The organism is Kribbella sp. CWNU-51, assembly GCF_054073265.1.
In genome coordinates this window covers 113803-169892 of the sequence record NZ_JBSXMZ010000022.1, presented here as the reverse complement: position 1 = coordinate 169892, position 56090 = coordinate 113803, and the positions used below count along the sequence as shown (strand labels likewise).

Below are 56090 nucleotides of genomic sequence, written 5' to 3'. Positions count from 1 at the left end.
GCGACCCGTCCGGGCCGATGACGAGCGCCTTGCCGTCTCCAGATTGCATCGCGTCGTCCAGGACCTCGGTGCTGTGCACATCGACGCTGTGGTTCTTCAGCAGGGTCGCCAGCGCACGTGCGCCGTCCGACTCTGTGGAGTCCGGGCTGAAGGGTCCCGACGTCCGTGCGGTGGTGGCGATCATGACGACGATGGCGATCAGCACGATGGCGCCGGTGACGAGCAGCGGTGTCCGCAGTACTCGCCAGCTCTCCCCAGTGCTCCGCCCGACCGGCAGGCTCATCCACGTCCTCGCTTCGCTCCGGGCGCGGATGAGGCGCGACACACGCTGTGCTTGATGATGAGCTCGCTCCGCTCGCTCATACTGCCACCCGAGCAGTCCGCGCCGCGTCGTCGGCGGCCACGACAGCGGCGTACCGCTCGGGAGTCCCGGGACGGTTGCCGTAGACAACCTCAGTGAATGCCAGCGCCGCCGGCTGCAACGGCCCCCGCAGTGCCGGAGCGCTGCGGCCCGCGTCCGCGACCACCTCGTACGCCGTCCGGCCGGCGCGCTCGTCCAGGATGGTGCGTTCGGTCAACTCGGAGACGCAGGCGCGGAAGCGACTCAGGATCGCGAGCGCGTAGTCGCCGGATGCCGCCTCGCGCTCCGACTGGGCGCGGTACTCGGCCGCCGTCCGGGATTTGGCCGTGTCGAACACCGCCTGCGGCGTCCGGTGACTGGTGGGCAGTACGCCGGCCCGCCACAGCACCACGATGACGACGAGCACGAGCAGACCGATCAGCATGGCCAGACCGGCGTGCCCGTTGGGAGACGAGCCGGTGAGGCTGTCCAGCAGATCGCCGATCCACTGCAGGACCTTGGCGATCGCCTTCCCGACGATCGAGCCCCCGGACTCCCGGTACGCCGACTTGGACAGCTCCTTGGCCGCCTCCTGGGCAGCCTGGTCCCGGCCGATGTCGACCGGCGGCTCCTGGAGGAAGATCACGACCCACCTCCGGGCCGCAGCACCGGGCGCATCCACAGGTCGAGGCCTTCCCGGCGTACGCGGAGATCCAGGTAGATCAACGCCTGGACGGCGGACAGGAACGCCAGGCTGGCGACCAGCGTCAGCACGGTTGCGATCCCGGCGGCCGCGCCGAGCGCGATCGCGACGGCCGTGGCGCCACTGCCCTCGCTGCTGTCCGCCCACGAACCGACCGTGAGCACCAGCGCCGAGATCCCGAACTGCAGGGCGTAGCTGACGATGTTCACCACGAGCCCCCCGAACAGCAGGATGCCGAACACTCGCCAGAACTTGCCCCTCACCAGCTGCCAGGACCGTCTCAGCGCACCCCAGATGCCCACTCTGGCACGGATGTGGAGCCCGATGTCCGGTGCGTGCCGGCCCTCCATCAGTACGACGGTCCCGGCCAGCACCAGGCGGATGCCGAAGATCACCACGAGCACTCCGCCGACGAGCATCATCGCCACGGCCACCGCACCGGCCGCATCGGAGGAGATCGCCGCATCCGCGCCGGCTCCGATCCCGAGCACCGCCAGACCCCAGCCGCCGATCAGGAGCGCGAACGACAGCGACTGCACCAGTCCGACCGCGGCCAGTGCGGGCAGCGCCGGCCGGACCAGCCGCAGCAGCTCCCGTGGGCCGACCCGACGGGCCAGCTGACTCCGCACGGCGGCCAGCGCGATGATCCCGGCCAGCATGCTCGACACCGCGCTGAACAGCACGAGCTGCACGCCGTACGTGAGCAGGAGCGCCGCACCGGCCTGCTGGAACGGCTCATCGGCACCGAAGAACCCACCGAGCCCACCCGGTACGGCGACCTGCGTCAGCGCGGCCAGCACCGCGACCAGCGCGATGGCGGCCAGCACCGGGAGCCCCAGCATGATCGCCTTGTTGTCGGAAATCGTCCGGGCGGCGTTGTCCAGCAGGTCCGCGGGCAGCCAGGGCCGCAACGGCTCCTCCGCCGCCTCCTCGTGCAAACGGATGTCGTCGGCCACTAGCTGCCCTCCCCTCGGCTGAACCGCCGGCCCGAGTCCCGCGTGAGTTGTGGTGAGCCCCGGCGATGCACCATGATCACAGCCCAACCGGGGGTCACTCGGCGATCCGGCGTGTGCACTACCAGGGGAATGGGACACTATCCGTAGTGCGTACGGTCAGCATCCGCTGGGCGCACAACGATCGGACGGCAAGGAGCAGGGCGTGGCAGATGGTAACCGGACGATGAGGGGTCGGGTCCTCATCGTCGACGACGACACAGCGTTGTCGGAGATGCTCAGCATCGTCCTGCGCAACGAGGGCTATGACACCTACCTGTGCGCGACCGGTGACAAAGCGGTACCGGCGTTCCGGGAGTTCAAGCCGGACCTGCTGCTGCTCGACCTGATGCTGCCCGGGATGGACGGGATCGACGTCTGCCGGGCGATCCGGGCCGAGTCCGGCGTACCGATCGTGATGCTGACCGCCAAGAGCGACACCGTGGACGTGGTGCTGGGCCTGGAGTCCGGCGCCGACGACTATGTGGTCAAGCCGTTCAAGCCGAAGGAGCTGGTGGCCCGGATCCGGGCCCGGCTGCGCCGGATGGACGAGCCCGGGCCGGAGTCGCTGACCATCGGCGACCTCACCATCGATGTGGCCGGCCACTCGGTGAAGCGGGCCGGCGAGACGATCCAGCTGACGCCGCTGGAGTTCGACCTGCTCGTCTGCCTGGCGTCCAAGCCCTGGCAGGTGTTCACCCGTGAGGTGCTGCTGGAGCAGGTCTGGGGCTACCGGCACGCGGCCGACACCCGGCTGGTGAACGTGCACGTCCAGCGGCTGCGCTCCAAGATCGAGAAGGACCCGGAACACCCGGAGATCGTGGTGACGGTCCGCGGCGTCGGCTACAAGGCGGGTGCGGACTGATCGAGTACGGACGCGACACAGAGTCGCAGGCTGCCACCGAGCCTGCTGCCACCGCGGCAGCAGGCCCGGAGCAGCCACCGGCCCCACCCGAGCAGGGGGTGGCCGAGTCCCGTGGGACGGAGCTGGAGCTGACCGCCGCCGCGGCGGACTGGCCTGCCTACCCGCAGCCGCTCTGGCGGACGCACCCCAAGCACTGGCCGGACATCTGGCGCCGGTCCATCCAGGCCCGGATCGTCACCGGCACCCTGCTGATGTCGACTCTCGTCCTGATCCTGGTCGGCTGGGTGATGATGAGCCAGGTCACCGATGGCGTGCTGGAGTCCCGGCGTACCAGCGCGCAGGCGGAGGCGCTCGCGCAGCTCACCCAGCTGTCCAACACGATCAACGCCGCCGACCGCAACACCATCAACCAGCAGCTGTCCGAGCTGGTGCTCGGCTCCAACCGCCCCGGCCTGTACGACGTCCTGCTGGTGCCGACCGACAGCTCGAAGTCCAACGCGATCCGCTACACCGGCCTGGTCGACAGCGACTCGATCCCGCAGACACTGGCGTCCTCGGTGATGAGCGACGAGTCCAAGCTGTACGACACCTATACCCAGATCAACTACCGCGACGGGCCCAGCGTGCCCGGCCTGGTGATCGGCTCGCAGCTGCGGATCACCTCCACCAACGAGCGGTACGCCGTCTACTTCCTCTTCCCGCTCACCGCGCAGCAGGAGACGCTCGACGTCGTCCAGCGCGCGCTGCTGACCGCGGGACTCCTGCTGATCGTGCTGCTCGGCGCCGTGGCCTGGCTGGTCACCCGGCAGGTCGTCACCCCGGTCCGGATGGCGCGGCGGATCGCGGAGCGGCTGGCGGCCGGCAAGCTCGAGGAGCGGATGCAGGTCCGCGGCACCGACGACCTGGCCCGGCTGGCGGTCTCGTTCAACAAGATGGCGAGCAACCTGCAGCGGCAGATCCGCCGGCTGGAGGAGCTGTCCCGGCTGCAGCGCCGGTTCGTCTCCGACGTCTCGCACGAGCTGCGCACGCCACTGACCACGGTCCGGATGGCCGCCGACCTGCTGCACGAGAGCCGCGACCAGTTCGACCCGATCAGCCGCCGCTCGGTGGAGCTCTTGCAGAACGAGCTCAACCGGTTCGAGGAGCTGCTCGCGGACCTGCTGGAGATCAGCCGGTTCGACGCCGGCGCGGCCGCGCTCGACCTGGAGGACGTCGACCTCCGCGACATCGTCAACCGCGTCCTGGAGAACCACGAGACCCTGCTGCAGCGCAAGGGCTGCGAGGTCCAGCTGGACATGCCGCAGCCGTGCCGCGCCCAGGTGGACTCGCGCCGGATCGAGCGCATCCTGCGCAACCTGATCGGCAACGCCATCGAGCACAGCGAGGGCCAGCCGATCCGGATCAGTACGGCGCACGACGAGGACGCGGCGGCGGTTGCGGTCCGGGACCACGGGATCGGTTTCCGGCCCGAGGAGGCGGAGATGGTGTTCAGCCGGTTCTGGCGCGCCGACCCGGCCCGGGCCAGGACCACCGGCGGCACCGGCCTCGGCCTGTCCATCGCCCTCGAGGACGCCCGGCTGCACGGCGGCCGGCTGGACGCCTGGGGCTCGCCGGGTGACGGCGCCTACTTCCGGCTCACCCTGCCGCGCCGGGCCGACGTCACCCTGACCGGCTCACCCTGCCGCGCCGGGCCGACGTCACCCTGACCGGCTCACCACTGCCGGCCCGCCCGGTCGACGCCAGCCGGGTCATCACCGAGAAATCGCTGGTCGACGTGGGAGCGCCGTACCAGAAGCTCACCGGAGGTGAGCAGCGATGAGAAGGCGCCTGCTCGTCGCTCTGCTCGCGGTCCTGCTGCTGGTCACCGGCTGCGCGACCGTACCGACCAAGGGCACCGTCCGCAGCGGGAGCCGCCAAGGACTGGCGCCGGACCTCGGCGGTGTCGGTGTGGAGGCGAAGCCACCGCGGGACACCTTCAACGACATGGACATCGTCAACGGTTTCCTGGAGGCCATGTCGGACTCGCAGGGCGCGTTGGACATCGCCCGGCAGTACATGACCCCGGAGGCCGCGGCGGCATGGAAGCCGGAATCGGGGACCGTGGTGTACGACCAGCGCCCGGACGCGCTGGCGCGACGGGCCGGCGGTATTCAGCTCAGCGCCCGCAAGATCGCGACGATCAACCAGCGCGGCGAGTGGATCCCCGCGCCGGCGAACGAGCCGGCCGACTTCTTCTTCAAGCTGACCAAGGTGAACGGGCAGTACCGGGTCGCCTCGGCGCCGCCCGGGGTGTACCTGGGCAGCAACCAGGTGGATCTGAAGCTCGCCCCGCGGGATCTGTACTACTTCACGCCCGGCCGGGAGATGCTGGTCCCCGACCCGGTTTATCTGCCGGTGAACCTGTCCTCCGGGCAGGCCGCGACCCAGCTGGTCCAGGAGCTCCTGAAGGGCCCGACCGCCCGGCTCGGCAGCGGCGTGATCACGCTGGCGCCACCGGGCACCGAGGTCCAGGTGTCGGTCCCGGTCGAGTTCGGCGTAGCGACCGTCGCGCTCAACGACGCGGCCGCGTCGATGCGGGACCAGGACCGCCGGCTGCTCGCGGCCCAGATCGTGTGGACGCTCAACCAGATCAGCCTGCGGGTCAAGATCACCGTGGGCGGCGCACCCCTGCTGCCGGACGACCCGGACATCCTGCCGTTCGCGAACTTCAGCCAGTACGACCCGTCGGTGCCCGGCGGCGCCCTGAACGACCTGTACGGCGTGAGGCAGGGGAAGGTGCAACGGATCGTCGGGCTGGACGGGGCGTCGGACATCGCCGCCCAGGCACTGAAGTCCAGCCAGCTCTACCAGTACAACGCCCAGTCCTTCGCGGTGAACCTGCACGGCGACGCCGGCGCGATCGTGACCACGGCCGACGGCGACGACGTGGTCGCGTACGCCAAGCTGGACGCGACCGACAAGAGCGACGCGGTCAAGCCGATCCCCGTGAGCGGCCCGGTGCTCCGGCCGAGCTACGACAACCAGGACAACCTCTGGATCATGGACAAGGCCGACAGCGGGGCGCCACGGCTGCGGGTCCGCAACCGCGGCGGCGACGTCAGCCTGGTGAAGACCAGCTTCCGCGGCGACACCCCGGTGGTCCTCAGGATGGCGCCGGACGGCGTCCGGGCACTGCTGGTGATGAAGTCCAAGACCACCGGGAAGAACTACGTGCAGACCGGGACCATCCTGCCCGGGAACAGCGGCAAGCAGTTGATGCTCGGGCAGTTCCGGCAGCTCCAGCTCCCGCTCGGCGGCATCACCGACGCGGCGTGGACCAAGCAGGGCATCCTGGTCGTCGGCGTGAGCACTTCGAGCAGCAACTCGACCCCGGGGCCCTGGCTGGTCAACTCCGACGGATCCCAGCTGCAGTTGCTGCCCGGGTCGCCGGCCGGTTTCTCCGCCCGGTCCGTCGCGTCCAACCCCAACCTGGACACCCTTCCGGTCATCGAGGATGTCGAAGGCAAGGTGCACTGGCTCAGCCGCGACCTGCTCTGGACCCCGCTGGACTCCGACCCCAACAGCCCGCCCATGTTCCCGGTGTACCCGGGCTGACCTGTTGTCCACAGGCCGGCGCTAGGGCGGTTGCGGACGACGGGCCGGTTCGTCGATCGTGGGTGCGGTGCCGGCCCGGGACGCGTTCGTGGATCTCGTCCTGGGTGGGCGCTGCGCGGGCTGCGAGCGGCCCGGCGTCACTCTCTGTGCTGGTTGCCGGGAGCTGCTGGCCGCCGTGACTCCGTTCCGTGCCTGGCCCGACCCGCGGCCGACCGGACTGCCTCCGCCGACCGCGAGTGCGCCGTACGCCGATCAGCTCCGGCAGTTGATCATCGCGCACAAGGAGAACGCCAGGTACGCCCTTGCCCGGCCGCTCGGTGGCGTGCTCGCGACCGCGGTGCTGAGCGCGCTGGGGGAGCACCGGGCGGCCTGGTTGTGCCCGGTCCCGTCGGCGCGGGCGACCGTCCGGCAGCGCGGGCACGACCCGCTGCGGCGCATTGCGAAGGCCGCGATCAAAGCCCTGCGGAGACAAGGCGTCGACGCCCGGCTGGCCGACGCGCTGCGCGTCGTACGACGTCCGGACGACCAGGCCGGCCTGTCCGCGGAACGCCGTACCGTCAACCTGGACGGGGCTTTCGCGGCTCGTTCGCGCTGGGCTGAAAGGCTGACTGATCAGCCGGTCCTGCTGGTCGACGACGTGATCACCACCGGTTCCACGCTCGCGGAGGCGTGCCGCGCCTTGGAATCCCGGGGGATCGCGGTGCTCGGCTGCGCCGTACTGGCCGCGACCCGCCGGCACCGGCCGTCTGGTTCATGAGAACTTCCCTACCGGTTTTCGCCGAAGCCGACTAGCGTTGGCCCATGACACCCGCACGGGCTTGTCGGGCAGGGATGTGGTGCAGGACCGGATCAGCCGGAATCCTCACTGCGGAGTCCGACGGGCGTGGTCGCGGGTGTTGTCGTTTCGGGCACCCCGACCGCTACCGGCACAGTGAAATGGAGTCGAATTCGCACACTTGCGGGGGTCTGGAGACGTAACAAGAAGTCGCCGATCGATGGAGGTTTCCGTGGACGTCGTTGTCAAGGGTCATCACTGCGAGGTCAGTGACCGCTTCCGGCAGTACGTCGAGGAAAAACTCGAGCGAATCGAGAAGGTCGATCACCGAGTACTGCGGTGCGAGGTGGAAGTCAGCCAGGAGAAGAACCCGCGACAGCACGATCGAGCGATGCGTGTCGAACTCACCATGTACACCAAGGGTCCGGTGGTCCGCGCCGAAGCGTGCGGTGAGACCAAACAGGCGGCGTTCGACGTCTGCCTGGACCGGCTCCGGGCCCAGGTCCGCAAGGCGGCCGACCGCCGCCGGGTGCACCGCGGTGAGCGTTCGCCGGAAGGCCTGCGGCACGTGAACGCGAAGCAGCCAGTCAGCAGCACCGCTGTGGAGGAGACAGTCGCCGAAGACAAGGTGGCGACGTACAAAGTCGGATCGCTCACGGTCACCGGCGACGGTCCGCTGGTGATGCGCGAAAAGACCCACACCGCCAAGCCGATGTCCCTGGACCAGGCGCTCTACGAGCTCGAACTGGTCGGACACGACTTCTACCTGTTCGTCGATGCCGACGAGAACCAGCCCAGCGTCGTCTACCGCCGTCGCGGTTACGACTACGGCGTGATCCGTCTGGCGGTTTGACCGTCTTGGTCGTGTGAGGCCGACCTGCTGATCCAGGGAGGAGCTACACAACACGAGGGCCGGGCGGCAAGCCCGGCCCTCGGTCTGTCCGAGGCTCGATGACAGTCTTGTCATCCCCGAGCACGCGTGTTCCCCACAGGTGAGCGGCGGCGTAGTTTTCCAGCGTCATGTCCCGCCACCGAGTCTCAGAACGTGTACATGGCCCGCTGTCCCGGCTCGCCTGGTTCCTCTGGTACGCCGCTGTCCTGCTGGTTCCGCTGTTCCTCACGTGGGGTGTGATCGGGCCACCGGACGCGAATCCAGGGGCGGCCCTGGTCCTCAGCGCCGGACTGGTCGGCTTCTCCGCCCTGGTCGTCGCGGTCGTGCTTCCCGCCCGGCTGCCCTGGCTGATCGCGACGTTCGGGATCGAGACCGTGCTGGCGGTGCACCGATTGATCGCGCTGATCGCGGTCCTGCTGGTCATCGTCCACCTGGTCGCGGTGCTGTTCGTCGATCCTCGTGGGCTGTCCATCCTCGATCTCGCGCACACCACCTGGGCGGCCCGGGCGGCGGTCACCTCGACGGTCGCGCTGGTCCTGGTCGTCGTCCTCGCGTTGCGCCGTCCCGGCCGCCAGCCGCGGTACGAGGGCTGGCGGCTGGTCCACAACGGGCTGGTGGCGATCGTCCTGGTCGCCGCGTGGCTGCATGTCTGGTGGCTGCGGCACCTCGTCTCGCACGTGCTGGTGGCTGCCTGGTTCGTCGCCAGCGGGCTGCTGCTGGCCGGTCTGGCCGCGCGCCGCTGGATCTGGCTGCCGATCCGGTCCCGCAAGCACGCCTACGTCGTGGTGTCGGTGCGGGCTGTGCCGGGCGACGGCGTGACGCTGGTGATCCGGGCGGACGGTCATGCGGGCCTGCCGTTCGACGCCGGTCAGTTCGTCTGGCTCAAGATCGGCTCGACGCCGTTCGTGTTCGAGGAGCATCCGTTCAGCATCGCGTCGACCGCGGAGCACCCCGAGCGGATGGAGTTCACCATCAAGGCGCTCGGTGATTTCACCGAGCTGCTCAGCGCGCTCCGGCCGGGTCGCCGGGTCTTCCTGGACGGCCCGTACGGCGGATTCACGATCGAGGGCCATGAGGACGCACCAGGGTTCGTACTGATCGCGGCAGGCGTCGGCATCACGCCGCTGCTGAGCATGCTCCGGACCCTGGCCGATCGCGAGGACCGCCGGCGGCACCGGTTGATCGTCGCGGCGCGCACCGAGGACGAGCTGATGCTCCGGCCGGAGATCACCGCGTTGCGCGCCCGGCTCAACCTCAGGGTGGTCGAGGTGCTCAGTCGCCCGCGTCCCGGCTGGCCGGGGGAGACCGGCCGGATCACCAGGAGCTTCCTGTCCCGTCAGTTGCCGCGCCGCCCGCAGCGTCTGGAGTACTTCATCTGCGGCCCGCAGCCGATGGTCAGCGCCGTCAGCCGGGACCTGTCCGGCCTCGGCGTACCACTCCGGCGAATCCACACCGAACGTTTCGGCGCTGTCTGACCGGACAGCATGCGTGGGGCCCGGGCGAACAGGCCGGGCCCCACGTGACTGCTTTACCCGCCGATCTGGGACTGCAGTTCGGCGGCGTAGGTCGCTACCTCGGCGTAGACGCCTGGGTTGCCCGCGTCCGCGCAGCCGACGCCCCAGGAGACGACGCCGAACAGGCGGCCGTTCAGGACGAGCGGACCGCCTGAGTCGCCCTGGCACGAGTCCTTGCCGCCGTCCTCGTAGCCGGCGCAGATCTCGCCGTCGGCGGTGTAGCCCTCACTCGCGTACGCCTGCTCGCAGTACGCGTCACCCAGCACGGGGACGTCCACCTTCTGGAAGGTGTCCTCCGGGCCGGTGCCCTCGGTCGTGCCCCAGCCGTAGACGACCGACGCCGCGCCGGCTGCGTCCGCCGCCTCGTCGGTCTCCAGGGCCAGCGTCGGTACGCCGGTGAACGGTGTGGCCAGTGTCATCACGGCGACGTCATGACCCGGCTGCTGTCCGTACTGCGGATCCACCCAGATGCTGCTGATCTTGGACGATGTGCCACCGGAGCCGGTCAGCACGTCCCGGCCCTGGATCGCCGTGTAGGTGCTGACCGCTTCCTGCGCGCAGTGTGCGGCGGTGACGATCTTGTTCGCCGCGACCAGGGTCGAGCCGCACCACTGGCCGCTCGATGACGGGGAGCCGCTGTTGTTGAGGGCGATTGCCCACGGGGTGTCCGCGGTATGGGCGATCGTGCCGCCGACGATCCGGGTCTTCGGTCCGTCAGGTGACTGGGCGGCCGACGCGGAGCCTGCTACGGCCACCGCACCGAGGGACGTCGCGGTCAGCACACCGGCCGCCAAGACGGCACGGATCAACTGCACTCTTCCTGTCATGCCTCACTCCAGGTTGATAGGGGCCGCGCGGGCGGGCGGCCTGCTGGCAGCGTCCCCTCAACACCCTCCGTAGCACACCTCCCACTTGCGGTAACTCCCGAGTTATGGCTCCACCTTTCTGTCGGAGCCACCCGGCACAATTCCTCCTGTGACTACGCAGGTGTTGTCGACCGCCCAGGCCCGGCGAGTGGCGCTGGCTGCGCAAGGGTTCATGGATCCTCGTCCGAAGGGGATGCCGGATGCGCGGGCGCTGGCGCGGGTGCTCGGCCGGATCGGACTGATCCAGATCGACTCGGTCAACGTCCTGAGCCGGGCGCAGTACCTGCCGCTGTACTCGCGGCTGGGCCCGTACCCGCGGGACCTGCTGGACCGTGCGTCCGGGAAGGCGCCGCGGCGACTCGTGGAGTACTGGGCGCACGAGGCGTCGCTGATCCCGGTCGAGACGCACCCGCTGATGCGCTGGCGGATGGCCCGCGCGACGGCCGAGGCGTGGGGCGGCCCGCGGTCGATCGCCGCCGAGCGGCCGGAGCTGCTCAAGCAGGTGCTCGCCGACGTCCGCGACCACGGTCCGCTGACCGCCCGCCAGATCGATGACGACGTCGAGCGCGACCGCACCAACTGGGGCTGGAACTGGTCCGACGTGAAACGTGCCCTCGAGTTCCTCTTCTTCGCGGGCGAGATCACGGTCGCCCGGCGCAACCAGCAGTTCGAGCGGATGTACGACGTACCCGAGCGGGTGCTGCCTCGCGCCGTACTGGAGACCCCGACGCCGTCCGTGGCCGCGGCGCATCGCGGGCTGGTGTCGATCGCGGCCAGGGCGCACGGAGTGGCGACCGCGCAGTGTCTGAAGGACTACTTCCGGACCGCGCCCGAGGCGACCGCGCAGGCGATCGCGGAGCTGGTCGAGGAGGGCGAGCTGCTCCCGGTCCGGATCGACGGGTGGAAGCGGCCGGCGTACCTGCATCGGGACGCGCGGCTGCCGCGGCGGGTGAACACCCGAGCCCTGGTCAGCCCGTTCGACTCGCTGGTGTTCGAGCGGACCCGGACCGAGGTCCTGTTCGACTTCCGCTACCGGATCGAGATCTACGTCCCGGCCGAGAAGCGCATCCACGGGTACTACGTGCTCCCGTTCCTGCTCGGGGACCGGCTGGTCGCCCGGGTGGACCTCAAGGCCGACCGGACGGCCGGCGTACTGCTGGTCCAATCGGCGCACGCGGAGCCGAAGGCGCCGGTGGAGACGGCCGCCGAGCTGGCCGCGGAGCTCGTCCAGCTGGCCGGCTGGCTCGGGCTGGACCAGGTCCGGGTGGCCGGTGGTGGTGACCTCTCGCCAGCGCTCAGTGACGCTCTGCGCGGTTTCTGACCGAGCAATGGGAACTTTCCTCGCCGCCTGAGCGTGGGTCGGATAGGCCCGGCGGCACGCATCCGGCGTGGCTTGGCACATCGTGCCCCGTAACATGGGTGCTGCGCGCCTGCCCGAGGGGTGGATCGTGCCCTGTCGGCGTTCGGCCGCAGCCAGGCTTCAGCAGCAAGGAGAGAACTCCCCACCATGAAGGTGATCGACAAGGTCCTGCGGATCGGCGAGGGCAAGATCCTGCGTCAGCTCCAGGGCATCGCGAAGATGGTCAACTCGATCGAGGACGACTTCGTCGGGATGACCGACGAGGAACTTCGTGGTCAGACCGCGGAGTTCAAGCAGCGGCACGAGAACGGGGAGTCTCTCGACGCGCTGCTGCCGGAGGCGTTCGCGGTGGTCCGGGAGGCGGCCAAGCGGACCCTGCACCAGCGCCACTACGACGTCCAGATCATGGGCGGCGCCGCGCTGCACCTGGGCAACATCGCCGAGATGAAGACCGGTGAGGGCAAGACGCTGGTCGGCACGCTGCCGACGTACCTGAACGCCCTGTCCGGCCGCGGCGTGCACGTGGTCACGGTGAACGACTACCTGGCCAGGTTCCAGGCCGAGTGGATGGGCCGGGTGTATCACTTCCTCGGCCTCGACTACGGCGTGATCCTGCCGGAGATGTCGCCGGCCGAGCGCCGGGTGGCCTACGCCAAGGACATCACCTACGGCACCAACAACGAGTTCGGCTTCGACTACCTGCGCGACAACATGGCCAACTCGATCGAGGACCTCGTCCAGCGCGAGCACAACTACGCGATCGTGGACGAGGTGGACTCGATCCTGATCGACGAGGCCCGGACCCCGCTGATCATCTCCGGCCCGGCCGAGGACTCCCAGCGCTGGTACGTCGAGATGGCCCGGATCGCGAACACGCTGAAGCCGCGGATCGCCGACGACAAGGTGCCCGAGGAGCAGCGCCCGGTCGCCGACTACGAGGTGGACGAGAAGAAGCGCACGGTCGCGATCCTCGAGCGCGGGATCGAGAAGGTCGAGGACCGGCTTGGCATCGACAACCTGTACGAGTCGGCCAACACCCCGCTGATCAGCTACCTGAACAACGCGCTGAAGGCCAAGGACCTGTTCCGCCGGGACAAGGACTACGTGGTCGTCGACAACGAGGTGCTGATCGTCGACGAGCACACCGGCCGCACACTGCACGGCCGCCGCTACAACGAGGGGCTCCACCAGGCGATCGAGGCCAAGGAAGAGGTCGAGATCAAGGAGGAGTACCAGACGCTGGCGACGATCACGCTGCAGAACTACTTCCGCCTCTACGACAAGCTGGCCGGCATGACCGGTACGGCGATGACCGAGGCGGCCGAGTTCTCCAAGGTCTACAAGCTCGGCGTCGTGCCGATCCCGACCAACAAGCCGATGATCCGGGTCGAGGAGCGGGACCTGATCTACCGCACCGAGGACGCCAAGTTCGACGCGGTGGTCAAGGACATCGTCGAGGTGCACGGGACGGGTCAGCCGATCCTGGTCGGCACCACCAGCGTGGAGAAGTCCGAGCGGCTGTCAGCGCAGTTGCGCAAGGAGAACATCGCGCACGAGGTGCTGAACGCGAAGCAGCACGCGCGCGAGGCGGCGATCGTCGCCGAGGCCGGCCGCAAGGGTGCCGTCACGGTGGCCACCAACATGGCCGGCCGTGGTACCGACATCATCCTCGGCGGCAACCCGGAGCACCTGGCGGACAAGGACCTGCGCGCCCGCGGGATCGACCCGGTCGAGTCCGCGGAGCAGTACGAGGCGGAGTACCCGAAGGTCCTCGAGCAGTTCGAGAAGCAGGTCAAGGACGAGCAGGAAGAGGTCACCGAGGTCGGCGGCCTGTACGTGCTCGGCACCGAGCGGCACGAGTCCCGCCGGATCGACAACCAGCTCCGCGGCCGCGCCGGCCGTCAGGGCGACCCGGGCAAGTCCCGGTTCTACCTGTCGCTGGAGGACGACCTGATGCGGCTGTTCAAGCGCGAGATGGTCGACTGGGCGATGTCGCGCAACAACGACGACACCCAGCCGCTGGAGAACAAGGTCGTCACCAAGGCGATCGCGTCGGCGCAAGCCCAGGTCGAGGCGCAGAACTTCGAGACCCGGAAGAACATCCTCAAGTACGACGACGTGATGAACCGGCAGCGGCACGTCGTGTACGACGAGCGCCGCCGGGTGCTCGAGGGCGCGGACCTGCGCTCGCAGGTGTCGGACATGCTCGACGAGACCGTCACCGGGTACGTGCAGGGCGCGACCGCGGACGGGTTCGCCGAGGACTGGGACCTGGACGCGCTGTTCACCGCGATGAAGACGCTGTACTCGACCGAGCTGACCGAGGACGACCTGATCGAGGAGGCCGGCGGCGAGAAGGCCGGCCTGACCCAGGACTTCCTGATCGAGCGGTTCATCGAGGACGCCCAGGCGGCGTACGAGCGGCGTGAGGAGCTGCTGGGTGAGGACGCGATGCGCGAGCTGGAGCGTCGCGTCGTACTGAGCGTGCTGGACCGCAAGTGGCGCGAGCACCTGTACGAGATGGACTACCTGCGCGAGGGCATCGGCCTGCGCGCGATGGCGCAGCGCGACCCCCTGGTCGAGTACCAGCGCGAGGGCTACGACATGTTCGCCGCGATGATGGAGTCGATCAAGGAGGAGTCGGTCGCCTTCATCTTCAACGTCGAGGTGGACGTCGAGGCGATGCGCGCCGAGATGGAGCTCGCCGCCGAGGCGGACGCGGCGGTCGACATCGACCTGGACGGCGACGGTCTCGAAGGCCGCCGGATCGAGGACATCCTCACCCCCGGTGCGCCGGTGGCGGAGTTCCCGGGCCGGGTCCAGGACGAGGTGCGGCCGCGGGACACCCCGCGCCTGCGCGCCAAGGGCCTGACCGGTGACAGCCGTCCGCAGCGCCTGTCCTACTCGGCTCCGACCATGGACGGCGACGACGAGGTGGCCGTCCGCGAGGCGGCCGTCGAAGAGGGTGGCCTGCAGTACGCCGGCACCCCGCGCAACGCGGCCTGCCCCTGCGGCTCCGGCAAGAAGTACAAACGCTGCCACGGCGACCCAGCCTCAGACGTCTACAAGTTCTGAGGTATCAAGCCACGCCCGGGCCCGGGAGCTAACTCCGGGCCCGGCGGTCGCGCGTCCGACCAACGCCAGCTGTCCGGAGGCGTCCGATCGCGGCACCGAACCGCGTTCGGGGACCTGGGACAGGTTGTCGGGGCGGCGACAGGTAATGCCATGTCCCCATCCGTGAGTGCCCAAATTCGGGCCACAGCAGGGGGCGACCTTGTGCACCAGATACGTACGCCGGGGCCGTGGGCGTACGGATCTCGTGCACAAAGTGACCGATCGCGCCCCGGGACGGCGGCCGCCTGGACACAGAACTCGACCGAGCCACAGGACGACACAAGAGCCGAAGTAGCCGTGCCTGCCCGCCATATCCTCTGTCAGCCCTCGGGCACATGGCGGGGCACGTGGCGTGGACCGGGTGGGTGTGATGCTGTGGACTCATGTGGCTGACGGAGAAGTTCGGGTTGAGCGTTCCGGTGGTGGGCGCGCCGATGGCGAACGTGAGTGGTGGCAGCCTGGTTGCCGCGATCTCGGTGGCGGGTGGTCTCGGGATGCTCGGCGCCGGATCCGCGGTCACGGCTGACTGGATCCGGACCGAGGGCTCGATCGCCGCGGCGAGTGGGAAGCCGTATGGGATCGGGCTGATGGCGTGGTCGGTGCGGGAGCGGCCGGAACACCTGGAGGCCGTGCTTGAACTGAAGCCGGCGCTGGTGTCGCTCAGCTTCGGTGACTACACGCCGTACGTCGAACCGCTGCAGAAGGCCGGGATCGTCGTCGCCACGCAGGCGGGCACGGTTGCCGACGCGCGGGAGGCGATCGATGCCGGTGTCGACGTGATCGTTGCCCGGGGCGCGGAAGCCGGTGGGCATGGCCGCAACGCCGTGGCCACACTGCCGTTGCTCCAGGCGATTCTCGAGCTGACCGAGCTGCCGGTGCTCGCGGGTGGTGGGATCTCGGGTCCGCGCGGGCTGGCCGCCGTACTGGCCGCGGGGGCCGCTGGTGCGTGGATCGGTACGGCGTTTCTGACCTGCCGGGAGGCGCTCACGTCGGAGCCGGTCCGTCGGCGGGTGATCGCGGCGGACGAGACCGACACCGTCTACGGCACGGTGTTCGACGCGGCGTCGCGGGCTGGGTGGCCGGACGAGTTCGGTGGCCGGGCGCTGCGCAACGCGTACTTCGACACCTGGCGCGGCCGCGAGGACGAGCTGAAGACCGACGACGCCGGCCACACCGACTACGTCGAAGGAACCCGCGCCGCCGACCCGGCCCGCGCCTCGATCTACGCGGGCCAGGGCGTCGGCTCCCTCACCGGTCAGCCGACCGCCGCCGAGGTCCTCGACGGCTTCGCGACGTACCGCACCTACCTGCAGGCAGCCCTCGGCGACGGCGCCAAGTAATTGCCGTGAGCAACCACGAGCTCGTCGCACAGCTCCCAGATCCGTTCGACCGGTAGCGCGGCCGCTGCAAACGAGTGCGTGGATTCCTCGCCTGAGCGCGTTACCGCGCAGAGAAGCCGACGGGAAGGCCGGGGGAAGGTGACCGGCCTAGCGTCCTTCGGCAGATGCCTGAGCCGACCGGGCCAGGCAGACCAGGGGAGGATCCATGACCACCACGACAGAGAGCCCGCGCCGGAACGGCGTCGACACCGCGACGCTGTTCGCCACCCTCGATGCGGTGAAGGGGCAACACGAGATCGCCAAGTTCCAGTTCCGGGCGAGCAACACCTGGGTCACCGGGACGCACAGCCGTTCCACCGCAGCGGGCTTCTTCGGAGCCATGCAGGAGCTGCGGCACAAGGCCGACACGGTGCTCGAGTTCGATCACCCCGAAGTCCTGGTCGGCACGGACCACGGGCCGACGCCGGCGGAGTACCTCCTGCACGCGATCGCCGCCTGCCTGACGGCTGGTATCGCCAACATCGCCGCGGCCCGCGGCGTCGACCTCACCAAGGTCACCTCGACCGTCGAAGGCGACATCGATCTGCTCGGGATCCTCGGCCTGTCGGGCGATTCCGTCCGCAACGGCTACCAGCAGATCCGGGTGTCGATCGCGATCGAAGGCGACGCCGACGACGAGACCCTGCGCGGCATCGTCGAGCAATCCCGTCGCCGCTCGGCGGTCTTCGACGCCCTCGCCAACCCGACTCCGGTCGTCGTCGACGTGGTCACCGGCTGACCATGACCACCATCGACACCGTCGTGATCGGCGCCGGCCATGCCGGTCTCGCGGTCAGCCGGCTGCTCACCGGGGCGGGCCGCGATCATGTGGTCGTCGACCGGGGCCGGATCGGCGAGCGCTGGCGCAGCGAGCGCTGGGACTCGCTGCGGCTGCTGTCGCCGAACTGGATGACCCGCCTGCCCCACTGGGAGTACGACGGGTCCGAGCCGGACGGGTTCATGAGCTCGGCCGGCTTCGTCCAGCACCTGGAGCGGTATGCCCAGTCGTACGGCGCACCTGTGCTGACCGGTACGACGGTGCGCGACCTGGTCACGTCGCACTCCGGGGGTTATCGACTCGTCACCGATCGCGGGACGTGGTCGGCCCGTCAGGTGGTGATCGCGACCGGCCCGCACGGTGTACCCAACGTGCCGGACGGAGTGGACGCGGCCGAGGTCGTCACCGCGAGCAGCTATCGCAACCCCGCTCAACTGCCCCCCGGTGGCGTGCTCGTGATCGGCGCCTCGTCGTCCGGTGTGCAGATCGCCGACGAACTCAACCGCGCAGGCCGTGAGGTGTACCTGGCGGCTGGCCGGCACACCCGGATCCCGCGCTGCTATCGCGGCAGTGACATCTTCTGCTGGCTGCAGCGAACCGGCCGGCTGGCGCGGACCATTGACGAGGTTCCCGACCCAGTGGCCGCCCGGCGGGAGCCGTCGATGCAACTCGTCGGCCGCCGTACCGGCGAACCTGCACGGAATCTTGACCTGGTCACCCTGCAGGCCAACGGTGTCCGGCTCCTCGGCCGGTTCGAGGGCATGAAAGGAACGCAGGCACGCTTCCGGCCGGACCTGGCCGCGACCGCTGCCGATGCCGACGTACGGATGCATCGGCTGCTCGACGTGGTGGACGACTACATCGCCTGTACCGGACTGACCGGCGAGGTTCTCCCGGCGGTGCGGCCGCCCACTCTCGTGGCACCGCCGGCAGCGCGCGTTGTCGACCTGTCCCGTGCGGGAATCGCCACCGTCCTGGTCGCCACCGGCTACCGGCCCGAGTATTCGTGGCTGCGGCTGCCGGTCATCGGCCCCGACGGCCACATCCGCCAGAACCGCGGAGTCACCGCAGCGCCTGGTGTGTACGTCGTCGGCCAGCGATTCCAATACCGGCGCGACTCCGCGTTCATCGGCGGTGCCCGGCACGACGCGGCGACCGTCGTACAGCATCTCTTGACCGGCAGGATCGCGGCCCGGGCGAACGGCTGCAGTGCGGAGCCGGCGGCATGACCGAGTACGACGTACTCGTCGTCGGCGGACGGGTCGCCGGGGCCTCGACCGCGATGCTGCTCGCCCGGGCCGGCGCCCGCGTGGCTCTGGTGGAGCGGTCCGCCTACGGCACCGACACCGTCTCGACGCACGGTCTGATGCGCGCGGGCGTCACGCAGTTGGCGAGATGGGGACTGCTCGACGAGGTGGCCGCCGCGGGGACGCCACCGATCCGGCAGACGACGTTCCACTACACCGACCGTGAGTCCGAGCAGCTTGCGCTTCGTTCCAGCGGCGGTGTCGATGCCTTGTATGCGCCGCGTCGCTACGTGCTCGACCGGATCCTCGCGGACGCAGCCGCCGATGCGGGTGTGGAGATGTTGTTCCGGACCCCCGTCACGGCAGTCCTGCGCGACGAGAGTGGTCGCGTGACGGGCGTTCGCGTACAGCATCGCGAGCTTCGAGCCGGGATCACGGTCGGTGCCGACGGCATCCGTTCGACGGTCGCGTCCGCAGTCGGCGCCCCCGTCGTACGGCGGGGTCGGTCTCTCAGCGCGATCCTCTATCGGTACTACGCCGATGCACGACCTACCGGCTACGAATGGGCCTATGGGGTCGGTGGCGGAGCCGGGCTGATTCCCACCAACGACGGGTTGACCTGCGTGTTCGTCGCGACGACCCCGGACAGGATGCGTGCGCTGCGTCGCCGTGGGACCGAGCGCGCCTTCGCGACACTCCTCGCGGAGACAGCACCGGCACTGGCGGATCGAGTGTCGGCGGCGGAGCCGGTGGGTGCGATGCACGGCTGGGCTGGTGCGGCGGGGTTCGTCCGCGAGTGCTGGGGGCCAGGGTGGGCGTTGGTCGGAGACGCGGGCTATTACAAGGACCCGATCACCACGCACGGCATCACCGATGCGCTGCGTGACGCCGAGCTGTTGGCTCGCGCGATTCTGGAGACGCATGAGTCCTATCAGGCGACGCGGGACCGACTCTCGAGCCGGCTGTTCGCGGCGACCGAGGCGGTCGCGTCGTACCGGTGGGGCCTGGGCGACGTGCGGGTGCTGCTGCGGGAGCTCAGCTCGGCGATGCGCGACGAGGTCGACCACGTCGGATCGCTGCCGGATCCGGGTCCGCGGCCGATCCCGCGGACTTCCTGCTGTAGAACGGGATTCTCCTGACGCCTACGATCCGAGATGTGCAGGTCAGCGTGCGGATGCTGGACGGTTTCGCCGTACAGGTGGACGGCGCGCCGATTCCTGCGCGCCGGTGGAGCCGTCGCCAAGCGGCTGCGCTGGTCAAACTGCTGGCGCTGTCGCCCGGTGGAAGGCTGCACCGCGACCGCGTGGTCGACGCCTTGTGGCCGGAGCTCAGCGTGGATATCGCGCTTCCCCGGCTGCACAAGGCCGCTCACTATGCCCGTACGGCGCTTGCCGATCGCGACGCCGTGGTCCTGAAGGGCGATGTCGTCGCGCTGTTCCCGGGCGCGATGCTCGAGGTTGACGCCGGCGCGTTCGAGGCGGCCGCGGATGCCGCGCTCGCGGCGGACCCCGCATCGCCGGAGCTCTGCGCCAAAGCGCTTGTGCTCGCAGGCGAACTGCTCCCCGACGACCTGGCCGAGCCGTGGCTGGACGGACCACGTGACCGGCTGCGCCTTCAAGTCATGCGCCTGCTGCGTGGTGCGGGTCGCTGGGAATCCCTGCTGGCCATGGACCCCGCCAACGAGGAGGCGCATGTCGAACTCCTGCGCGAAGCGGTCGTCTCCGGTGACCGGCCGACCGGGCTGCGCCGGTACGCCCGGATGCAGCACGCGCTGAGCACGGAGCTCGGCATCTCGCCCGGGCCCGAGGCCGTCGTACTCCGCGACCGTCTGCTGGCCGTCGAGTCGGTTGCGCCGTCTCGACCCGCCGAGGTGATGAGAGGACCGCAGGGCAGCACGGACCTGGTGGAGCGGGACGCGGAGCTGGCCGAACTCACAGCGGCCGTCGGCACAGCCGTCGACGAAGGCAGTGGTGTCGTCGTCCTGGTCTCGGGTGAGGCGGGAGCGGGCAAGTCGGCGCTGGTGCGCACGTTCGTCGACGGACTCAGCCGCGCGATCAAGGTGGGGATCGGCGGCTGTGACGACCTGCTCGCGCCGCGCAGCCTCGGGCCGTTCCGCGACATGGCCGAGAACGATGCGGAGCTGGCCGCGGCCCTGTCGGGCGATCGGCTCGACACCGCACCGCCCGGTCTGCTGCGCGCGTTCTCCGCGTGCCCGTCGGTCGTGGTGGTGGAGGACATCCACTGGGCCGACGACGCGACGCTCGACGCGATCCGGTTCCTGGCCCGCCGGTTCCCGGCCATCCCGGCCGTGCTCGTGCTGACCTTCCGGGAGACCGGTGTCGACGCCGGTCACCCGCTGCGGCAGCTGCTGGGCAGCCTGGCGGGTTCCGCCGTACGCCGAGTGACGTTGCCACCGTTGAGCGTCGAGGCGGTACGGCGACTGGGCGCGACGAGCACTCGTGAGGCGGTGGAGATCCACCGGGTGACGCAAGGGAATCCGTTCTTCGTCACGGAGGTGCTCGCCGCCGGGGAGACCGACGTACCGCCGACCGTCCGCGATGCTGTCCTGGCCCGCCTGGGCAGGCTGTCGCCGTCGGCCCGAATGCTGCTGGAACGGCTGTCCGTGATCCCGAGTCGCGCCGAGCGACGGCTGGCCGAGAGCCTCGCCGGAGATCAGCCGGTGCTGGTCGAGGCCGAGCGGTCCGGAATGCTGATCGGAACCGACGCCACGCTCGCGTTCCGCCACGAACTGGCCAGGCGGGCGATCGAGTCGTCGCTGACGGCCGGGGAGCGGATCGGCGCCAACCGCGCCGTGGTCGACAGGCTTCTCGAGGATCCGGCTGCCGAGCCTTCCCGGCTGGTGCATCACGCGGAGCGATGTGGACGCACCGACGTGATCCTCGAGTACGGTCCGGCCGCCGCTCTCGAGGCCGCCCGCCTTGGTGCGCACCGCCAAGCGGTCGGGGTCCTCGACGTCGTACTGCGGCACCGCGAGCTGCTCGGCTCGTCCGAAGCCGCGGAGCTGCTGACCCGGCGTGCCTACTCCCTCTACGTGGTCAATCGGTTCGAGGCCGCGCTGGAATCGGCCTCCGCCGCGGTTGGTGCGGCCGAGGAGGCCGGCGATGCGGCCCGGCTGGCCAATGCCTTGCTGGTGCTGGCCCGGGTCGTCATGTTCGGGCACGGACCGATGCGGGCCCGGCTCGCCGCGGCGCAAGCCGTCGAGCTGCTCGAGCCGACCGGCGACGACGCCCGGCTGGCCGCGGCCCTGATCGAGCAGGCCCGCGCCCACAGCAACCTGGCGACGGTCGGCATCGTCGCCGAGCCGAGCGCACGGGCCGAGCGGTACGCCGAGCGCGCACTGGCCATCGGGTTGCGGTTGGGGCGGCAGGACCTGGAAGCGCAAGCCGGGTGCTATCTGGGCGACGCCCGGCTGGCCCGGGGCGATGCGCGCGGCGACGATGACTTGCGGCGTGCGATCTCCCTGGCCGGGGCGGACAGCCGGACCGAGACGCTGGTGCGTTGCTACGTGAATGCGGCCGGCGGCGCCTATCGCAGCGGCCGTCTGGACGACGCCGAGAGGTACGTCGCTGCCGGGTTGCGGGCCGCGGCGGACGGCGAGTTCTTCGCCGGTCAGTATCGATTGCGGCTCACCGAAGCCGCGGTCCAGGCGAGCCGGGGCCACTGGGACCGGGCGATCGCCGACCTTCGCGCGCTCCTGGACAGCCCGGGCGAACCGGGGCTGATGGAAGCGCTGGCCCGCAGCGTCCTCGCCCGCCTCCTCGCCCGGCGCGGCGATTCCACGGCCGGCGAGGTCCTGGCCGTCGCGCTCGCCGATCGAGCGCTCGCGGACGACAGTTTCGTCGTGGGTCCGCTGGCGGCCGCGCGGATCGAGCTCGGCTGGCTGGACGGCTCGCTCGGCGCCCTGACCGAAGACGCGCAGCGAGCGCTCAGGCTCGCCGAGGCCGCCGGGCATCGGTCGATGCACGGCGAGCTCTGCACCTATCTGCGTCGAGCCGGCATCGATGTCCCGGCTCCCGCCGACGTACCGGGCCCGTGGGCGGCGACACTCGCCGGCCGGTGGCAGGAGGCCGCCGCGGCGTGGGGCCGCATGGGCGACCGATACGAGCAGGCGGTCGTGCTGGCGACGGCCCCGGATCGCCAGGCGCGTGCGCACGGACTGCTCACGCTGCGTGAACTGGGAGCCGCAGGTACGACGCTCGCCGTCTGAGCCGGCCGTGGCCGACTCCGGACGGTGACGGTCGCTAACCTCTTGACGTCGTGGTTTAAACCGGTTTAGATGCCTGTTAAACCGGTTTAAACCCGTCAAGGCAGGTGCGTGTGAGGAAACAGCGGCCGACGATCGCGGATGTCGCGACCCGCGCCGGGGTGTCCAAGGGCGCGGTGTCGTTCGCGCTGAACGGACGGCCCGGGCTGGCGCAGTCGACCGTGGACAAGATCATCGCGGCCGCCGACGAACTGGGCTGGCGGCCCAGCAACCGGGCCCGGTCGCTCTCGGTCTCGAAGGCGTTCGCCCTCGGCCTGGTGATCACCCGGGACCCCGGGGTGCTGTCGTCGGACCCGTTCTTCCCGGCCTTCATCGCGGGGGTCGAGAGCGTGCTCTCGACCCGCGGGCAGGCTCTGGTCCTGCAGGTCGTCACGGCCGGCGAGGCCGAGGAGGCCGGCTACCGGCGACTCGCACAGGACGGACGGGTCGACGGGGTGTTCCTGTCCGACCTCCGGCACGACGATCCCCGGATCGGTCTGCTGGTCGAGCTCGGCCTGCCGGCCGTCACGCTGAACCGGCCCGACGGCGCGTCGCCGTTCCCGGCCGTCACCCTGGACGACCGGCCCGGCACCACCGCGGTGGTCGAGCACCTGCTGCGGCTCGGTCACACCCGGGTCGCGCACGTCGGCGGCCCGCCGGCGTTCGTGCATGCGACCGCGCGATCCACGGCCTTCGCCGCGGCCCTCGCTACGGCCGGTCTGGAGCCGGTGGCGATGGAGACCAGCGACTTCACCGCGGCCGGCGGGATCGAGGCCACCCGGCGGTTGCTCGCGCTGGCGGAGCCGCCGACCGCGATCGTCTACGCCAACGACCGGATGGCGATCGCCGGCCTCAGTGCGGCCCAGGCCGCCGGACTGACCGTCCCGGACGACCTGAGCATCGCCGGCTTCGACGACAGCGAGATCTCCGAGTACGTCCACCCCGGGCTGACCACTGTCCGCGCCGACCCGTTCCACTTCGGCGAGGCGGCGGCCCACACCCTCAACCAGGTCGTCGACGGTGCCACCGGGGTACCGGATGTCGAGCTGCCCCCCGCGCAGCTCGTCGTACGCCGCTCGACCGCTGCACCCCCTGCACAGCTGGAGGAATCATGAAGTTGCAAGCTGGACTGCTGGCCGTTGTCCTGGCCGGCTCGCTCGCCGCGTGTGGCGGCAGTAGTGGCGGCTCTGGTGATGCCGACACCGCTGCCAAGGCCCGCGGGCCGATCACGATCTGGTACTCGAACAACGCCGAGGAAGTGGCCTGGGGCAAGCAGATGGTCGCGGCCTGGAACGCGGCCCACGCGGACCAGAAGGTCACCGCCCAGGAGATCCCGACCGGGAAGAGCTCCGAGGAGGTCATCGGCGCCGCGATCACCGCGGGCAACGCGCCGTGCCTGATCTTCAACACCTCGCCGGCCTCGGTCTCGCAGTTCCAGAAGCAGGGCGGCCTGGTGCCGCTGGACTCGTTCAGCGACGGGAAGTCGTACATCGAGGACCGCTCCGGGGACATCGCCAAGCAGTACAAGTCGGCCGACGGGAAGTACTACCAGCTGCCCTGGAAGTCGAACCCGGTGATGATCTTCTACAACAAGAAGGAGTTCGCGAAGGCCGGTATCGACACCGCGAAGCCGCCGCTGACGACGTACGACGACTTCCTCGCCACGTCGCGCAAGCTGGTCGCCGCGAAGGCCGCGAAGGTCGCCATCTACCCGGCGCCGAGCAACGAGTTCTACCAGTCCTGGTTCGACTTCTACCCGCTGTTCGCGGCCGAGACCGGCGGCAAGCAACTGGTCGAGGACGGCAAGTCGACGTTCAACTCCGACGAAGGCAAGCGGGTCGCCACCTTCTGGCGGACGATGTACGCCGACAAGCTGGCGTCGCAGGAGAAGTACACGGGTGACGCGTTCGTCGACGGCACCTCCGCGATGGCCGTGGTCGGTCCGTGGGCGATCGCGACGTACAAGGGCAAGGTCGACTGGGGTGTCGTCCCGGTGCCGACCTCGGCCGCCAAGCCGGCGAGCGAGATCCACACCTTCTCCGACGCGAAGAACGTCGCGATGTACTCCTCCTGCAAGAACCGCGGGACGGCGTGGGACGTGCTGAAGTTCGCCACCAGCCAGGAGCAGGACGGCAAGTTCCTGCAGACGACCGGCCAGATGCCGCTGCGGAAGGACGTCGCGTCGGTGTACGCGGACTACTTCACCAAGAACCCCGACTACAAGGTGTTCGCGGATCAGGCAGCGCGCACGGTCGAGGTGCCGAACGTGCCGAACTCGATCACCATCTGGCAGACCTTCCGGGACGCCTACTCCAAGTCGGTCATCTTCGGCCAGCAGGACGTCGGCGCTGCCCTGGACGGCGCTGCGCAGAAGATTGATCAGCTCGTCAAGCAGTCATGAGGCGAGGGCCGCTCACCCGGGTTCTGGGTGAGCATCCGGTCGGCACCGCGTTCGTCACGCCGTACGTCGTGTTCATCGCGGCCGTGTTCGCCTACCCGCTCGGGTTCGCGGTGTACATGTCGTTCCACGACTACTTCTTCGCGGCGCCGGGCGCGATCGTGGACCGGCCGTGGGTCGGGTTCGCGAACTACGTCACCGTGCTGACGGACCCGGCCGTCCAGCGGTCGTTCTACAACGTGCTGATCTTCCTCGTGATCAACGTGCCGCTGACCGTCATACTGTCCCTCGGGCTGTCGACCGCGCTGAACTCGGCGATCCGGTGGCGGACGTTCTTCCGGGTCAGCTACTACGTGCCGTACGTGACCGCGAGCGTCGCCGTGGTCGGGGTCTGGCTGTTCCTGTTCAGCTCGAACGGGCTGGTCAACTCCATCCTCGGCCCGCTCGCGCCGGACCCGTCCTGGCTGGTCAACTCGAAGTTGGCGATGCCGACGATCGCGTTCTATGTGACCTGGAAGCAGCTCGGGTTCTTCATCCTGCTGTACCTGGCCGCCTTGCAGAACGTGGGGGCGGACCTGTACGAGGCGGCGTCGATGGACGGCGCCGGCCGCTGGAAGTCGTTCCTGAACGTGACCGTGCCAGGCGTCCGGCCGGCCACCACGCTGGTGGTCCTGCTGGCCACGGTGACCGGGGCGAACCTGTTCACCGAGCCGTATCTGCTGACCGGCGGCGGTGGCCCGGACGGCGCCTCGGCGTCACCGGTGCTGATCATGTACCAGAAGGGCATCGAACAGGGCAATCCGGACGTCGGCTCCGCGATCGGCGTGCTGCTGGTGATCGGCGTCCTCATCATCGCGCTGCTGGAACGGCGCTTCGTCGGGAGGGAAGACTGATGCGGCTGCGGTTCGTCGCGCTGCTGATCGGCGCCTTCGTGTTCCTGTTCCCCTTCTACTACATGCTGATCGGCAGCCTGCAGGCCGAGCCCGATCCGTCCGTCTCCGGGTCGATCCCGACCGGGAACGTGACCCTGCACAACTACAGCGAGATCAACAAGGCGATCAACCTCGGAAGATCGTTGGTCAACTCCGGCATCTTCACCGGTGGGGTGATCCTCGGGACGCTGATCTTCGGTGTGCTGGCGGGCTACGCCCTGGCCCGGTTGCAGTTCCGCGGCCGGGCGGTGGTGTTCAACCTGATGCTGCTGATCCAGGTCGTGCCGTTCCAGCTGCTGACGATCCCGCTGTACGTGATGATCGTGCGCAGCTACGGCTTGGCCGACTCGTACCTCGGCATGATCCTGCCGTTCGCGATCAACTCGACCGCGGTTTTCGTGTTCCGGCAGTACTTCCTGCAGTTGCCGGCCGAGCTGTTCGACGCGGCCCGGATCGACGGTGCGTCCGAGCTCAACATCTTGTGGCGGGTGGCGGTGCCGTTGGTGAAACCGGCGCTGCTGACCGGCGTACTGCTGACGTTCATCGGGCCATGGAACGAGTTCCTCTGGCCGTTCCTGATCACCAAGCAGCAGAACCTGCAGCCGCTCGCCGTGTCGTTGTCGAACTACTTGACCACGGTCGCGTCCCGGGCGGCGAACCCGTTCGGCGCCGTGCTCGCAGGGGCGTGTGTGCTGGCCGCGCCCGCGGTGGCGCTGTTCGTGATCTTCCAGCGCCGCTTCATCTCCTCGAACCTCTCGTCCGGGGTCAAGGGCTGAAATCTCTCCTTCCGAAAGGCTTCTCGTGGTTACTGTTCCTTACACCCTGACCCGCGTCGGCGTCCTGATGACGGCCGAGCCGGGCAACGAACTCGAGGCCGAGGGGGTGCTGAACCCGGCCACCGGGCACACCCCCGACGGCACGCTCTACCTCCTGCCGCGACTGGTTGCCTCCGGCAACGTGTCGCGGGTCGGGCTGGCCGAGGTCGAGCTGAAGGACGGTGTGCCGGTCGGCGTCCGGCGCGACGGCGTCGTCCTGGCGCCGGACGAAGGCTGGGAGCGCGGCCTGAACAACGCCGGCGTCGAGGACCCGCGGGTGACCTGGGTCCCGCTGCTCGGGCTGCACGTGATGACGTACGTCGCCTACGGTCCGCTCGGGCCGAAGCCGGCGCTGGCGGTGTCATCGGATCTGCGATCGTGGACCCGGCTGGGGCCGTTGCACTTCGAGTACCAGCCTGCGCTCGACACTGATTTGAACCTGTTCCCCAACAAGGACACGGTGTTCTTCCCCGAGCCGGTGACCGGTCCGGATGGCGAACCGTCGTACGCGATGTTGCATCGGCCGATGTGGGACCTCGGGTGGTTCCGTGAGGGCGAGGGCGTGCACCTGCCGGCCGGGATCACCGATGACCGGCCCGGGATCTGGGTGTCGTTCGTATCGGTGGCCGACGTCGAGGCTGATCTGGGGAATCTCGTGCATCTGAGCAATCACCGGCTGGTGGCGATGTCGGAGTACCCGTTCGAGGAGCTGAAGATCGGGGCCGGGCCGGCGCCGCTGCGGGTGCCGGAGGGCTGGCTGGTGATCCATCACGGCGTCACCGGTGAGCAGCCGGAAGGGTTCGACCCGACGACGCAGAAGGTCTGCTACGCGGCCGGCGCCCTGCTGCTGGATCCGGAGGACGTGACGCGGGTGATCGGGCGTACGCCGGAGCCGATCCTGGTGCCTGAGACCGCGGAGGAGAAGGTCGGGACCGTCGGGAACGTGGTCTTCCCGACCGCGATCGAGGAAGTGGACGGCGTGCGCTACGTCTTCTACGGCATGGCCGACGCGGCGATCGGTGTCGCGAGATTGGACCGACTGACATGAACCCGACCCGCCGCACCGTCCTCGGCGGCGCCGTCGCCGCTTCCGCGGCCGTGATGTTGCCGACGGCGACCGTTGCCGCGGCAGCCCCGAAGGGTGGGCAGCTGTCCAACCTCGCCCATCTCGACTTCCTCCGGGCCTCGGTCACTCCACCGGCAGCGCCGGGCCACAGCACCTTCGGCTCAGGCCCGCTCGGCGTGCTGTGGACCTACGCCGACCGTCAACCCGACGGCTCCTACAAGCGCATCGGTGGCGGCACCTACGATCCCGTCACCAACACCTACGGGCAGGGCGCTTACAACGCCGACGACATCTCTCGGGCCGCCGTCGTCTACCTCCGCCACTGGGAGCTCTTCCACGACGCGTCTTCGCTGGCCGCCGCTCGCGGTCTACTGCGCGGCCTGACGTTCCTCCAGTCACCCAACGGCAACGTCGTCCTCTGGATGCAACCGGACGGCACCCTCAACCCCAGCGCCGATCCCCCCGAACTTCCCGACCCCTCCGACTCCGGACCGGCATACTGGCTCGCCCGCACGGTCTGGGCACTAGGGGAGGGGTACGCCGTCTTCCGCCGAGCCGACCGTGCCTTCGCCGACTTCCTGAAGGCCCGCATCGAGCTCGCGGTGTCAGCGTTGGAGCGGCAGGTGCTCACCCGCTACGGCCAGTACAACCTCGTCGACGGTCGCCGTGTACCAGCCTGGCTCATCGTCAACGGTGCCGATGCGACGTCCGAGGCTGTCCTCGGCTTGGCGGCTTATGTCGGGGCCGGCGGGTCAGCGCGGGCTCGGCGGGCGCTGGCACAGTTCGCCGAAGGCATCGCGGCAATGAGTGCTGGATCGAGGACTGTTTGGCCGTTCCGCGCGCTGCTGCCCTGGGGCGAGTCCATCTCGGACTGGCACGCGTGGGGTGCCCAGATGCCGTCCGCGCTCGCCGCTGCCTCGTCGGCGTTGGGTTCTCGCCGACTGCTGGACCCGGCGATCGGCGACACCGCCGGCTTCACGCCGTTGCTGATGACTGCCGGTGGGCCGGACAACGGCTGGCTCCCCGCTCCGATCGACCGTACCCAGATCGCCTACGGCGTCGACGCTCGCCTACAGGGCCTGCTGGCCGTCGGACTTCCCGGCCTCAAGCAGGTCGCGGCCTTCGTCGCCGCCTGGTACTTCGGCGCGAACCGGGCCGGCGAGGCGATGTACGACCCGGCCACCGGTCGCACGTACGACGGCATCTCCGGCGACGGTGTCGTCAACCGAAACTCCGGAGCTGAGTCCAGCATCCACGGCCAGCTCTCCATGCTCGCCCTCGACGCCACACCGGAGATCGCCCGCCTGGTCGGCCGACCGACGTACGACGGCCTCCGGGTCGTCGAGGCGGAGTCGGCAACCGGCGGTCAGGTGGTCACGCCACCCTCCGCCTGGACCGGCGAATCCCAATGGAGCAACGGCTCCTACCTGTCGCTGGGAGCCGGCGAATCCGCGACCTGGACCCTGCCGTCCTCAGCCCAGCCGGTCCTGGTCCTCCCGATCGTCAACCTGGTCGACACACCGTCGCCCGCCCGCACCACGTGGACCACCGGGTCGCAGGTCCTGGGCACCATCGATCATGTGACTGGCCCGCAAGGCATCTCCGCGGCCCCCGGTGCTCTGCTGCCGATCACGCTGGCCACACCGCTTCCGCCGTACGCGACCAACCTGAAAGCCACCGCCACCGCTCCGGCCCAGGTGGACGCGCTGCTCCTGATCCCCATGATCAGCACGCTGCGCCTGGACAATGGGACCTTGCTGACCAGCGTCGACTCGCATCCTCGCAGTGTCAGCGTCCCGGGCCGAGTCGCCTACTCCTACACCTCCGCCGGCCAACTCCACTCGCGCACCAATCCGAGCCACGCGGTCGTCCAACCCGGCGGCTTCACCGTCGTGCTCGGGTGATCGCCTCGGCACACCGGTTGGCGACGAAGGTCAGGGCCTGACCGCGTTCGGGAAGAGGTGACGGCCGTCGGTCTGTTGGTGGTAGGCCTTGTGCGAGGATCCGGAGGCGCGGCCGAGCAGGCCGGGGAGGAGCCAGGTGTCGAGATAGTTGGCGATGCAGGTCTCCGCGAGTTCCGGCAGGCGCTCGGCCGGCCAGAACAGGTCGAAGACGGCATCGGGGATGTGGTTGCCGACATCCTCGCCGAGGGCGCCGTCACCGGTGAACGCCCAGTCGAAGAGAGCCAGTTCGCCGGTGGGGCGCTGGATCACGTTCGAGACTCAGGGGCTCAGCCCAGAAGGATTCTGGGCGGTACGCCGGTGAGGGCCTTCACGTCGCGGGTGAAGTGGGCCTGGTCGGCGTACCCGGTCCGGGCGGCGACGTCCGCGAGCGCGAGGCCGGTGCGGGCCTGGTCGAGCGCGACGTTCATCCGGAGGACGCGGTCGAGCATCTTCGGGCCGTAGCCGAACGCGTTCAGGCAGCGGCGATGCAGCTGTCGCTCGCTCAACCCGACGCTTCCGGCCAGACCCCACACACCGGCTCCGCCACGCAGCACACCGGCCCGGATGCTCCGCAGTACTTGAACGATCAGCCGATCCGGCGGCTCCTCGGCCAGGCTCGCCACGGCCTCGTCCAAGGCCCGGGCCGGGTCGGGCGCCGACCTGATGCGGTCGAGCATCCGCCTGCTCCGGGCCGGGGACCAGAGGTCGGCCAGCTGGACGCGCTCATTGAGCAGCTCCTTCGCCGGTACGCCGAGGAAGTCCGGCGCGGCTCCGGGCGCGAACCGGATCCCGGCGTACTTGATCCCGCGGTCCGCGGTCCCGGTCCACGCGCGGCTGTCAGGCCCCGCGACGATCAGGTCGTCGTCCATGAACAGCAGGTCCATACAGCCGTCGGGCAGGATCCGGTACTCCCCGCCCTCGGCGGTCCGCGTCCACAGGGCGGCGCCGGGCACCAGCGCAGGGCGCTCCCGGTACGGCTCGACAACCAGAGTCACTCCACCAGTCTGCAACCCGCCACCGACAGTTTCTGCCGGTTGTGGTCATGGCTCTGGCGGTTGAGGATGGTGTGCACGCTGACTGGGGAGCTGATTGGATGTCGCGTCGAGACGATGTGTCAGGCGTACCGCTGCTCGGACGGACCGTCGCACCGGCGGGCTCGGGGCTGGTGCTCGCGGAGTGGGAGGCAGCGGGGCGTACGTCGGACCAGGTGGCTTGGCAGGCGCCGCTGCATGTCCATCACGAGGACGACGAGGCGTGGTACGTCCTCTCCGGGACGCTGCGGCTCCGGATCGACGGCGAGGACTACGACGTCCCGGCCGGATCGGGGATCGTCGGCCCGCGCGGGGTGCCGCACACGTTCGGCAACCCGGGTGAGGAGCCGGCCAGGTACGTGCTGGTGATGTCGGCGACGACGCACGCGATGCTCGGGGAGCTGCACGACGGATTCTCCGGCGACGTGGCCGCACTCTTCGAGAAGTACGGCTGCGCGTTGCTCGAGTAGTCGCCGGCTACCGGCTCGGGGGATACTGCTGCGGCGGTACGACGTCCAGCACCGGCACGTCGACCGGGACATACTTGACCAGGGCAACGTTCTCGCGGATCAGTTCGTCGCGGACCGTCGTACCGGTGCGCCGGTCGATCACCGTCCGCCAGATCTCGTTGCGGCGAAAGTACTCCGCGCCGACCCGGAGGAACCGCTCACCCCGCGAGAACACCCGGTACGACGACTCGGCCGGGACGTCGGCGAAGATCTCGCCCTCCAGGTAGCGATCGCCCACTCCGACGCGCAGCTGGAACGTCTGGTCGGTGTCGTTGCGGAACTGCAGATCCACGTAGTTGTAGACGATGCTGCAGCCCACGCCCCACGGCAGCACCCGCCCGTTGTCCGGGAACGGGTCGAAGCTGTGCGTGGATCGCTGCGTCACCGTCAACGGCGAGTGCAACACCATCCAGTGCAGCAGGTTGGCGAGCTGGCAGATCCCTCCACCGATGCCCGGCCGCGCCTGACCGTTCGAGAGCCGCATGCCCTTCCGATAGCCCTTGCGGCGTGTGGCATTGCCCACCAGCTTGTTGAACGAGAACGTCTCACCCGGCCGGATCAGCAGCCCGTCCACCTGGGCGCATGCGAGCTTCAGGTTGGTCACCTTGTTGTGCTGCATCCACATCTCGGTCTCACCGAGCTGCCGCAACAGCAACGACTTGTGCCGCTTCACCCGCACCGGCAACTCGTCCACCTGCCGGAGCTGTGCGTACGGCGTACTGGACCGCATCCACTCGAGTCGCTTGAGCACGCGGTGGTACCGCACGGCCAGTGGGTAGAGCAGCGGCATCTGCTCGCTCCACCGGCGTCGCCGTACCGCGGGCAGCACTCGGGCTCGCTCCGCGTCGGTCAGGTCCTCCAGACCGACCCGCCACGCCACGTCCGGCGTCACCCCAGTGGACTCCGATCGCTCCGTGTCTGTCGGTCCGCTGAACTCCAGCGCCCTGCTGGCGGTCGTGTCTGACATTCGGTCCCCCGAACGACGAGGGACGGTCCTGCGACCGACCCGGTTACGGTACGCCGCGCCTGCCGCAGCCACATGACAGCGAAAGCACGATCGGATTGCGCTCTCTACGACGCCAGAACTCCACCGAGAGTTCGATGGGGGGCTGGCGTGGTCTGGCCTGGCCGTCCGAGCTCCGACCGCTCCGCTCAAGCCGTCGCCGTTCAGCCGATCTCGAGCGCGGTACAAATCCACCGATGACGCCGGATCTCCATCCGCAAAGCGATCGCCCTCGACCGATCCCCGTGCCGCACATGTGCCGCCACCTCAGCCACGTGCCGAGCCGGCGTACACACCCGCACCGACCGCACCGCACTCCGCTCCCGAGCCCCCCGACTGGTAGCCGTGGTAGTCAGCCCCAGCACCCGAACCCGCCGATTCAAATCCGCGAACACAGCCTCATCCGCAAACCGAACCAACTGCGAAATCGGCCGATCCCCCGCCAGCACCTCCGAAACCGCCTGCACCAACCGCCCAGCCCAAGCCCGCGCATCCGGCACCCCCGGCCCCGCCGCGGTCGCCGCTCCACCCACCTCCGGCCCCGCGGACCCAAGCCCGTGCTCGGCCGACTTCAACGCCGGCGCCCCGCCACCGGTCGCCGCCACCTTCAGTGCCGCCGACCCGTCGCCGACCCCATCCCTGACCGGCGCATCGGACTCGTCAGCGGCTGCGACCACCTTCAGCGCAGCCGACCCGTCACCGACCTCAGCCGGCACCGGTGCCGGCGACCCGTCACCGACCTCGGCCGGCACCGGTGCCGCCGGCCCGTCACCGACTTCAGCCCTCACCGGCGCAGCCGACCCGTCACCGGCCACCGCCGCCGGCACCGCTGCGAGCTTCCGCCCCTCCTCCACCGCGGCCTGAACCTTCAGGTGGGCTTCGCCCTCGGCTTCGCGGGCTTGGGCTGGGGCTGTGGTGAAGGCGGCGAGGGTGGTGAGGGTCGTGGGTGCGGAGACCACGCCGAGCCGGATGATCGCCTGTAGGCGCAGGGCCAGCGCGCCGTCGGTCATGCTGTCGGCGTAGCGCACCGTCGCCGGCACAGTGTGCGCCGGAGGACCATCGACAGCCCGCAGCCGCGGTGTCGCGATGCTGACCTCGCCGGCCACCTCGTCGGGGGACGCCGGGGTCTCGGGGACAGCTGCGAGAGGGATGAGGGGAGTCGGGTGCTGGAGTTCGTCCGCACGGAGGTTCTGAGGCTGGCTCATGTCACTTCTCCTGGTGGGTGGGCGGCACGTGCTGGCCGGTCGCGGCTGCCGGGATGCGCAGTACCTGACCGGGAAGAATGAGGTCGGGATCGGAACCGATCACCCGACGGTTGGCGGCGTACCACTCCGGCCACCGGGCCGCGATCGCCTCGGCACTGGCGTTCGGACCCAGCTCCCGCGCGGCGATGCTCCACAACGAGTCCCCGGCCCGCACCACAACCCGCCCAGGCACCCGCACCGGAACCCCGGACCGCAGATCCGTATACCGAGTAGCCGCCCCCACCGCCGGCCGATCCGGCACCCCCACCCGAACCCGCCGCCCACCCGGCACCCCGTCCTCCACCCGTCCCACCCCAGACCGCTCCACGCCAGACGGGACCACGCCAGACCGGTCCACGCCGGGCCGGGTCACGTCGGGCCGGCTCGCCTGGGGCTGGGTTGGCGCGGGGTGACGGGTGGTCTTGCCGTCCGGTGTACGTGCGCCGTCCGCCGGGGCGCCCGTGGTCGGCCGGGAGGTCTGCGTGCGTGCCGCGTCCGACTGGGCTGCATTCGGAGGTGGGGTCCGTACGCCGGCCCCCGGGTGGGTGCCGGTGGTCGTGGGCGGCTGCGGGGCCAGTGTGGTGTGCGGGTTCGGGGCGTCGATCCGGGCGCTGGATTGCGCCGGGCCGGTGGTCGGTCCCTGCTCGGTGAGGCGGACTGTCGACGGCGGCTCGTTGGCGCGCCAGTCCGTCGTACGTGAGGGGGCAGCGTCCGGGTGAGCGGCTTGTGCAGACCCGCTGAGGTGGAGTGTGGACCCGGGCTCGGTGGTGCGCCAGTTCGTCGTATTCGAGGCGGCGGCGTGCGGGTGAGCGGCGGGTGCGTGTCCGGTCAGGTGGACTGTGGAGCCGGGCTCGGTGATGAGCCTGTCTGTCGTATCTGAGGCGGCGGCGTGCGGGTGAGCGGCGGGTGCTTGTCCGGCGAGGTGAACCGTTGACCCGGGCTTGGTGGGGGTGTTGGTGAGTTGGACGGTGGAGTGGGGCTCTACCTGGGTCCAGGGGCGGGTGGTGGTGGCGTCAGCGGGGGTTGCGTGGGCTACGCCGACGGTGAGGGGTGTGACGGCGGCGACGCCGAGGCTGGAGCGGAGGAGGGTGCGGGCGGTGGTCGAGGTGATCCGGCCGGCGATGGCTCCGGCGAGGGCGCCGATTGCTCCGGGGAGTTGCTCCAGGACGGTCATGACGACTGCGAGGACGAGCCAGCCGTAGGCCATCCAGGCGACGGTGCCGACGGCGAGGACTGTCATCGAGTCGAGGTCATGGCCGTTCACGCCGGTGATCGAGCCCGCGGTCATCCAGCGCAAGGCCAGGCCGACGCCGACGAGCGCCAGCACCGCGAGCGTCCCTTTCACTGCCCGGATCATCGCGTTCATCCCGCTTCGCCCCCGACCTATGAGTTTGCTTTAGTTTGCCTTGGCTTGACCACTATAGACCAGTTCTACCGTCGCTTTGCAAGTCCTTAACGCACGAAGCGTGGGCTTCCCTGACAGCGGGTGACCGCCAACGGCCGGTAGGTTCAGCGGCTATGCGGTGGGATGCGTTGTTCGCGGACCTGGAGTCGCAGTTTGAGGCGCTTCAGGAGGGCGACCTGTACGGCGAGGTCGCGGATCGGGTCCGGGCCGAGGTCGGGAAGATCACGGTGCTCGACCGGCTGCGCGGGGCCGTGGACACGGTCGTCCGGGTGGAGTTGATCGACGCGGACCCGGTACACGGGACGTTGACGCGGGTCGGGAAGGACTGCTTGCTGATCGAGACCGAGCGGTACGAGGAGTGGCTGATCCCGGTCGCCGCGCTGGTCGCCGTACACAGGCTGGGCCCGTGGGCGGAGCCGGCGAGCGGCGCGGTCGAGGGGAAGCTCGGGCTCGCGCACCTGCTGCGGGGGATCGCGCGCGACCGCTCGCCGGTCACGCTGTTCTGTAGCGGGGGAGGCCCGGTCACCGGCACGATCGACCGGGTCGGAGCCGACTTCCTCGAGCTGGCCGAGCATCCCCTGGACGCTCCCCGCCGCCGGAGCGAGGTCTACAACCAGCGCCTGGTCCCCACCCAGGCCCTCCGCGCCCTCCGCCGCCGCTGAGCCAACCGCATCCAGCCGACATCGCTCCGGTCCGACGCCCTGGCAGGGCCGCGAACTCGTGAGGCTGGGTCGGACAGTGGAGGGATTCTCTACTGGAGCGGCCAGAAACCCTCCACGAATCCCGGGGGCGCTGGTCTGGGGAGCGCGTCGCACGCGGAGTGTCTAGTAGGACTCCCCGAAACTAGGACTGCCCGAAACCCCGGACGGGCCGGACCGGCGCCAGCCCGCCGGTGTCCACAGTGATCGGCTACTGGTGCGCTTCCTCGGTCTGCTCTGCTTCTTCGCCGAACGGATGACTGTCGATGAAGTCCTTGGTCTCGCTGTAGAGCCGTTCGATGTACTTCTCGAGCTCGGTGGCCTCGACCCGCCACTGGCCGCGGCCACCGATCTTGACCGCGGGGATGTCGCCGCGCCGGACCAGGGCGTACACCTGGTTGGCGGAGATGTTGAGGACTTCGGCGACGTCGGCGAGCTGGAGGAATCGGGGACCCGGCATCCGTCCTACTCCTTCACATAGTGGTCGGTTCCTTCAGTTTGCCACGGTTGACGATCGGATGATCTCGTTTGTCCCCAGGCGAGGGCCGGGAGTGACGCCCTGTGGATGACCGTTCACAGCGAGGTCCCCGGACACGGCAGAATGTCGGTCCGAGAGCGATCGATTGACTGGGGAGTTCGACGTGGTCGACACAGCAGTGCGGAGTGGGTTCGGGGCACCGTCCGTCCCGGCCCAGCGCAACCGGCGGGCCCGGTGGAAGGACGGCCGGCTCGTCCTCGGCGTACTGCTCGTCGCCATCACCGCGCTGGCCGGCGCCAAGCTGTTGTCGGCGGCCGACGACACGACCACGATCTGGGCGGCCAAGCACGACCTCCAGGCCGGCACCACGCTGACCGGCGACGACCTCACTACCGTGCGGGTGCGCTTCACCAGCGGCGACGACGCCAGCAGGTACGTCGCCGCCGACGCCGACCTCAAGGGCCTCGTCGTGGCCCGCGCGATCGACGCCGGTGAGTTCGTGCCGCGAGAGGCGGCAGTCTCCGAGTCGGAGCGCAACCGCACCGAGTTGCCGTTGTCGGTCGCGACCGGACGGCTGCCGTCGGACACCGCGGGCGGCGACACAGTGGACATCTGGGTCGTCCCGAAGGAGCAGAGTCAGCCGGCCAAGCTGCTGTGGAGCAGCGTTCGCGTCCTCCAGATCGACGCGGTCAAAGGCGTAGCGGGTAGTTCGGCCCGCAGACAGGTCCTGATCGGGCTCGCGCCGTCCGACCTATCGCGGCTCCCGGCCGCGCTCACCGCAATGAGCGCGGGCGAGCCGACCCTGGTCCGGCGGGCCGGCTGATGTCCGTCCCCGTCCTGTTGGCCGTGACCGGCGCCCCCTGGGAGGCAGACGTCGTACGGCGGACCGAGCGCGCACCCGGGATCCGGGTGGTGCGGCGCTGTGTCGACCTCGCCGACGTGATGGCGGCGGCCGCGAGCGGTCAGGCCCGCGCGGTGCTGCTCGCCGACGACCTGGCCCGGCTCACCTCGGATGCCGTGTCCGCATTGCACACGCGCGGGATCGCCGTACTCGCCCTCGTGGACCCGACGGAGAACGGCGCACCCTTCGGCGCCGAGGACAGGCTCAGCCGGATGGGGATCGAGCGCATCCTCCCGGCCGACGTCAGCCCGGAGGACCTCGGCCGCGCGGTGACCGATGCGGTCGAGTCGGGCCCGCCGGCCTCGCTGTCGCACTTCGGCGGCGGATTCGTGCCGCTGACTCCGGAGACTGCGGGCAACCCGCCGCCCGTCTACACCCAGGGCAGCGGCCGGGTGATCGCGGTCTGGGGACCGACCGGCGCGCCCGGGCGGACGACCGTCGCGGTCGGACTGGCCTGCGAGCTCGCGGTCAAAGGCGTACCGACTCTGCTAGCCGACGCTGATGTGTACGGCGGGACCGTCGCGCAGCTCCTCGGGATGCTGGACGAGACCTCCGGGCTGGCCGCCGCGGCGCGGTCGGCGTCGAGTGGTTCGCTCGACATGGTGATGCTCGCGAAGCACGCGCGTCAGGTCGAGCCGCATCTGCTGGTGCTGACCGGCCTCAGCCGCGCCGACCGCTGGACGGAGTTGCGGCCGGCCGCGATCGAGTCGATCTGGTCGGCCGCACGCATGCTCGCGCCGGTGACCGTCGTCGACGTCAGCTTCTGTATCGAGACGGATGAGGAGATCTCGTTCGACTCGCTGGCGCCGCGCCGCAACGGCGCGACCGTGGCGACGCTGGAGGAGGCCGACGAGGTGATCGTCGTCGGTACGGCGGACCCCGTCGGCCTGACCCGCCTGATCCGCGCGATCCACGAGGTGCGCGCCATCGTGCCGTCGGTCAGCCTCAGAGTCGTGGTCAACCGCGTCCGCTCCGGCTCCCTCGGCAGTTCTCCCGCCGATGCGGTCGGTGAAGCCCTCACGCAGTACGCCGGGGTCCAGCCGGCCGCCCTGCTTCCGTACGACCTGAGCGCCGTGGACACCGCCATGTCCCGCGGCCGCAGCCTGGCCGAGTCCGCCAAGTCCAGCAAGCTCCGCAAGTCTCTCCAGCAACTCGCCGGAACCATCGCGAAGGAGCTCGTCGGCTGACCGTGCCACTCAGGGTCGAGTCGGTGGGAATACGGGGGAAAACCCCACCGACAGGCGTCGGGGGATGTGTCAGGGTTGGGCTGTTGTCGCACCCCAGGGGAGAGCAATGTCCGACGTCGAGGGCCGGCCGGCGAGCACGATGAGCACCGAGCGGCGGTATGGGATCGCGATCTCGGTCGCGCTCATCCTCGGCGGGCTGTACTGGGCGCTGACCGGCCTGACCGAGGGCACCAAGACAGGCGAGGGCAGCTACCCGGTGCAGGGCGACGCGCTGCGGATCGACAGCAGCTCGGCGGAGGTCGAAGTACGCGCCGGCGACGGTCCGGACCTCAAGGTCGAGCGGCAGTTCGAGCGCAACGTGTTCGGGTCCGATCCGAAGGAGAAGTACGACAACGGCAAGCTCGAGCTGACCGACTCCGGTTGCGGGTTCCTGTCCTTCGGCTGCAAGACCACCTACATCGTGACTGTTCCGAAGGACCTGCAGGTGACGCTGAAGAGCAGCAGTGGGCACGTCAAGGTGTCCGGGCTCACCGGTGGTGCCGACCTGAAGTCGAGTTCGGGCACCATCGAGGTGCAGGACGTCGCCGGTCCGCTCCGGCTGGAGTCCAGCTCCGGCGACCTCGACGGGCAGGATCTGCGGGCGACCAGCGTGTCGACCGAGAGCAGTTCCGGCGATGTCGACCTCGACTTCGCGGTCGCGCCGCAGTCCGTGGACTCGAAGGCGAGCTCGGGTGACGTGTCGATCCGGATCCCGTCCGGTACCGAGTCGTACAAGGTGGAGACCGACACCTCGTCCGGCGACGAGTCGGCGGATGTGAAGACCGACCAGACCGCGACCCGCACCATCAAAGCCAAGACCTCGTCGGGCGACGTCACCATCGAGTACAACCACTGACGCCGCGGATACGGCGAGTGACCAGGAGGACCGCCGGCGTGGTCGGGTCCATGTTCTGAGTAGGCTTGCCGGCATGTCAGAGGTCAAGGTGGTGCCGCGCGGCCTGCTGGTGGACTGGGGCGGCGTGCTCACCTCGGGCCTGGAGGACGCGCTCCGGCGCTGGGCCGAACTCGACGGGTTCGACTTCGATTCCTACCTGCAGGCGGTGCTCGCCTGGCTGCCCGCCGCGACGCCCGAAAGCGCCACCGCGGAAGCCGAGCTGAACCCGGTGCACGCCCTCGAGCGCGGCCAGATCGCCGTCCCCGACTTCGAGCGCAAGCTCGCCTCGATCCTGGTCCGCCGCGACGGTACGCCGGTGCCCGCGGAGGGGCTGATCGAGCGGATGTTCGCGCACTTCGAGCACCAGCCGGCAATGTCCGCGCTGGTCCGGCGGGCCCGGTCGCACGGGATCCGCACCGCGCTGCTGTCGAACTCCTGGGGCAACACCTACCCGCGCGACACCTGGGACGGGATGTTCGACGACATCGTCATCTCCGGTGAGGTCGGGATGCGCAAGCCCGAGCCGGAGATCTTCCTGCTGGCCGCCCGCCGGCTGGACCTGAAGCCGGAGGAGTGCGTCTTCATCGACGACCTCGAGCTCAACGTCGACGGCGCCCGCGCGGTCGGCATGACCGCGATCCTCCACACCGAGTACGACGAGACCCGGCGAGCGCTGGAAACCCTGTTCGGAGCCGACCTGACGTGACCGTGACCACCACGCCCTCCTCCCCACCTCGCCCGGCCGCCCGTCGCGTCGTCATCGCGATCGTCGGCTGCGCGCTGCTCGTCGCTCTCGGCGCCTGGGTCGGCAGCCTGTTCGGCGGCATGATCGACCTGCGCGTCTACCGGATGGGCGGCTCGGTGCTGCTCCACGGCAACGCCCTGTACGACGCCATGCTGCCGGGCTCGGGGTTGCCGTTCACCTACCCGCCGTTCGCGGCGATCGCGATGGTGCCGCTGGCCGCGGTCCCGTGGGGTGTCGCGCTGGTGGCCTGGACCACGATCTCGGTGCTGTCCATCACCGCCCTGTGGCGGACCAGCCTGCCGAAGACCTTCTGGTCGTTCATCACGCCCCGCAAGCGGACGGCGGTCCTGGTCGCGCTGACCGCGCTCTCGCTGCTGCTCGAACCGGTCTGGCAGACGATCCAGTTCGGCCAGATCAACCTGTTGCTGACGGCAATGATCCTGCTGGATCTGGTCCGGCCGAACGACGCGCGGCTGCGCGGATTCTGGCTCGGTGTCGCGATCGGCGTCAAGCTGACGCCGCTGCCGTTCCTGGCGCTGCTCATCGTCACGAAGCAGTGGCGTGCGCTGCGGAACGCCGTACTCGGGCTGCTGGCGACGATGGCGATCGGGTTCGCGATCGTGCCGCACCAGTCCTGGCGGTACTGGACCGACGTCATCCTCGACGCGAACCGGGTCGGCGGGATCGCCTACACCGGCAACCAGTCTTTCAACGGCTTCCTGCACCGGATCGGCAACGACGCCGGCTGGGTGCAGCCGGCGTGGTTCGTGCTGTCAGTTGTGTTCGGCCTGCTTGCGCTCTGGCTGGCCCGGCGCTACTGGCTGGCAGACGAGCGCGTCACCGCGATCTCGGTGATGGCGCTGGCCGTGCTGTACGCGTCGCCGATCTCGTGGAGTCACCACTGGGTCTGGATCATCCCGCTCGGCGTGAGCCTGATCCGCGCGGTCAACCGGGTGTGGGGCCTCAACCCCGCGGTCGTGACCGGAGTGCTCTTCTACGGCCTGTTCGTGCTGCGCTCGATCTGGTGGGTGCCGTACCGTGACGGCCGCGAGCTCAGCTGGACCTTCTGGCAGTCCATCCCCGGCAACTCCCACCTGATCGTCGGCATGATCGCCTTCATCCTGCTGGCGGTCACCAGCCGCAGCCTGCCTAAGCCGTCGCCAACGCCCGCAACGGCGGATCAAGCCTGACCGCCAGGTCAGCATCAACCAGAGAAGCTTCGGCCAGCAGTACGTCGACATTGGCGCGGAAGGCTCGCGAGAGCTCAGCGGTGTCGAGTGACCGCACCAGTGTCGGCTCCACAGCCGCAGTGGTGGCCGCTGGCAACAGATGTAGGCCACGGCCCTGTGAATGCGGCACACCGTGCCGCAAGCACGCCAGCATCAGCACGTGATCGCGTACGCCGCTGATCATGTACTCCGCCTGCCACACCTTGCCCCGCGCGATGCTGGACCGCGCATGCAACGCGTACAGCCACCCCATCCCGATCAGGTCCACCGGTGCCGGCGTCCCCCAGGCCGGCTGCTCCACAGTCTCGCCGAAGAGCAGCCGGAACGTGGGCCCGAGCGCACCGAACTCAGCAGCCGGTGCGAAGGCGATGTCCACCTGCAACGTCGAAGCCAGCAGGAACACCCGATACACCGTCCGGCGCGACCACACGTCGGTGTGGTGGACAGCGCCGTGCTCGGCGTACATCAGTGCCGTGAAGTCAGCCAGTACGGCGTCCTGGTCGGCGTCGGCCGCGAGTCCGAGGGCCAGGTCGATGTCGGACCACTCGTCCTCACCTCCGACCGCGGCCGACCCGGTCAGCGCCGCACCGGTGACACGTGCATCAGACCGAGCGGCCTCCACCAGCAAGTCCCGCAGGCGGGACCTCTCCGCAACCGTGTACATCACGAAGAGAATAGTAGGAGCAGACCACCGACGGTGTAGGCGACCATGACGACCAGCAGCGGGATCTGACCGGCCAGCGCCTTGTTGCGCGGGAACAGGGCGACGGCACGGTCGTGCGCCGAGACGACGCCCAGCAGGTGACCGCAAACCACGGCCAGCACCTGGATGACCGCGATCGTCGTGCTGTGGTTGGTGATGCCGGTGTTCACCGCGAGCAGACCGGTGCCGAAGATGTTGGCGCCGTTGCTGAGCGGGTCACTCAGGTAGATGAGCGTCCGCTGCCCTTCGAGGATGAACAGCGTCAGGTAGTGCGCGACGACGTACCCGAAGGCAATCGGTATGACGGAGTGCGCGAACAACCGTGGCAGCGTCGTACGGGAACTGTCCGACAACCGCCCGGCCAGCAGCGTGGCACCGGTGAACGTGACCAGGACGAAGAGGATGAACCCGATCAGCGCGGCGGTGCCGAGCCAGGTCATCGAGACGTCCTGGTTCTGGGCCCAGCCGATCCACGCCGTCGAGTTCGAGAAGCCGTCGTACGCCGTGGATCCGAGCAGCGCGGCCACCATCCCGACGAGACCGGGTAGCGGCTTGAGACCGTCCAGGTTCTCCAGCGGGCGGCGGACCACCAGGGCTCCGTCGGTACGACGGCCCCACGGCGACAACCGGGACATCAGGGTCGCGTACACCTCGAACGGGTCGCCGGTCGAGAACCACCGATCGCCGAACAGGATCGCGCCGAACATCGTGATCACGAAGTACAGCGCGAGCCACGCCTGCAGGACCGGGATGGTGGCGCGGTCCGGGGCGACCAGCTCCAGCCAGGTGAAGGCGAAGATGCCCAGCGCGGCCGGCCACAGACCGAGCCACGCGGGCAGCTCGAGCACACCCTTCGACGGCGGCTGCCGGAGCGCCTTGCTCAGCAGCAGGTGAATCGTCCGCAGCGGGTTCAGCGTCCGCCAGACCGGGCCGAACACGATCGAGATCGGCACCAGCCCGACCCAGACCAGGATGTAGATGAACCCGAAGATCGGGTTCGTCAGCCGGTCGACGCCGAACATCAGCGAGACCATCGCGTAGAGGAAGGTCGCCAGCCCGACCAGCCGGACCACCCAGCGGAACCAGGCCGCGTCGACCGTCCGGGTGATTGCGGCAGGCAACGGCTTCCCGGAGGCGTTGCCCCGGTACTTCGGACTCCGCCAGGCCAGCGCGAGGACGACGAACGAGACGCCGATCGCGACCGCGGCGCCCCCGACCGCCAGACCGAACGGAATCGGCAGGTCCTGCCGCCCACCGATGCCGTGCAGGGGAAGGATCAGCCCGGTCACGAGCCAAGGCCCCGTGACCGCGCCGTGCCGGAGGCGCGGCAATCCAACGCAGTACTCACGACACTACGAGCTTGGCGACCAGCTTGCCGCTCTCGTGGGTCTCGATCTCGAACGTGCCCTTCATGTCCGCGGTGAACTTGACCGAGGCCGGCTTGCCCGGGGTGAGCGGCAGCTCCTTGTCGTAGCCGTGGATGTGCACCTCGTCCGCGGCGTCGCTGACCGCGGTGACCAGCACGGTCTGGCCGGCCTTCGCCTTGATGGTCGCGCCGCTCGGGGTGACCTTGCCGTTGGCAACGGTGACGTTGATGGTCACGTCGGCCTGCTCACCGGACGGGTCCGCGGTGTTCGACGGGGAGCTCGTGTTCGGCTTCCCCGGGGTCGGGGTGTTCGTCGGCAGGGCCGTCGGCGTACTGGCGGGGGCGCTCGACGTGTTGCTCGGACTCGCGCCGCTGTCGGAGTCACCACCGCCACAGCCGGCCAGGACCAGCATGCCGAGGGTGGGCAGAAGAGCGGCGGCGGCACCGCGAGTGAGCGTCGAACGCATCGGTCCAGGAGCCTTTCGAGGGATCTGTGAACTTCTCAGGGTGCGGGACACACCCTCTTGCCTGACGAACACGAATAGCTCAGTGTTCCCGTACAGCCAGTGTCGCAGCCCACTGTCGGCGGTGGCCGCTAGGGTGACGAGACAAGCTATTCCTAGAGAGGAAGGTGACCGGATGCCCGATCGGCTGACGTCGCTGGATCTCACCTTCCTGAAGGCAGAGTCCCCGGCCACCCCGATGCACGTCGGGACGGTCGACATCTTCGAGCCGCCGGTGCACTCCGGCGACGGGTTCGACTACGAGAGCCTGGTCGCGCTGATCCGGGACCGGATCGCGTTCGTGCCGCGGTACCGGCAGCGGGTCCAGCAGGTGCCCGGCCGGTTCGCCGGCCCGGTCTGGGTGGACGACGAAGAGTTCGACATCACCTTCCACGTACGCCGCTCGGCCCTGCCGCGACCGGGGACGCACGCGCAGCTGCTCGAGCTGGTCGCCCGGATCATGTCGCGGCGGCTGGACCGGGCCCGGCCGCTGTGGGAGATGTACCTGGTCGAGGGCCTGCAAGGTGACCGGTTCGCGATCATCGCCAAGTCCCACCAGGCCCTTGTCGACGGCAACAGCACGGTCGACATCGGCCAGGTCGTGCTGGACGCGACCGCGCAGCCCCGGGACACCCCGACCGACACCTGGGAGCCCCAGCACCCACCGTCCGCGCTGGAGCTGCTCGCCGGCGTGTTCACCGACGCCACCCGGCACCCCACCGCGGTGCTGGAGCTGGCCCGGGCCGAGATCGCCAGCCTGACCGGGGCAACCTCGGTCCGCGAGGTGCTCGGGGACGTGGTCGGCTCGCTGGTCGCGCAGCGCCATGTGCAGGAGAGCTCGCTGCACGTGAAGACCTCCGGTCAGCGCCGGTTCACCACCGTGCAGACCGACCTGGAGGACTACCGGACCGTCCGGGCGATCCACGGCGGCACGGTCAACGACGTGATCCTCACGGTCGTCGCGGGCGCGTTCCGGGGCTGGATGATGACACGCGGTGAGGGTGTCGGACCGACCCGGAGCGTCCGCGCCGTGGTCCCGGTCAGCATCCGCGACGACGAGGACGAGGAGCCGACCTCGCTCGGGTCCCGGGTGATCGCCTCCACGGTGAACCTCCCGGTCGGGGAGAACTCCCCGGTCATGCGGATGCACCAGATCTCGTACCAGACCAAAGTGCACAAGGACACCGGCCGCGCGGTCAGTGCGCAGTCGCTCGTCGGCATCGCCGGGTTCGCCCCGACCACGCTGCACGCGCTCGCCGCCCGGGTCGCGACCACGACCGTCCGGCCGATCGACGACGTGGTGATCACCAACGTGCCCGGTCCGCAGTTCCCGCTGTACGCCCAGGGCGCGCCGATGCTGGCGTCGTACCCGGTGGTCCCGCTGATGCCCGGACAAGGGCTGTCCGTCGGCGTCACGTCGTACGACGGGAAGGTGTTCTACGGGCTCAACGCGGACCGCACCGCGATGCCGGACCTGGCTGTTTTCGCCCAATGTGTGACGGATGCGCTGGACGAGTTGCTCGACACCACCACGGGCAGCCACAACCGGGCCTCCCGCGGCCGGAAGAAACCCCGCGGCACTACCAAGAAGGCGGGTTCATGAGGGTCTACATCCCATCCACGCTGCGGCTGCTGGACGCCGCGTGTCACGCCGGCGAGCTCGGCCCGGCCCCGCTGACCGCGTACGCCGTCACTCCGGCGCTGCGGGAGTGGTACGCCGAGGGTGACGACGAGGAGCTCGAGTACGCCGCGATGGCGCAGGCCGCCCGTGCCTCGATGGGACTGCTCGCGGCCGATCCCGGGACCGCGCGGAGACGAGTGGTCGTGGCGGCCGAGGTGAGCGCCGTACCGCCGGCCGACGGATCGGTCGAGCTGGGGGACGCCCGGCTCGGGCTGCAGGTGGTGATCCCGTGGACGGCGGTGGCCGCCGTCCACCTGGACGCGGCCGGTGCGGCGGCGGTGGTGGGGAAGGCCGCCGACCTCTGGGACGCGGCCCAGAACGGTGATGACGACGCACTTTTCGCCCTCGATTCGTGCGAGGGTGAAGACCTGTTGTGGTACGCGACACAGGAGATTCCCGATCTGCTCGCGGCGGAGGGGCCGCGCGGACGGAACGGATCGAGCTGACAGGGAGCTGATGGCGATGCAGGCGATCTGGAAGGGTGCCATCTCGTTCGGGATGGTGACGATCCCGATCAAGGTGTTCTCGGCGACCGAGGAGAAGGACATCTCGTTCCGCCAGGTGCATGTCGCCGACGGCGGCCGGATCAAGTACAAGCGGATCTGCTCGATCGACGGCGAGGAAGTGCCGTACTCCGACATCGGCAAGGGCTACGAGATGGCCGACGGCCGGATGATCGTGCTGGAACCGGACGACTTTGCCGACCTGCCGCTGTCCAGCAAGAAGGTCATCGACGTCCTCGAGTTCGTGCCCGCCGACCAGGTCGACCCGCTGTACCTGGGCAAGTCCTACTACCTACAGGCGGACGGCGGGCCGGGCGCCAAGCCGTACGTACTGCTGCGGGACGCGCTCGACGGCTCCGAGCTGTACGCGCTGGTCAAGGTCGCGCTGCGGTCGCGCGAGAGCCTGGGGCTGCTGCGGACGGTCGACGACATCCTCGTGCTGCAGGTGATGCTCTGGCCGGACGAGGTCCGGGACGCGTCCTTCGCCGCGCCGCCCGAGGACGTGGAGATCCGGTCCCAGGAGAAGGCGATGGCGTCGTCGTACATCGACACGCTGCGGGGCGAGTTCGACCCGGACCAGTACCACGACGAGTATCGGCAGGCGCTGGAGAAGGTGGTCGAGGCGAAGGCGGCGGGTGTCCCGCTGCCGGAGACCGAGGAGGAGGAGACGGAGGGCGCCGAGGTCGTCGACCTGGTCGCCGCGCTCCGCGCCTCGGTCGAGGCCGCGAAGGCCCGTCGTGCGGGCGGGTCCGCGGACGCCGAGCCGGCCAAGAAGGCCCCGGCGAAGAAGGCGGCCGCCGCCAAGAAGGCTCCCGCGAAGAAGGCCGCGGCGGCCAAGAAGGCGCCGGCGAAGAAGACCGCCAAGAAGGCCGCGAAGAAGTCCGCATGACCGATCAGCTGCCGACCCCGCCGCCGACGCAGACCGAGATCCCGAAGGACGCCTCGGAGATCCCGGTCGATCCGACCGCGGCGGTGGTCACACCGGGCGCCTTCCTGCTGGAGCTCGTCCCGGTCCCGGTGACGGACGTGGACCGGGCCAAGCGGTTCTACTCCGAGCAGGCCGGCTTCCACGTCGACGTCGACGTCTCTCCGGCGGACGGCGTACGCATCGTCCAGCTCACCCCGCCCGGCTCCTACTGCTCGATCACCCTGGTCACCGGCCTGCCCCAGCTCGACATGCCATCCGGCACCCTGCGCGGCCTGCACCTCGTGGTCAAGGACATCGAGGCCGCTCGCGAGGAGCTGATCAAGCGCGGCGTCGACGTCAGCGAGACCGAAGACCTCGGCGGCGTCTTCTACGCCTGGTTCGAGGACCCCGACGGCAACACGTGGGCCCTCCAGCACATGCCCTGGCGCCCCTGACCTACCGCCCGCTCGGGGACCTCTTCAGGTGAAACGTATGCTACAAATGAGGTCGCCGTGAGAGCGGACCAGTCGGGTTCGTGGTCCGGGGGTTCGGCGTGGCACGATGCTCGTGTCACCTAGTGGCAGCGCGCGCCGCCCACCCGCAGCGGCGCCCGCAGCACGGTCCACCACACGATCGAGGAGCCTCGCACTATGGATGCCGTCACCACCGTTCCGACGCCTGCCAACGAGCCCGTCAAGGGGTATGCGCCGGGTTCGGCCGAGCGCGCGAGTCTGGAGTCGAAGCTCAAGGAGTTCACCGCGGCGGGTGCGATCGACCTGACCTGCACGATCGGCGGCGAGCAGAAGCTGGGTGGCGGCACGCCGGTCGAGGTGGTGCAGCCGCACAAGCACGCGCACGTGCTCGGCACCCTCGGCAACGCGACCGAGGCCGACGGCCGGGCCGCCGTGGTCGCGGCGCTCGCGGCTGCTCCGTCGTGGCGGTCGCTGTCGTTCGACGACCGCGCCGCGATCTTCCTGAAAGCCGCCGATCTGCTGGCGGGCCCGTGGCGCGACACTCTGAACGCGGCCACCATGCTCGGCCAGTCGAAGACGATCCAGCAGGCCGAGATCGATGCGGCCTGTGAGCTGATCGACTTCCTGCGCTTCAACGTGGCCTTCGCGCGGCAGCTCGTCAGCGACCAGCCGATCTCGTCCCCGGGCGTGTGGAACCGGGTCGACTACCGCCCGCTCGAGGGCTTCGTCTACGCGATCACCCCGTTCAACTTCACCGCCATCGCCGGCAATCTGCCGACCGCGCCGGCGCTGATGGGCAACACCGTGGTCTGGAAGCCGTCGCCGACGCAGCAGTTCGCGGCACACTGGACGATGCGGCTGCTCGAGGCCGCGGGCCTGCCGGCCGGCGTGATCAACCTGGTCACCGGCGACGGCATCGAGGTGAGCAAGGCCGCGCTGACCCACCCGGACCTGGCCGGCATCCACTTCACCGGATCCACCAAGACGTTCCAGTCGCTGTGGGGCACGGTCGGCACGAACATCGCGTCGTACAAGACCTACCCGCGGCTGGTCGGCGAGACCGGCGGCAAGGACTTCATCCTGGCGCACCCGTCCGCGGATCCGGCGGTGCTGAAGACCGCGATGGTGCGCGGCGCGTTCGAGTACCAGGGCCAGAAGTGCTCCGCCGCATCGCGTGCGTACGTCGCTCGCTCGGTGTGGGACCGGATCCGCGACGACCTGGTCGCCGAGACCGACTCGCTGACCATGGGCGACGTCACCGACCTGTCGAACTTCATCGGCGCCGTGATCGACGACCGCGCGTTCGCCAAGCACAAGGCGGCGCTGGACCGGGCCCGCTCGACCGACTCCATCGAGGTCGTTGCCGGTGGCACCTATGACGACAGCGAGGGGTACTTCGTCCGGCCGACGGTGCTGGTCTCGGCCGACCCGACCGACGAGATCTTCAGCACCGAGTACTTCGGCCCGATCCTCGGCGTGCACGTGTACGACGACGCCGACTACGACACCGTGATGCGGCAGATGGAGCACTCCGCGCCGTACGGGCTGACCGGTGCGGTCATCGCGCAGGACCGGCACGCGATCGCCGAGGCGTCGGACTACCTGCGCTTCGCAGCCGGCAACTTCTACGTCAACGACAAGCCGACCGGGGCGGTCGTCGGTCAGCAGCCGTTCGGTGGTGCGCGGGCGTCCGGCACCAACGACAAGGCCGGCTCGATGTGGAACCTGATCCGCTGGGTCTCGCCGCGCTCGATGAAGGAGACCTTTGCCCCGCCGACCGACTACCGCTACCCGCACCAGGGCTGACGAAAGACACCAGGGCTGGTGAAAGAGGCGAAGAAAGACGGTGGTGGGGGACCGGGGCTGAGCCGGTGCCGGCCTAGGTCGCCAGGCCCCGGCGGACGGTGATGTAGAAGGTCGTGAGGTCGTCGAGCAGGGCCTCGACCTGGTTCTGGTCGGTGAGGTCGGCGTCCAGCAGCCAGTCCGAGATCAGGTCGAACATCCCGCCGACCAGGCCGATCGCGGCACTGTGCCGGACGGCTCGCTGCTCCTCGGGCGGCGGGCCGTCGTACCGGTCCCAGAGCTGCGCCAGGAAGCCGGCTGCCCAGCGGCGGTTGGTCCGGCGTTCACGCTCGACGGTCTCCGAGATCCCGGAGGCCATGCCGAAGGTGATCCTGGTGATCCGAGGGTCGTCGACCAGCGCGTGCACGAAGGTCGCGAGCAGCCGCGGCGCCTCCTGCCGTTCGTTGCCGGTCGCCTGCGTCGCGGCGTCGGCCACCTGCTCCTCCAGGCGCGCCGAGGTCCGCCGCAGCAGGGCGAGGTAACACTCCTCCCGGCTGGAGAACAGCTCGTAGAAGCTCTTCGTCCCGATGTACGCCGTGGTGCAGATCTGCTCGATCGACGTGCCGAGATAGCCGTTGGCGGCGAACAGTTTGAGCGCCGCGTCCAGCAGCTGCTCGCGTCGTTCCGCCCGGCGTTGCTCGGCGTCCAGTCCCCGTATGGTCCTACTCATGCGCTGGACGGTACCCCCGTGGCGGATTCATAACCGGAGAAACTTGTTTCGAACACGAGCTCTTGTTTGTAACCAAGCATCCATGTTCAACTGTCCGTGATCTCGGCGTCACTGAACGATACAACCACAGAGCGCCGCCTTCGGCGGCGGGGTGTTCTTAAAGAGCGCCGCCTTCGGCGGCGGGGTGTTCTTAAAGAGCGCCGCCTTCGGCGGCGGGTGTCTTCAACGGGGAGCTGCACATGAAAATCCGCCTGCGCCGGGCCGCGGCCGGCCTGATCGCCGCTGTCCTGCTGACAGCCTCGACAACCACCGCGACGACCGCAAGCGCCGCGCCGTCATCGGGCCTCGACAACTGGTCCTGCAAGCCGTCGGCCGCGCATCCCGACCCGCTCGTCCTGCTGCACGGACTGGGCGGCAACGGCCCGGGCAACTACTCGTACCTCGGCCCGTTCCTGGCCGCGAAGGGCTACTGCGCCTTCACACTCACCTACGGCCAGGCCACGCCCGCGATCCCGGTCGGCGGCACGGTCTCGATCGCGCAGTCGTCAGCGGAGATCCAGGCCTTCGTCCAGCGCGTCCGGCAGGCGACCGGCGCGGCCAAGGTCGATATCGTCGGGCACTCCGAAGGCGCCTTCCAGAGCCTGTACGGCCCGAAGATCCGCGGGTACGCCGGTCAGGTGGGCAAGGTGATCGCCCTCGCGCCGCCGACGCACGGTACGACATTCGCCGAACTGGTGAGCGTGGGTGACTACCTCGGGCTCGGCCCGCTGGTCGACCAGGTCCTAAAGCAGTTCGGATGCCCGGCCTGCGACGAACTCATCGTCAGCGGCGCGGCCGTGCAGAAGCTGACCGCCGGCCCGATCGCCCAGCCCGGCGTGAAGTACACGGTGATCGCGTCCCGCTTCGACGCCCTGGTGACACCGCACGAAACATCCTTCATCCGCGAGCCCGGCGTCACGAACCAATACGTCCAGGACACCTGCCCGCTCGACCCGGTTGGCCACGTCGGTCTGGCCTTCGACCCGACTGTCGCTCAGTTGGTCGCCAACGCGCTCGACCCGGCCCAGGCAACCCGTGTGCTGTGCGCCTTCGGCCCGCCGCTGTAAGTCAGGCGGTGCGGTCGAGCTCCTGCAGAGGAGGGTCGACGAGCAGCGCGGATCCGCATCTCACGCAGATCCACTCATCCGGCTCGTCGACCAGGTGATCCCCGGCCTCGATCCGCTCGAACGGCATCACCGCCGCACAGAACACGCAGTACTGCGAATCCTCACCCACGGGCTCCACGCGCTGGCGCTTCTTCCGCATGACGGGCTCACCTCCGGAGCAACTCTTCCGTTCAGGTTGCCACCGGAGCCGGGCCCGTCACGGTAGCGACACTCGGCCCGGCCGGTTCAGTGCGTCCAGTCGCGGGCGAGCTCGTGCTCCTTCTGCAGGCCGGAGCGGATCGCGTCGACGACGAACGGCTCCATCTTCTTGCCGATCAGCGGGACCGCGACCTTCACGTCCAGGTCGATCGCCTGGACCGCCTGGGCGCCGCCGCTGATGCTCGCGGTGCCCTTCAGGGTGACCGGGGTGTTGCTGATCTCGCCGACCACGTCGGCCCGCCGGGACCCGTCCGCCGCGGCGGCGTGCCACGTCTCGGTCTGGACCACGGTCAGCGTCTGGCCGACGAACTTCCGCGCGAAGTCGGGTACGTCGTCGGACGGCATCTCCCGGCTGACCCGGACGATCGTGTCGCCGCCGGACTCGGTCACCTGCACGTCGTACGACAGCGCCTTGGTCTTCTCGCAGGCCTGCTCGCGGAAGGTGGCGTCCGTGATGATCGCGAACACTTCCTCGGGGGTGGCGTCGTACGACGCCGACAGCTTCAGCTCCATGCCGCACATCATGGCATTTCCGCTCGGTCACCGGACCCCTCCACCGCACCCGCCGGCCGGTGCGGGCTCCCCAGCTACGGGGCCGCGTTGAGCAGGTCGAGCCCGGACTGTTGCCGGGCGGCGTCGAGCTTGTCGATCGGGCCGTACCACCGCAGTCCGTACTGGTCCATCGGCGTACGGCCGGCGGCGAAGGCGCGGTCGGCCTGCCGCTGGAGGTAGGCCGTGTACGGGTGATCGGACAGCGCCGCGTTGAGCTTCCCGAGGCCGCGCACGTGGGCGCCCTTGAAGGACGGGCCGTCGCCGCCGCAGTCACCCGATTCGCAGGGCTCGCGCAGGATCCCATCGGCGGTATGCAGCGACGCCGCGGTGGTCGCCGCGTCGGCGAGCTGCCGGGCGCTGGTCAGGTACGCCGAGTTGTTCGTTGCCTTGGCCAACTCGGTGAGCGCGCCGATCAACACACCCTGGTTGTAGGTCCATGCGGTGTCGCCGTTGTTCTTGCAGGTGGACAGGTCGATCCCGTCGTTGACGAGCTGCGAGCCGTTGATCATCCCGGTCTGCTGGAACCAGGTCCAGCCGGACTGTGCCCGCTGGAGATAGGTGGAGTCGCCGGGGATCCGGCTGTGCAGCGCCGCGCTGAGCTGGATGTAGAGCGAGTTGGAGATCGCGTTCTTGTACGTCTTCGCCTCACTCCACCACACTCCGCCACCACAGGTGTTGTCCCAGTACGCCGCCATGTGGTCGGCGTCGGCCCGAGCGGTGTGCAGATAGCGCGCTTCACCGGTCACGTCGTACGCCGCGACCCAGGCGAGACCCCACCAGCCGGTGTCGTCGAGGTAGTCGTTGCGGAACTGGCCTTCCGCGGCGTTGAGGTTGAGGTCGTAGGTCCGCGCGATCGCGTACTTGTAGCTGTCCATCCCGCTGACCCGGATGTTGTCGATCACCGCGTTCAGCGCGTTGGCCGAGTTCCACCAGCCGGTGGTGTCGAATAGTCCGGTCGAGCGGTTGTAGTACTGCATCAGCGCGGTGGCCGCCGCCGTACGGCGATCCCAGGCGTTCCACGTGGTCCGGGCCCACGGCGTACAGGCGATGTCGGGGCGGTCGCCGGCCTTGCCGCAGGCGCGGAGGGCGCCGACGCCGAGGTTGTTCCAGTCGTCGACGTTGTACATCAGTGTGCGCCAACCGCGTTGCCCGGCGGGGATCGCGGTGTTGCCGAGGCGGCTGCCGTCGGTCCAGGTGCGGCCGCCGTCCATCGAGCGGTCCAGCCACACCTCGTCGCCGGGATTGCCGTTCTCGATCGAGGCCCAGCCCAGCGCGTCCGCGTCTTCGAAGTGCAGCGAGACGGTCCGGCCGAACAGCGTCGCCGACACCGGGGCCCGGTCGCCGGGGGAGAGCGCGGGGTCGCGGGCGTCGCAGTACTTGTTGCAGATCGTTGCCTGGGTGGACATGTTCACCGCCGGGGTCTCAGGGGCCGGGGCCGGAGGTGGTCCGCCGAGGGGGGAGGCGAGCAGGCTGAGGCTGGAAACGATTCCAACGAACATCACGAATCTCCCTGGGGCGGTAGGAAGAGAGCGGTGTCACCGAAGGTAGGTGGACGGTCACCGCGGCGTCAAGACGTCAGCAAGCCCAGCAGTATGCCGAGGGTGAGCAGCACGGTGAAGGCAGTCGCCACCCGCCGGCCGCACTGGGTGCGGCGCCGGATCGCGGTGTGGTCGACGTGCGTGGCGCACGGCTCGAAGCCCAGCTCGTCCGCGCGGGCAAGGACTCCGCTCAGCCGTCCCAACGCACTACGCCGCGACGCTCGCCTCGTCGCCTCTTGGACGACGCGATGCCGCATGAACTCCCGCGGATCGCCGGTCGGCAGGGTCACGCCTGGCGGCAGCGCGCGCTGCACGACGGCGTGGGCCGCGGTCACCCGCCGCTGCCGGCTGACCGACGGCGGGAGGATGAGATACGCCAGGTGAACCAGGGACGAATAGTCGTCGAGCAGCAGTGCCTCGAGCTGCGGTTCTTCACGCGTGGGCCCCTGGACAGGTCCCGGGACAAGCGGGGTTCGGACCGTGACGGACATGCAACTCCTTGTATCGGCGTACCCAAGGTCCAACGAACGAATCCCTGACCGGTCACGAACGCGTCGGTTAGTCTCGGCCCCATGAGCACAGAGGACGGGGTTGCGGGGCGGTGGGACGGGGTCGACGTCCACTTCGGTGAGGCCGGTGGGCGGCTGACGTACGGCAGTTATCTGCGGCTGGCCGAGCTGCTCGATCAGCAGCGGCTGGAGTCGGATCCGCCGGCCCACGACGAACTGCTGTTCATCACGATTCACCAGGTGTACGAGCTGTGGTTCAAGCAGATCCTGCACGAGCTGACCGCGTCCCGGGACTCGATGCTGTCCGGTGAGCTCTGGCTGGCCCAGCATCTGCTCCGCCGCGTGCACACGATCGAACGGGTGCTGACCCAGCAGGTCGACATCCTCGAGACCATGACGCCGCAGGACTTCGGCGAGTTCCGGCACCGGCTGTCGCCGGCGAGCGGGTTCCAGTCGGTGCAGTTCCGCGAGATCGAGTTCCTCTCCGGCGCCAAGGACCCGTCCTTCGTACGGCGGTTCCGCGGGCTGACCGAGACCGAGCAGGAACGCCTCGGCCGGCGCCTGGAGGACCCGACGCTCTGGGACGCGTTCCTCGTCGTACTGCAGAAGGCCGGCTTCGACACCGACACCGAGGACGCCACTCGCGACGCTCTTCGCAAGGTCGCCGGCGACCGCGGCCACTACGCCGCCATCTGGGAGCTCGCCGAGGCGCTGCTCCAGCACGACGAGCTCGCCGCCGCCTGGCGGGCCCGCCACGTCGTCATGGTCGAGCGGATGATCGGCACCAAGCCGGGCACCGGCGGCTCGTCCGGCGCCGGCTACCTGCGCAGCCGCCTCGACCTCCGCTACTACCCCCTCCTCTGGGACCTCCGCACCACCCTCTGACCGCCGTACCCGCGCGGTTTGGGGTAAGAAACTTGCACCTGGCGGCAGTTTCTTTCCCCAAAGATCGTGAGCGGCCACGCTGGGCGCTAGTGTCACGACGCACGGTCGCGGGCACCGGGTGGCTCGGCGAAGGGACGTGGTGTGAAGCTCTACTCCGACGTGGGAACACAGCGGTTCGGGCAGTTCCTGGGCGACCTGCTGCTGGTTGGCTGGGTCTGGTTGTGTGTGGAACTCGGACTGCTGGTGTACCGGATCACGGACGCGTTGGGCGCGCCGGGGCGGAAGGCGGCCGAGGCAGGGGACGGCCTGGCCGGAGACCTGCGGAAGCTCTCCGAACCGATCGGCAAGGTCCCGGCCGTCGGCGACCAGCTGCGGGCGCCGATCGACGGAGCGGCCGGGGCTGCGGGGAAGCTGGCGCAGGCCGGGCGCGATGAGGCGCATGCGGTCGAACAGTTGGCGTATGTCCTGGCCGGGGTGACGATCGCGTTGCCGGTGCTGTTCGCGCTGCTGATCTGGCTGCCACGCCGGATCCGTTTCTCCCGCCGGGCCGCGGCGGCCCAGAAGTTCATCGACAGCGCCGCCGACCTGGACCTGTTCGCCCTCCGCGCGATGGCCAATCAGCCCATGCACAAGCTCGCGAAGATCTCCGACGACCCCGTCGCCGCCTGGCGCGACGGCGACAGCACGGTGATCGCGCAGCTCGCCGACCTCGAGCTCCGCAGTACGGGTTTGAAGCCCCCGCGACCAGCCTGAAGCTACTCTCAACGACATGGCGCGGGTGTTGCTGGTCGAGGACGACGACGCGATCCGGACGTCGCTGGGCAAGTCCCTGACGGCGGCCGGGCATGTCGTCACGGCCGTGGCCGCCGGTGCCGACGGGGTTGCGCTGGTCGCGCGGGAGCGGCCGGAGGTGCTGCTGCTCGATCTCGGTCTGCCCGACCTGGACGGCCGGGACGTGCTGGCCATGGTCCGGTCGGTCAGCGACGTACCGGTGATCGTGGCAACGGCCCGCGACGACGACGCCAGCGTGGTCAAGCTGCTCGATGCCGGCGCCGACGACTACGTGATCAAACCGTTCAGCTCGGCCCAGATCGACGCCCGGATCCGCGCGGTCCTGCGCCGCCTCGGCTCGGACCAGCAGGGCGAGTCGATGGTCGACCTCGGCGCGCTCCGGATCGACCCGCGCAGCCGTGAGGTCACCGTCGACGGGAGCCCGGTCGACCTGACCCGCAAGGAGTTCGACCTCCTGCTCGCGCTCTCCCGACGTCCGGGTGCGGTGGTCACCAAGCGCGAGCTGCTCGCCGAGGTCTGGGGTCTGCCGTGGGGCGGTGGCGACCGGACGGTCGACGTCCATCTGTCCTGGTTGCGGCGGAAGCTCGGGGAGACGGCGGCC

53 protein-coding genes (2 of these 53 only partly in view) are annotated in these 56090 nt (G+C 69.5%); 35 read left to right on the top strand and 18 right to left on the bottom strand.

Annotated elements, in window-relative coordinates; all coding sequences use genetic code 11:
- The 3 genes from ACXC9Q_RS23590 to ACXC9Q_RS23580 all read right to left on the bottom strand — a co-directional run.
- Positions 1 to 283, bottom strand: partial view of a DUF4350 domain-containing protein gene (locus ACXC9Q_RS23590; protein WP_457058814.1) — the start only. The gene continues 860 nt to the left of window position 1, outside the view; only the first 283 of its 1143 coding nucleotides appear in the window; it begins with the start codon at positions 281 to 283; the stop codon falls past the left edge of the window.
- 76 nt (positions 284 to 359) lie between these two features.
- On the bottom strand, positions 360 to 986 hold the full coding sequence (locus ACXC9Q_RS23585) for a DUF4129 domain-containing protein (RefSeq protein WP_457058813.1): 627 nt from the start codon (positions 984 to 986) through the stop codon (positions 360 to 362).
- Entirely contained in the window at positions 983 to 1999 is a 1017-nt protein-coding gene (locus ACXC9Q_RS23580) for a hypothetical protein (RefSeq protein ID WP_457058812.1), read from the bottom strand. The genes ACXC9Q_RS23585 and ACXC9Q_RS23580 overlap by 4 nt, the downstream gene beginning before the upstream one ends.
- A gap of 223 nt (positions 2000 to 2222) precedes the next feature.
- Here ACXC9Q_RS23580 and mtrA point away from each other — a divergent pair, with 223 nt between their 5' ends.
- The 6 genes from mtrA (at position 2223) to ACXC9Q_RS23550 (ending at position 9636) form a co-directional block, all read left to right on the top strand.
- Positions 2223 to 2900, top strand: a complete 678-nt coding sequence (gene mtrA / locus ACXC9Q_RS23575; RefSeq protein WP_131345780.1) for an MtrAB system response regulator MtrA — start codon at positions 2223 to 2225, stop codon at positions 2898 to 2900.
- A gap of 98 nt (positions 2901 to 2998) precedes the next feature.
- The gene (gene mtrB / locus ACXC9Q_RS23570) at positions 2999 to 4606 is read left to right on the top strand and encodes an MtrAB system histidine kinase MtrB (RefSeq protein ID WP_457058811.1); all 1608 of its coding nucleotides are present in this window, start codon (positions 2999 to 3001) and stop codon (positions 4604 to 4606) included.
- A 109-nt stretch (positions 4607 to 4715) separates the two neighbouring features.
- Positions 4716 to 6494, top strand: coding sequence for an LpqB family beta-propeller domain-containing protein (locus ACXC9Q_RS23565; protein WP_457058810.1), 1779 nt, complete (start codon positions 4716 to 4718; stop codon positions 6492 to 6494).
- Between the two features lie 67 nt (positions 6495 to 6561).
- On the top strand, positions 6562 to 7251 hold the full coding sequence (locus ACXC9Q_RS23560) for a ComF family protein (RefSeq protein WP_457058808.1): 690 nt from the start codon (positions 6562 to 6564) through the stop codon (positions 7249 to 7251).
- Between the two features lie 250 nt (positions 7252 to 7501).
- Positions 7502 to 8122 (top strand): ribosome hibernation-promoting factor, HPF/YfiA family, encoded by a 621-nt coding sequence (gene hpf / locus ACXC9Q_RS23555; RefSeq protein WP_328523619.1) that lies wholly within the window; start codon positions 7502 to 7504, stop codon positions 8120 to 8122.
- A gap of 167 nt (positions 8123 to 8289) precedes the next feature.
- Positions 8290 to 9636, top strand: a complete 1347-nt coding sequence (locus ACXC9Q_RS23550; protein WP_457058807.1) for a ferredoxin reductase family protein — start codon at positions 8290 to 8292, stop codon at positions 9634 to 9636.
- A gap of 53 nt (positions 9637 to 9689) precedes the next feature.
- Here ACXC9Q_RS23550 and ACXC9Q_RS23545 read toward each other — a convergent pair whose 3' ends face one another.
- Positions 9690 to 10502, bottom strand: a complete 813-nt coding sequence (locus ACXC9Q_RS23545) for a S1 family peptidase (protein WP_457058806.1) — start codon at positions 10500 to 10502, stop codon at positions 9690 to 9692.
- 211 nt (positions 10503 to 10713) lie between these two features.
- Here ACXC9Q_RS23545 and ACXC9Q_RS23540 point away from each other — a divergent pair, with 211 nt between their 5' ends.
- From ACXC9Q_RS23540 to ACXC9Q_RS23480, 13 genes are all read left to right on the top strand, one after another.
- A complete protein-coding gene (locus ACXC9Q_RS23540; protein ID WP_457058858.1) occupies positions 10714 to 11862 on the top strand; it encodes a winged helix-turn-helix domain-containing protein in 1149 nt (382 codons plus the stop codon).
- Positions 11863 to 12048: 186 nt separating this feature from the next.
- The gene (gene secA, locus ACXC9Q_RS23535; RefSeq protein WP_457058805.1) at positions 12049 to 14976 is read left to right on the top strand and encodes a preprotein translocase subunit SecA; all 2928 of its coding nucleotides are present in this window, start codon (positions 12049 to 12051) and stop codon (positions 14974 to 14976) included.
- Between the two features lie 422 nt (positions 14977 to 15398).
- Positions 15399 to 16355, top strand: a complete 957-nt coding sequence (locus tag ACXC9Q_RS23530) for an NAD(P)H-dependent flavin oxidoreductase (RefSeq protein ID WP_457058804.1) — start codon at positions 15399 to 15401, stop codon at positions 16353 to 16355.
- Between the two features lie 205 nt (positions 16356 to 16560).
- On the top strand, positions 16561 to 17133 hold the full coding sequence (locus tag ACXC9Q_RS23525; RefSeq protein WP_328523606.1) for an OsmC family protein: 573 nt from the start codon (positions 16561 to 16563) through the stop codon (positions 17131 to 17133).
- A gap of 2 nt (positions 17134 to 17135) precedes the next feature.
- A complete protein-coding gene (locus ACXC9Q_RS23520; protein ID WP_457058803.1) occupies positions 17136 to 18401 on the top strand; it encodes an FAD-dependent oxidoreductase in 1266 nt (421 codons plus the stop codon).
- Entirely contained in the window at positions 18398 to 19558 is a 1161-nt protein-coding gene (locus ACXC9Q_RS23515) for an NAD(P)/FAD-dependent oxidoreductase (RefSeq protein WP_457058802.1), read from the top strand. Before ACXC9Q_RS23520 ends, ACXC9Q_RS23515 begins: the two co-directional genes overlap by 4 nt.
- A 17-nt stretch (positions 19559 to 19575) precedes the next feature.
- Positions 19576 to 22647 (top strand): ATP-binding protein, encoded by a 3072-nt coding sequence (locus tag ACXC9Q_RS23510; RefSeq protein WP_457058801.1) that lies wholly within the window; start codon positions 19576 to 19578, stop codon positions 22645 to 22647.
- Positions 22648 to 22757: 110 nt separating this feature from the next.
- A complete protein-coding gene (locus tag ACXC9Q_RS23505) occupies positions 22758 to 23798 on the top strand; it encodes a LacI family DNA-binding transcriptional regulator (RefSeq protein ID WP_457058800.1) in 1041 nt (346 codons plus the stop codon).
- Positions 23795 to 25084, top strand: a complete 1290-nt coding sequence (locus ACXC9Q_RS23500) for an extracellular solute-binding protein (protein WP_457058799.1) — start codon at positions 23795 to 23797, stop codon at positions 25082 to 25084. Before ACXC9Q_RS23505 ends, ACXC9Q_RS23500 begins: the two co-directional genes overlap by 4 nt.
- Positions 25081 to 25974, top strand: a complete 894-nt coding sequence (locus ACXC9Q_RS23495; protein ID WP_457058798.1) for a carbohydrate ABC transporter permease — start codon at positions 25081 to 25083, stop codon at positions 25972 to 25974. The genes ACXC9Q_RS23500 and ACXC9Q_RS23495 overlap by 4 nt, the downstream gene beginning before the upstream one ends.
- A complete protein-coding gene (locus tag ACXC9Q_RS23490; protein ID WP_457058797.1) occupies positions 25974 to 26789 on the top strand; it encodes a carbohydrate ABC transporter permease in 816 nt (271 codons plus the stop codon). Before ACXC9Q_RS23495 ends, ACXC9Q_RS23490 begins: the two co-directional genes overlap by 1 nt.
- Positions 26790 to 26856: 67 nt before the next feature.
- Entirely contained in the window at positions 26857 to 27876 is a 1020-nt protein-coding gene (locus ACXC9Q_RS23485; RefSeq protein ID WP_457058857.1) for a glycoside hydrolase family 130 protein, read from the top strand.
- The gene (locus ACXC9Q_RS23480; RefSeq protein WP_457058796.1) at positions 27873 to 29798 is read left to right on the top strand and encodes a hypothetical protein; all 1926 of its coding nucleotides are present in this window, start codon (positions 27873 to 27875) and stop codon (positions 29796 to 29798) included. Before ACXC9Q_RS23485 ends, ACXC9Q_RS23480 begins: the two co-directional genes overlap by 4 nt.
- A gap of 30 nt (positions 29799 to 29828) precedes the next feature.
- On the opposite strand, the gene ACXC9Q_RS23475 is transcribed toward ACXC9Q_RS23480, so the two are convergent.
- Both ACXC9Q_RS23475 and ACXC9Q_RS23470 read right to left on the bottom strand, forming a co-directional pair.
- Positions 29829 to 30107 carry a hypothetical protein gene (locus ACXC9Q_RS23475; protein ID WP_457058795.1) on the bottom strand — a complete coding sequence of 93 codons (279 nt, stop codon included), beginning with the start codon at positions 30105 to 30107 and terminating at the stop codon, positions 29829 to 29831.
- A gap of 17 nt (positions 30108 to 30124) precedes the next feature.
- Positions 30125 to 30832 (bottom strand): helix-turn-helix domain-containing protein, encoded by a 708-nt coding sequence (locus ACXC9Q_RS23470; protein WP_457058794.1) that lies wholly within the window; start codon positions 30830 to 30832, stop codon positions 30125 to 30127.
- A 98-nt stretch (positions 30833 to 30930) separates the two neighbouring features.
- On the opposite strand from ACXC9Q_RS23470, the gene ACXC9Q_RS23465 reads away from it, so the two are divergent.
- Positions 30931 to 31338 (top strand): cupin domain-containing protein, encoded by a 408-nt coding sequence (locus tag ACXC9Q_RS23465; protein ID WP_457058793.1) that lies wholly within the window; start codon positions 30931 to 30933, stop codon positions 31336 to 31338.
- 7 nt (positions 31339 to 31345) lie between these two features.
- On the opposite strand, the gene ACXC9Q_RS23460 is transcribed toward ACXC9Q_RS23465, so the two are convergent.
- The 3 genes from ACXC9Q_RS23460 to ACXC9Q_RS23450 all read right to left on the bottom strand — a co-directional run bounded on the left by ACXC9Q_RS23460 (position 31346) and on the right by ACXC9Q_RS23450 (position 34981).
- Positions 31346 to 32344: a VanW family protein gene (locus tag ACXC9Q_RS23460; protein WP_457058792.1), complete on the bottom strand. Its 999-nt coding sequence runs from the start codon at positions 32342 to 32344 to the stop codon at positions 31346 to 31348.
- Between the two features lie 200 nt (positions 32345 to 32544).
- The gene (locus tag ACXC9Q_RS23455) at positions 32545 to 33585 is read right to left on the bottom strand and encodes an Rv3235 family protein (protein ID WP_457058791.1); all 1041 of its coding nucleotides are present in this window, start codon (positions 33583 to 33585) and stop codon (positions 32545 to 32547) included.
- 1 nt (position 33586) lies between these two features.
- Positions 33587 to 34981: a LysM peptidoglycan-binding domain-containing protein gene (locus ACXC9Q_RS23450; RefSeq protein WP_457058790.1), complete on the bottom strand. Its 1395-nt coding sequence runs from the start codon at positions 34979 to 34981 to the stop codon at positions 33587 to 33589.
- Positions 34982 to 35142: 161 nt separating this feature from the next.
- Between ACXC9Q_RS23450 and ACXC9Q_RS23445 the strand changes: the two genes are divergently transcribed.
- Positions 35143 to 35691: a hypothetical protein gene (locus ACXC9Q_RS23445; protein ID WP_329484731.1), complete on the top strand. Its 549-nt coding sequence runs from the start codon at positions 35143 to 35145 to the stop codon at positions 35689 to 35691.
- A 247-nt stretch (positions 35692 to 35938) separates the two neighbouring features.
- On the opposite strand, the gene ACXC9Q_RS23440 is transcribed toward ACXC9Q_RS23445, so the two are convergent.
- Positions 35939 to 36187 carry a helix-turn-helix domain-containing protein gene (locus ACXC9Q_RS23440; protein ID WP_457058789.1) on the bottom strand — a complete coding sequence of 83 codons (249 nt, stop codon included), beginning with the start codon at positions 36185 to 36187 and terminating at the stop codon, positions 35939 to 35941.
- A 181-nt stretch (positions 36188 to 36368) separates the two neighbouring features.
- On the opposite strand from ACXC9Q_RS23440, the gene ACXC9Q_RS23435 reads away from it, so the two are divergent.
- The 5 genes from ACXC9Q_RS23435 (at position 36369) to ACXC9Q_RS23415 (ending at position 41162) form a co-directional block, all read left to right on the top strand.
- Complete coding sequence (locus ACXC9Q_RS23435) at positions 36369 to 37028, top strand: SAF domain-containing protein (protein WP_457058788.1); 660 nt, start codon at positions 36369 to 36371, stop codon at positions 37026 to 37028.
- Complete coding sequence (locus ACXC9Q_RS23430; RefSeq protein WP_457058786.1) at positions 37028 to 38293, top strand: AAA family ATPase; 1266 nt, start codon at positions 37028 to 37030, stop codon at positions 38291 to 38293. The genes ACXC9Q_RS23435 and ACXC9Q_RS23430 overlap by 1 nt, the downstream gene beginning before the upstream one ends.
- A 106-nt stretch (positions 38294 to 38399) precedes the next feature.
- Positions 38400 to 39188 carry a DUF4097 family beta strand repeat-containing protein gene (locus ACXC9Q_RS23425; protein WP_457058785.1) on the top strand — a complete coding sequence of 263 codons (789 nt, stop codon included), beginning with the start codon at positions 38400 to 38402 and terminating at the stop codon, positions 39186 to 39188.
- Positions 39189 to 39261: 73 nt separating this feature from the next.
- Positions 39262 to 39933, top strand: a complete 672-nt coding sequence (locus ACXC9Q_RS23420; protein WP_457058783.1) for an HAD family hydrolase — start codon at positions 39262 to 39264, stop codon at positions 39931 to 39933.
- A complete protein-coding gene (locus ACXC9Q_RS23415) occupies positions 39930 to 41162 on the top strand; it encodes a glycosyltransferase 87 family protein (protein ID WP_457058782.1) in 1233 nt (410 codons plus the stop codon). The genes ACXC9Q_RS23420 and ACXC9Q_RS23415 overlap by 4 nt, the downstream gene beginning before the upstream one ends.
- Here ACXC9Q_RS23415 and ACXC9Q_RS23410 read toward each other — a convergent pair.
- From ACXC9Q_RS23410 to ACXC9Q_RS23400, 3 genes are read right to left on the bottom strand one after another with little or no spacing between them, the layout of a single operon-like run.
- Entirely contained in the window at positions 41122 to 41865 is a 744-nt protein-coding gene (locus ACXC9Q_RS23410; protein WP_457058781.1) for a nucleotidyltransferase domain-containing protein, read from the bottom strand. The genes ACXC9Q_RS23415 and ACXC9Q_RS23410 overlap by 41 nt on opposite strands.
- On the bottom strand, positions 41865 to 43193 hold the full coding sequence (locus tag ACXC9Q_RS23405) for a hypothetical protein (protein WP_457058780.1): 1329 nt from the start codon (positions 43191 to 43193) through the stop codon (positions 41865 to 41867). Before ACXC9Q_RS23405 ends, ACXC9Q_RS23410 begins: the two co-directional genes overlap by 1 nt.
- A 55-nt stretch (positions 43194 to 43248) precedes the next feature.
- Positions 43249 to 43737 (bottom strand): cupredoxin domain-containing protein, encoded by a 489-nt coding sequence (locus tag ACXC9Q_RS23400; protein ID WP_457058779.1) that lies wholly within the window; start codon positions 43735 to 43737, stop codon positions 43249 to 43251.
- Positions 43738 to 43909: 172 nt separating this feature from the next.
- On the opposite strand from ACXC9Q_RS23400, the gene ACXC9Q_RS23395 reads away from it, so the two are divergent.
- From ACXC9Q_RS23395 to pruA, 5 genes are all read left to right on the top strand, one after another.
- Positions 43910 to 45376 carry a WS/DGAT/MGAT family O-acyltransferase gene (locus tag ACXC9Q_RS23395; RefSeq protein ID WP_457058778.1) on the top strand — a complete coding sequence of 489 codons (1467 nt, stop codon included), beginning with the start codon at positions 43910 to 43912 and terminating at the stop codon, positions 45374 to 45376.
- On the top strand, positions 45373 to 45900 hold the full coding sequence (locus ACXC9Q_RS23390; protein ID WP_457058777.1) for a DUF6912 family protein: 528 nt from the start codon (positions 45373 to 45375) through the stop codon (positions 45898 to 45900). Before ACXC9Q_RS23395 ends, ACXC9Q_RS23390 begins: the two co-directional genes overlap by 4 nt.
- A gap of 16 nt (positions 45901 to 45916) precedes the next feature.
- Complete coding sequence (ku, locus tag ACXC9Q_RS23385; RefSeq protein ID WP_457058776.1) at positions 45917 to 46846, top strand: non-homologous end joining protein Ku; 930 nt, start codon at positions 45917 to 45919, stop codon at positions 46844 to 46846.
- Complete coding sequence (locus ACXC9Q_RS23380; RefSeq protein ID WP_457058774.1) at positions 46843 to 47319, top strand: VOC family protein; 477 nt, start codon at positions 46843 to 46845, stop codon at positions 47317 to 47319. The genes ku and ACXC9Q_RS23380 overlap by 4 nt, the downstream gene beginning before the upstream one ends.
- A gap of 195 nt (positions 47320 to 47514) precedes the next feature.
- Positions 47515 to 49143 (top strand): L-glutamate gamma-semialdehyde dehydrogenase, encoded by a 1629-nt coding sequence (gene pruA / locus ACXC9Q_RS23375; protein ID WP_457058773.1) that lies wholly within the window; start codon positions 47515 to 47517, stop codon positions 49141 to 49143.
- A gap of 73 nt (positions 49144 to 49216) precedes the next feature.
- On the opposite strand, the gene ACXC9Q_RS23370 is transcribed toward pruA, so the two are convergent.
- Positions 49217 to 49849, bottom strand: a complete 633-nt coding sequence (locus ACXC9Q_RS23370; protein ID WP_457058772.1) for a TetR/AcrR family transcriptional regulator — start codon at positions 49847 to 49849, stop codon at positions 49217 to 49219.
- Between the two features lie 239 nt (positions 49850 to 50088).
- On the opposite strand from ACXC9Q_RS23370, the gene ACXC9Q_RS23365 reads away from it, so the two are divergent.
- Positions 50089 to 50955 carry an esterase/lipase family protein gene (locus ACXC9Q_RS23365; RefSeq protein WP_457058771.1) on the top strand — a complete coding sequence of 289 codons (867 nt, stop codon included), beginning with the start codon at positions 50089 to 50091 and terminating at the stop codon, positions 50953 to 50955.
- Position 50956: 1 nt separating this feature from the next.
- Here ACXC9Q_RS23365 and ACXC9Q_RS23360 read toward each other — a convergent pair whose 3' ends face one another.
- The 4 genes from ACXC9Q_RS23360 to ACXC9Q_RS23345 all read right to left on the bottom strand — a co-directional run bounded on the left by ACXC9Q_RS23360 (position 50957) and on the right by ACXC9Q_RS23345 (position 53794).
- Positions 50957 to 51154: a hypothetical protein gene (locus ACXC9Q_RS23360; RefSeq protein ID WP_457058770.1), complete on the bottom strand. Its 198-nt coding sequence runs from the start codon at positions 51152 to 51154 to the stop codon at positions 50957 to 50959.
- Between the two features lie 86 nt (positions 51155 to 51240).
- Positions 51241 to 51726: a DUF2505 domain-containing protein gene (locus tag ACXC9Q_RS23355; RefSeq protein ID WP_457058769.1), complete on the bottom strand. Its 486-nt coding sequence runs from the start codon at positions 51724 to 51726 to the stop codon at positions 51241 to 51243.
- A 74-nt stretch (positions 51727 to 51800) separates the two neighbouring features.
- Entirely contained in the window at positions 51801 to 53264 is a 1464-nt protein-coding gene (locus ACXC9Q_RS23350) for a glycoside hydrolase family 76 protein (RefSeq protein WP_457058768.1), read from the bottom strand.
- A gap of 68 nt (positions 53265 to 53332) precedes the next feature.
- Positions 53333 to 53794, bottom strand: a complete 462-nt coding sequence (locus ACXC9Q_RS23345) for a hypothetical protein (protein WP_457058767.1) — start codon at positions 53792 to 53794, stop codon at positions 53333 to 53335.
- Between the two features lie 81 nt (positions 53795 to 53875).
- Here ACXC9Q_RS23345 and ACXC9Q_RS23340 point away from each other — a divergent pair, with 81 nt between their 5' ends.
- The 3 genes from ACXC9Q_RS23340 to ACXC9Q_RS23330 form a co-directional block, all read left to right on the top strand.
- Positions 53876 to 54697, top strand: a complete 822-nt coding sequence (locus ACXC9Q_RS23340; protein WP_457058766.1) for a tryptophan 2,3-dioxygenase — start codon at positions 53876 to 53878, stop codon at positions 54695 to 54697.
- 141 nt (positions 54698 to 54838) lie between these two features.
- On the top strand, positions 54839 to 55450 hold the full coding sequence (locus ACXC9Q_RS23335; RefSeq protein WP_457058765.1) for a hypothetical protein: 612 nt from the start codon (positions 54839 to 54841) through the stop codon (positions 55448 to 55450).
- Positions 55451 to 55466: 16 nt separating this feature from the next.
- Positions 55467 to 56090, top strand: partial view of a response regulator transcription factor gene (locus ACXC9Q_RS23330; RefSeq protein WP_457058764.1) — the 5' portion only. 66 nt of this gene lie beyond the right edge of the window; the window shows 624 of its 690 coding nt (coding positions 1-624); the start codon lies at positions 55467 to 55469; the stop codon falls past the right edge of the window.

What these genes read in the sequence shown, in the direction of transcription:
- mtrA (WP_131345780.1), top strand. Translation starts at nt 2,223, where the DNA reads ATGAGGGGTCGGGTCCTCATCGTCGACGACGACACAGCGTTGTCGGAG.
- ACXC9Q_RS23565 (WP_457058810.1), top strand. Translation starts at nt 4,716, where the DNA reads ATGAGAAGGCGCCTGCTCGTCGCTCTGCTCGCGGTCCTGCTGCTGGTC.
- ACXC9Q_RS23550 (WP_457058807.1), top strand. Translation starts at nt 8,290, where the DNA reads ATGTCCCGCCACCGAGTCTCAGAACGTGTACATGGCCCGCTGTCCCGG.
- ACXC9Q_RS23545 (WP_457058806.1), bottom strand. Translation starts at nt 10,502, where the DNA reads ATGACAGGAAGAGTGCAGTTGATCCGTGCCGTCTTGGCGGCCGGTGTG.
- ACXC9Q_RS23540 (WP_457058858.1), top strand. Translation starts at nt 10,714, where the DNA reads ATGGATCCTCGTCCGAAGGGGATGCCGGATGCGCGGGCGCTGGCGCGG.
- secA (WP_457058805.1), top strand. Translation starts at nt 12,049, where the DNA reads ATGAAGGTGATCGACAAGGTCCTGCGGATCGGCGAGGGCAAGATCCTG.
- ACXC9Q_RS23530 (WP_457058804.1), top strand. Translation starts at nt 15,399, where the DNA reads ATGTGGCTGACGGAGAAGTTCGGGTTGAGCGTTCCGGTGGTGGGCGCG.
- ACXC9Q_RS23525 (WP_328523606.1), top strand. Translation starts at nt 16,561, where the DNA reads ATGACCACCACGACAGAGAGCCCGCGCCGGAACGGCGTCGACACCGCG.
- ACXC9Q_RS23520 (WP_457058803.1), top strand. Translation starts at nt 17,136, where the DNA reads ATGACCACCATCGACACCGTCGTGATCGGCGCCGGCCATGCCGGTCTC.
- ACXC9Q_RS23515 (WP_457058802.1), top strand. Translation starts at nt 18,398, where the DNA reads ATGACCGAGTACGACGTACTCGTCGTCGGCGGACGGGTCGCCGGGGCC.
- ACXC9Q_RS23500 (WP_457058799.1), top strand. Translation starts at nt 23,795, where the DNA reads ATGAAGTTGCAAGCTGGACTGCTGGCCGTTGTCCTGGCCGGCTCGCTC.
- ACXC9Q_RS23495 (WP_457058798.1), top strand. Translation starts at nt 25,081, where the DNA reads ATGAGGCGAGGGCCGCTCACCCGGGTTCTGGGTGAGCATCCGGTCGGC.
- ACXC9Q_RS23490 (WP_457058797.1), top strand. Translation starts at nt 25,974, where the DNA reads ATGCGGCTGCGGTTCGTCGCGCTGCTGATCGGCGCCTTCGTGTTCCTG.
- ACXC9Q_RS23485 (WP_457058857.1), top strand. Translation starts at nt 26,857, where the DNA reads ATGACGGCCGAGCCGGGCAACGAACTCGAGGCCGAGGGGGTGCTGAAC.
- ACXC9Q_RS23480 (WP_457058796.1), top strand. Translation starts at nt 27,873, where the DNA reads ATGAACCCGACCCGCCGCACCGTCCTCGGCGGCGCCGTCGCCGCTTCC.
- ACXC9Q_RS23465 (WP_457058793.1), top strand. Translation starts at nt 30,931, where the DNA reads ATGTCGCGTCGAGACGATGTGTCAGGCGTACCGCTGCTCGGACGGACC.
- ACXC9Q_RS23460 (WP_457058792.1), bottom strand. Translation starts at nt 32,344, where the DNA reads ATGTCAGACACGACCGCCAGCAGGGCGCTGGAGTTCAGCGGACCGACA.
- ACXC9Q_RS23455 (WP_457058791.1), bottom strand. Translation starts at nt 33,585, where the DNA reads ATGAGCCAGCCTCAGAACCTCCGTGCGGACGAACTCCAGCACCCGACT.
- ACXC9Q_RS23450 (WP_457058790.1), bottom strand. Translation starts at nt 34,981, where the DNA reads ATGATCCGGGCAGTGAAAGGGACGCTCGCGGTGCTGGCGCTCGTCGGC.
- ACXC9Q_RS23445 (WP_329484731.1), top strand. Translation starts at nt 35,143, where the DNA reads ATGCGGTGGGATGCGTTGTTCGCGGACCTGGAGTCGCAGTTTGAGGCG.
- ACXC9Q_RS23440 (WP_457058789.1), bottom strand. Translation starts at nt 36,187, where the DNA reads ATGCCGGGTCCCCGATTCCTCCAGCTCGCCGACGTCGCCGAAGTCCTC.
- ACXC9Q_RS23430 (WP_457058786.1), top strand. Translation starts at nt 37,028, where the DNA reads ATGTCCGTCCCCGTCCTGTTGGCCGTGACCGGCGCCCCCTGGGAGGCA.
- ACXC9Q_RS23425 (WP_457058785.1), top strand. Translation starts at nt 38,400, where the DNA reads ATGTCCGACGTCGAGGGCCGGCCGGCGAGCACGATGAGCACCGAGCGG.
- ACXC9Q_RS23420 (WP_457058783.1), top strand. Translation starts at nt 39,262, where the DNA reads ATGTCAGAGGTCAAGGTGGTGCCGCGCGGCCTGCTGGTGGACTGGGGC.
- ACXC9Q_RS23410 (WP_457058781.1), bottom strand. Translation starts at nt 41,865, where the DNA reads ATGTACACGGTTGCGGAGAGGTCCCGCCTGCGGGACTTGCTGGTGGAG.
- ACXC9Q_RS23400 (WP_457058779.1), bottom strand. Translation starts at nt 43,737, where the DNA reads ATGCGTTCGACGCTCACTCGCGGTGCCGCCGCCGCTCTTCTGCCCACC.
- ACXC9Q_RS23395 (WP_457058778.1), top strand. Translation starts at nt 43,910, where the DNA reads ATGCCCGATCGGCTGACGTCGCTGGATCTCACCTTCCTGAAGGCAGAG.
- ACXC9Q_RS23390 (WP_457058777.1), top strand. Translation starts at nt 45,373, where the DNA reads ATGAGGGTCTACATCCCATCCACGCTGCGGCTGCTGGACGCCGCGTGT.
- ku (WP_457058776.1), top strand. Translation starts at nt 45,917, where the DNA reads ATGCAGGCGATCTGGAAGGGTGCCATCTCGTTCGGGATGGTGACGATC.
- ACXC9Q_RS23380 (WP_457058774.1), top strand. Translation starts at nt 46,843, where the DNA reads ATGACCGATCAGCTGCCGACCCCGCCGCCGACGCAGACCGAGATCCCG.
- pruA (WP_457058773.1), top strand. Translation starts at nt 47,515, where the DNA reads ATGGATGCCGTCACCACCGTTCCGACGCCTGCCAACGAGCCCGTCAAG.
- ACXC9Q_RS23370 (WP_457058772.1), bottom strand. Translation starts at nt 49,849, where the DNA reads ATGAGTAGGACCATACGGGGACTGGACGCCGAGCAACGCCGGGCGGAA.
- ACXC9Q_RS23365 (WP_457058771.1), top strand. Translation starts at nt 50,089, where the DNA reads ATGAAAATCCGCCTGCGCCGGGCCGCGGCCGGCCTGATCGCCGCTGTC.
- ACXC9Q_RS23360 (WP_457058770.1), bottom strand. Translation starts at nt 51,154, where the DNA reads ATGCGGAAGAAGCGCCAGCGCGTGGAGCCCGTGGGTGAGGATTCGCAG.
- ACXC9Q_RS23355 (WP_457058769.1), bottom strand. Translation starts at nt 51,726, where the DNA reads ATGGAGCTGAAGCTGTCGGCGTCGTACGACGCCACCCCCGAGGAAGTG.
- ACXC9Q_RS23350 (WP_457058768.1), bottom strand. Translation starts at nt 53,264, where the DNA reads ATGTTCGTTGGAATCGTTTCCAGCCTCAGCCTGCTCGCCTCCCCCCTC.
- ACXC9Q_RS23345 (WP_457058767.1), bottom strand. Translation starts at nt 53,794, where the DNA reads ATGTCCGTCACGGTCCGAACCCCGCTTGTCCCGGGACCTGTCCAGGGG.
- ACXC9Q_RS23340 (WP_457058766.1), top strand. Translation starts at nt 53,876, where the DNA reads ATGAGCACAGAGGACGGGGTTGCGGGGCGGTGGGACGGGGTCGACGTC.